Origin of the sequence: Agrobacterium tumefaciens, from assembly GCF_005221325.1 — a bacterium.
Classification (GTDB): Bacteria; Pseudomonadota; Alphaproteobacteria; order Rhizobiales; family Rhizobiaceae; genus Agrobacterium.
Genome location: NZ_CP039889.1, coordinates 1,147,801 through 1,205,471, shown reverse-complemented (window position 1 = coordinate 1,205,471; position 57,671 = coordinate 1,147,801). Strand labels below are relative to the sequence as shown.

Sequence of the window (57,671 nt, the reverse complement as noted above, 5' to 3'; positions counted from 1 at the left end):
CGACCACCTCAATCCAGACCCAGCGGATCGGCCACGCGCGGCCAGAGTTCAAGGCTCGCCTTGCGATAGGGCGTTTTTGCCGGATCGGTCGGATAGGACGTCGGAGCCGCTATATAAACGATCTCGGAGGCGACAGGCGCAAAGCCGGCGTGGAAATGGTTGGTCGATTTAACCAGCAGCACATCCTTTTTCGCGAAATCGATGCCGAGATTGGAAAAGATATCCGGCTCATAAGTCTGCGTCCGGCTGGTGATGAGGATGATGTCGATGTCAGTGCCGAGCGGCCGGACGACAGCGGCGCGACCTAGCGTGACCCGGCTGTTGCGGAAACTCTGCCAGCCGGCCTCGGCGGTGCGCATGACCTTTATGCGGAAATCAAGCGGCTCCCCGCCCTCGGGGCTGGATTTGCCGCCGATGCGCAGATCGATCTCGGCCCCCTCGCCCGCGGCGTGACAGAAAGACACCGCAATCGGATCCCAGATCGTCGCGACGGCAAAATTATCCATGCCGCGCTCCACCATGCGCCGCAGAATATGAGTAGCGTCGCCGGCGACGCCGCCGCCGGGATTGTCCCATATGTCCGATACCACGGCCGGCTTTTCCGGATTGTCGTTGCGAATGGTGAGAACAAGGTCGAGACCCGATTCCGTATCCAGCATCGGCATCGCGGTCAGCTTGCGCATGGCATACAGCTCATGGCCGAGCTTTTCGGCCAGTGCATCACCCTTTGCCTTGTCATTGTCAGTAACGACAACGATCCGCGTTCCCATATCCGGCACGTCGCCTGCCATGAAACCGTGAATGACGGAAATCGACAGGATACCGTCCTTGCCTTCCATCGCCTTCAACCGGTCGACATAGGAACGCATCGGTTCGCGGCTGGTCGGGTAGATGGTGATCATGCGGCAATCGAAAGTGGAGATGACCGGGTTGATCTCTCCCCGAAGCGTGCGCAGCGCCATGTCCACGACATGCTCACCGCGCTCTTCGAAATCCGTATGCGGAAATTCCAGAAACGTCGCCATGATATCGAGATTTTTGACCCGAAGTGCCGTCAGATGACTGTGGGGATCAAATTCCGCCGCGACCAGCACATCCGGGCCGACCATCTCCCGGATGCGGGATAGAAAATCCCCTTCCGGGTCGGCATAACCCTGCGCCACCATGGCGCCGTGCAGGCCAAGCACCACGGCATCCACCGGCAGGGCAGCAGCAAGCTCGGCAAGAATGGTATCCCGCAGCGTTTCATAGGTCTGGCGCTGGACGAGGCCCGCCGGTTCCGCCCAGCAGGAGGTCCCTTCGATCACCGTAAACCCTTCCGTCTTGCCGCGGCGGCGCAGAATAGGCACGGGCGATGAGCAGAGCGTCGGCGTTTCCGGATGCTCCCCCGGACCGGCATAAAAAGCCGCGCGAAATGCGTCCATATCCGTCGGGACTGGCGAAAACGTATTGGTTTCAGTGGCGAGCGACGCCGTGAAGATGCGCATGTCTTTCGATTCTCGTTGCCGGTATCTGCGTTGGCGCAGCTTCCGCTTCATAATTTAATTAGCCGGGTAATTTTACCAGACTGTTCCCCGCGCCGCGACCTGCTCTACCCGCGTTACAACGCCGTTTCGATGGAACACCATCCGATCGAAAAGATTGCTGACGACACAGGTGTGATTCGGTACGACCTGGACCACATCACCGATTTCAGGCCGGCTCCCGGCGCAGCCTGACAGATCGACAACCGCATGTTCTTCCGAAAGCGAGATGATTTTTGCGCCCTCATGACCCTCGATCACCCCATAATCGTTGAAACCCAGAAGATCCGAGGTCAGGGCCTTGGAGCCGCAATCCAGCACGGCCCGATCGGCCGTGGGTTTTGATACGACAGTCGCGAGAACATGCATGGCGAGATCGCCAGCGCTGCAATGCCCGGCACGCAGCATCGAACGATCATTATAGACATAGGTGCCGGCCCGATGTTCGGTGGCGGAGGGAACAAGATGGGCGGAATAAAAATCCGGCGAGCCGCCGCTGGATCGAACCGGGCATTCAATGCGCTTTGCCGCGAGCAACGCCATGGTCTCACGAATGAAATTTTCCACCGCCCCGGCGCCGCCCGGTGCCGGATAGGTCAAAATGCCCTTGAATATAAGGCCAGGTGCCGCAACGATCTGTTCGGCTAGCGCCAATGCCGCCTCCGGCGTCTGCACACCGCAGCGCTTGCCGCCCGTATCGCATTCGACCAGAACGGCAAGAGGCCTTGCCGCATCAAATGTACCGGCAAGACCGGCAATCGTCACGGCGCTATCGGCCACGACACTCAGCCTGCCGATGCGCGCATTCAGCGCTTTTAGCCGCGAAAGCTTTGCCGCACCGAGGATATTGTAGGTAATGAGGATGTCTTCAAAACCGGTATCCGCGAAAACCTCCGCCTCGCTGACCTTCTGGCAGTTGATACCGATCGCACCCGCCTGAAGCTGCTGTTTGGCAATGGCGGGTATCTTGTGTGTTTTGATATGTGGCCGGAAGGCCTTGCCGTGATCGTCCAGATAGGATTGCGCTCTGAGGATATTGGCCGCGAGCCTGTCCTCATCAATGACAGGCATCGGCGTTGAGATCGCATTGAGAGGTGTGCCCGCATCAGGCCAGGGATAGCTCATCATCTACTCGCAGAATTGTATAATCGGGGCCTTAAGCCAGCGGCTTATAAGCGATAACGTCCATTTCCACCTTGGCATCCACCATCAACGGCGATTGTACGGTCGAACGCGCCGGAGGATGATCGATGAAGTACTTCTGAAAAACGGCGTTGAAGCTCGAGAAATCCCTGGCATCGTCCAGCCAGACATTGACCTTGACCACATCAGCCAGCGTACAATCGGCCAACGCCAGAACATCCCTGATATTAGCAACTACCTGCTCGGTCTGGGCGACGATCCCGCCGGTCACGACCTCGCCATCGACGGTTGGCACCTGGCCGGAAACGTAAACGAAATCGCCAGCGCGCACGGCCTTAGCAAAGGGCCGACGCTGTCCGCCAGCCTGATTGTCCGCCGTCTCGTACCTTACCAGTTTCTGATTTTTCACGCGCCCTCGCAAATTATTTTCACAATGATAGAATATTTCGAGCTTTATAGCCGATTTAACCACGCATTTCCATAAGTGATGTAAATAATTTAGCAAATAGGCCTTCGTCTACGCTGTCCTACCACCGACGCCCAGTTCTCATTTGCAGTCATAAGATAGGACGGTTCGCCTTCTGAAAGCGGGCTTTATCTTAAAGGAATGTTGCCTTTCACGGCAGCGAGAGTGTGCCCGATGTCTTCGCGCGCGCCGCTCTCCATCCGTGACCAGCATCTTACAAGTCTTCAGCACAGGCACGAAAAGTTTGCCGCGGCTAACATGGTGCGAGATACCACTCGGCCGCGACAAGAGACTATATGTTTAGACTGACCCTCAAGCCACTCAACCTCGAGCGGAAATCCGATCGATTGTTGAGGCGACCCTGTCGGTAACGATCTGCGCAATCTTCTGCGCTTGCACGCGAATATCCGGAACAGCCGTTATTTCCCAGAAACGGCCCGCCGTCAGCGCACCGGCGGCGAAAAGACCGGGCCAGCTTTCCCCATCCTTCCGCAAAAGACGGGATTGGTCATCCACCTCGACGCCCAACCCGAAGGGATCGAGCAAAAGAACCTCGTCATCCCGCATGGTTTCAAGAAGGCGCGAATGGCCGATGCCCGCCCGCTCCATGCCCGTGCAATTGACGACCCAATCGACCTGCAGCTCTCTCAATATTTGCGTATGCCTGCGGCGATAACATACCACAATCCCCTCCTCCTGTTCGTCGATGGAGCGAAGGTAACCCGCATGGATTTCAAGAATGCCGTCCGAGAGCAGTTTTGCGAAAGCACCGGAAACCTCAGGCGCGATGCGGTGCCGGTGAATATTCCACCACGGCAGGGCATGTCGAAGGAAGCGACTGCGCTGCGCTGGCGTAAGGCTGTGCCAAATCATTTGCGTTTTCGGCCGCAAACCATCCATCACGGCGCGCCAGGGCCTCCCGTCTCTCACCTGCCTACGCAGGGACTGCAATATCCCGCTGAGTTCCATTGTGCCTTCGGAGAAGTGCATTTCCGCAGGTGGCGATGGTGGGCTGACATGCGGATGCGGCACCAATCCGCGACGGGACAAGACATGGATCGGCCCCCGATGCCCCTTCCCGCGCAGCGTCAAAACCTGATCGATCATCGTCAGGCCTGAACCCAGGATACAAATGCGATCGCCCGCTTTCACTTTGGACAGCCATCCCGGTTGCCAGCAATGGCTGATGATACGGTGCGGCTCACCTTCATCTTTCGCAACAGTTTGCACCGGCAAACTGGCCGAGCCGACACCGAGGCATAAAATCACATTCTTCGCATGCAGCTTCTCGTCATTTTCCAGGACGAAGGAAAAGCCGCCAGCACCGTCCGGCCGACAGGCAGAAGCCTTGGCCCGGATGAAATCCACCCTTGCCCGTTGCTCCCTGCTTCTCAGCAAGTTAGCCAGCCTGTCGCGAAGATAGAGGCCATAGTCACCGCGCGAGGCAAAAGCCAAGGGGTCTGTGGTGATACCGTTCTCCGTCAACCAGTCCACAAAATCATTGGGCCGATCGGGAAAGACACTCATTCTTCCTGCCGGCACGTTTAGCCGATGATAGGGCAGCTCCGTGCGGTAGGCGGTGCCACGCCCGAAATCCGATTCATCACCGACAATGGCAATCGAGGCATCTGACGGCAGAGACGATAAAAGATGAGCGGCAGTACAGATGGCCGAGAAGCCCGACCCCACAAGAGCGACATCATAGGACATTCATTCCTCCAACAGCGACAGCCTAAGACAGCCGGGCGGCGGGCGCCCAACCGAACGATACCCTAGTCAATTAGTAGAGATTAAACACCCGCGAATGTCCACCCCGCACTTTCCTCCATTATGATTCTCGGGAGGTCGCAGGTCGACGTAAAAGTTAGCCGCGGCGAACTTTGAAAAGGACGCTTGAGTCCACGCCAGAATGACCTGGTTTTCGCCCGTCCTTATCCTCACAAAAGAGAAGTTAGCCGCGGCTAACCGGCTAACCGTCACAAAAAGCAAATGTGATTCTTCCACAATGCTTTAGCCGCAGTTTCGCACCTGAGAAAAAAGCCTATTGCGCCAAAAAGAGAATCGGCGCTTATATCTCAGTTGCGGAAAAAACCGCCTTTTTCGAAAAAAACCGCTACTGCAATTTCGAGCGAAAGAAGACCGATGACACAGAGTGCCGATTTAAGACGTGCCGCAGGAGCACCCGACCTGACGAGTCTTATACAACAGCATTCGGCTGCGTTGTCAGCCCAATTGCAGGCTCATAATGCAAATACATTTTCCCCGCACACCGAAAAGAGCATGCGCCATTTCTCGCCTGCGGAAACCGCACGGTTGATCGGCATTGGCGAGGCATATCTTCGCCAGATCGCCTCCGAGCGTCCGGAACTCGATGCCGCGCAGGCCACGGGCCGCCGTTCCTATTCGGTCGAGGATATGGACGAGATCAGAAAGTTCCTGGATCAGGGCGCCCGCGGCACCCGCCGTTATCTGCCGCATCGCCGGGACGGCGAAGAGTTGCAGGTCATCGCGGTCATGAATTTCAAGGGCGGTTCGGGAAAAACCACGACCTCGGCGCATCTGGCGCAATATCTGGCGCTGCGCGGGTACCGCGTGCTCGCCATCGATCTCGATCCGCAGGCCAGTCTCTCCGCCCTCTTCGGCCATCAGCCGGAAATCGACGTCGGACCGAATGAAACGCTTTATGGTGCGATCCGTTACGACGACGAGCGTCGGCCGATCGCCGAGATCGTTCGCGGCACCTACATTCCCAATCTCCATATCGTTCCCGGTAATCTGGAACTGATGGAATTCGAACATGATACGCCACGCGCGCTGATGCGCCGCGCTCCGGGCGATACGCTGTTTTTCGCCCGCATCGGTCAGGCCATCGCCCAGGCGCAGAACTTCTACGATGTAGTTGTCATCGATTGCCCACCGCAGCTGGGTTATCTGACGCTTTCGGCGCTGACGGCAGCCACGTCGGTTCTCGTCACCGTTCACCCGCAGATGCTGGACGTGATGTCGATGAACCAGTTTCTTGCCATGACCGGTGATCTTCTCGCCGAAATCGGCAGGGCCGGCGCGCGTTCGGATTATAACTGGATGCGTTACCTGATCACCCGCTTCGAACCGAGCGACGGGCCACAGAACCAGATGGTCGCCTTCCTGCGCTCCATCTTTGGCGAAAACGTCCTCATCCACCCCATGCTGAAAAGCACGGCGGTTTCGGATGCCGGGTTGACCAACCAGACACTTTTCGAAGTGGAAAGGACCCAGTTCACCCGGTCCACCTATGACCGTGCGCTGGAAGCCATGAACAACGTGAACGCTGAAATCGAAGGACTGATTAAAAAAGCGTGGGGTAGGGCAGCATGAGCAGAAAACAGATCTTCGCCAATCTTGGCACTCCGGCCGCCGACAACAATGAGACCGCATCTGAGCGATCGCGTCCGCGTATCAGGCCCATCCTCGGCTCTCCGGACCTTGTGACGGATGTGCTGAATTCCCCTGTTGGTATGATCGGCCAGTCGCTCAACGAAGTATCTGAACGCGCCAAGCGCGCGGAAGAAATCGAAAAGCAGCTCGCGGAAGGTCTGACGATCGTTTCCCTGAGCCCTGCCGATATCGATCCATCCTTCATACCGGATCGCATGCCAGCCTCCGAAGAAGCAGATGCGGGCCTGGTGGAGGCCATTCGTGAACAGGGCCAGCAGGTTCCCATTCTGGTGCGCCCGCATCCTGATTTTCAGGGCCGTTATCAGGTCGCTTTCGGTCATCGTCGTCTGCGTGCCGTGTCCAGTCTCGGTATTCCGGTCAAGGCCGTCGTTCGTGATCTCAGCGACGAGCAGTTGGTCGTCGCCCAGGGCCAGGAAAACAACGAGCGTCGCGACCTCACCTATATCGAGAAGGCGCGTTTTGCCCAGAAGCTGCAGATGCGGTTCCCGCGCGACACAATCATGGCCGCCATGTCTCTCCATAAGGGCGATCTCTCCAACATGCTGTCGGTTGTCGGCCGCATTCCGGAGGATCTCGTCGATCTCATCGGTCCGGCTCCAGGCGTTGGCCGTCGCAACTGGATGGATCTTGCCGATCAGCTTTCTTCCTCGCAGGTCAAGGAAGCCGCCCGCGCCTATGTAAAGGATGCGACCGTCGCCGCTTTGACATCGGAAGAACGGTTCAAATCGCTGCTGGATTTCCTGAAGCCCAAGGCGCAGGCCAAAAAAGCCGGCGTCTGGTCATCCGAAACCGGGGGGCGACTGGCAAAGGTGGTCGAAAGCGACCGCAAGCTGGATATCTCTATCGACAAGAACGAAGCGCCGGAATTTGCCGAATTCGTTCTCGAACATCTTCAAAAGCTGTTTGCCGAATACCGGTCCAAACAGTGAGTTTTAACGCGAACGACTAACAGGAGACACATCAACAAAAGAAAAAAGCCCCCGAACGTTGCCGCACGGAAGCCTTTCTTTGATCTAAGCAACCAAAGAATCTCATTTCCGCGAATCATAGTCAAGAGTCTTGGCATCGAATTTTTCGGTGAGCGATTTTCTTTTGCCTTGTGAAAGGTGAAAGACATGGACAGCACATGTGTAACGACGCCCTTTGGGCGGCGAGCGATGTCTTTTGGCGTCCTCGCAACCCAGTTTGCCGCGCAGAAGAACCGAAAGGTTGACGCGGTCGACAAATGGAAACTTTATCGTTCGGTCTGTGAAGCCCGGCCTTTGCTCGGAGTGACCGATCGCTCCCTTGCGGTTTTGAACGCGCTTTTGAGTTTTTATCCGAAGAATGAGCTTTCCAGCGAAGCCGGCCTGGTGGTGTTCCCATCAAACGCGCAATTGTCGCTGCGAGCGCATGGCATGGCCGAACAGACACTGCGCCGGCATCTTTCGGCGCTTGTCGAGGCCGGTCTCATCATCCGCAAGGATAGTCCGAACGGAAAACGCTACGCCCGCAAACACAGGGGAGGCGATATCAGCGAAGCCTATGGTTTTTCACTGGCGCCGCTTCTTGCCCGCAAAACTGAAATCGAGGAACTGGCCGAACGCATCATCAGCGAACGGCTCGATCTTCAGCGCCTTCGTGAGAGCATCAGCCTTTGCCGCCGCGACATCCAGAAACTTTGCGAAATGATATCCGCCCATGGTGACCTCGAAACCTTCGAAGGGTTTCAGAACCGTTACAATGCCATCGCAAACTCTCTTGGCCGCAATTCCAAGCCCGCGGAACTCAAGAAAATCGCCGGTTTTTTGGCCTCTTTGCGTGCAGAAGTGACCAACTATCTGGAAAATATTGAAAAACTGGAAAAAACGGGCGGCAATGACTGCCAAAATGAGCGCCTCATAAAGAATTCAGAATCCGAATCCATATCTGAACGGCAGGATTTGCGTGAGGCGGTTACTGTTGTACCTGCCAGCCCCACCATCGCCCAGCCGGCATATGTAGCCCCCGTCAGTACGAAACCATCGCCACCATCGCCAAAAACCGTTCTTCATAAGCAATTTTTTGTTCCTGATATTGTTTTGGTTTTGAAGGCTTGCCCTGATATCTCGTTCTATGCGCCCGGTGGAGCGATCACCGGCTGGCGTGATCTCGAAGTTGCAACCTCGGTGATCAAAACCATGTTCAACATCAGCCAGTCCGCCTATCAGGAGGCCCTCACCACCTTTGGCCGGCAAGCAACGGCAGCCATCCTCGCCTGCCTGCTGCAAAAGGCGGATCAGATAAGCTCGCTTGGGGGATATCTGCGCAATCTGACGCGCAAGGCCCAGGACGGTGGTTTCGATGTGCAGACCATGCTTCTGGCGCAGCTGCGTGGGCGTCCTGACAAGATGGAGGCGGGCATGATGGGGTGAAGTTCGTAGGGGCCGGAAAATGGTCGTAACTTGCGGAAAAACCAGTCCGAAGGTACATTAACGCCGTTTCCGAAATTACCAAGAGATTCGCTCAAGCTGCTGAAATCAAGCGTCAAGCAGGCTTCCTATGGTTAATGCAGAGTAATGAAAGTTAAGTGCGAATTAGCTTTCGTTTGCGCTTTTCCCTGATTGGTTTCAATCGCTTGAGTCTGCGTGATTTTTTCGAGCGATGGCATCGGTTGCGGCAGAAACAGCAGCGTCTCGGTATCAATCGCCATCTCGAACTCGCATATAACGCCGGTTAAAGCGCCGACGTGCCGCCGTTGGCACCACCATTTGGTCGTCGGAAAAATTAGCCTTCGATATAAAGGCAATCTGCTCCTCGCCCTGTGAGGCGTTGAACCTTCTTCAAGGTTCCGCGTTTGCGTTGATTGTTTCGAGGGATCGCTGAGCTGATGATTTTTCCCGATGACGTGGAACTGGCTATCGCGCTTTACATGGCAGATCATGCCTTGCCACGGCATGGGGCCATTGAAAAACTCGTGAGAGCAGAGCTTGAAAAGACTGGCCACCTACCGGGTGGTGAGGGTCGGCCACCTGAAATCATCGATGGGCAGTCAAGCGCGGACTATGTTCAGTACCGCTCCTATCTCGAGGGTGATGGCTGAAAGGCGGCGGAACCAAAGCAGCTCCAGGCTGTTTATGCGCAAATAATTGTGCCCGGATATTCGTCCCATGCGTCTCAGAGTATATCTTCTCGCACCTGTGTCTGCAGTCTTGATGTTCATGCCGGCAGCGGCCCAGCCCGTTGAGGTCAGCAAGCTCGAAGCTTCTAAAACTCCGAACAGCCAGATCGCTCCCCCACTCATTGCCCCAAACTACATCACCGATGTTTCGGGAAAAAAAGTCCGTCTGGTGGGCCCACGTTTTTATCCCGACAGTGCGCGGGCGCTCGAATTTCCGGGAAGAGGCGTGCAGCCTCCCGAACCAGCAAGCGAAGAAGCGCTGTCGCAACGATGAGGGATGGTGATGAGGAAACGGTTCTCACCGACCGGTATCAGATGGCAGGGCCGGAATGAACACGGGAAACAAGACGTCCAGAGGCAAACCGGATACAGAGAGCTGGATAAGACAGGAGGGTGAGGATGCCGGAAAGGCGAGCTTTCCCGAACTGTTCTTCGATCTGGTTTTCGTCTTTGCGCTTATCCAGCTCTCCCACGCGCTTGCCAAGGATTTCGGACCGACGGCGGCGCTTGAGGCGGGCATCCTGATCCTGTCGCTGTGGTGGTTATGGATACACACCACCTGGATCACCAATCTCCTGAATACGGAGAAGGAGCCTGTCCGGCTGCTTTTGTTCGTCCTGATGTTTGGCGGGGTTCTGCTGGCCATCGCTTTGCCGAAGGCCTTTGCGGAACAGGGTCTTGTCTTTGCGCTTATCTATAGCGCCATGCAGGTGGGGCGGAGCCTCTTTGCGCTTTACGCCTTCAAGGGCGAAGACCGGCAGTCCTTTCTGGTATTCGTGCGGGTGACGATCTGGCTCACCATATCAAGCCTGTTCTGGCTGGCAGGCGGTCTGGTCGATCTGGCGGACCGTATTCTGCTCTGGGGCATTGCCCTTGCCGTCGAATATGCCGGACCCGCGTGCCGTTACGTCGTGCCAGGTGTAGCCTCGAGCGATGAGGACAAGCTTCATCTTTCCGGCGAACATCTCGCAGAGCGTTGCGCGCTCTTTGTCATTATCTGCCTGGGGGAAACAATCCTCACCACAGGCCGTACGGCGACCGAATATATGAATTCGACTTTGACCTTTCTCGTCTTCTGCTCGGCCTTTGTCAGCACCGTGGTGATGTGGTGGATCTATTTTCACCATGGGCAGGAAGAGGCTTCCAGAAAGGCCGAAAATGCCGAAGAAAAGACGAAGATCGCGCAGAACCTTTTCAATTATGGGCATCTGCCCATCGTTGCCGGCATCATCCTGACGGCTGTAGGAGAGGATTTCAGCCTTTCCCATGCCCGCGACGGCGTAACGATGCGGGAGGCTATCGCCATTCTCGGGGGCCCGGTTCTGTTTCTGGCCGGCAATATCGGCGTCAAAATCGCCGCCGCCTATCAGCGACCCGTTTCGCATTTCGCCGGCGTTGCGGCGCTGTGCCTGCTTTTGCCGGTGCCGGGCATTCCGCTTTTCATGCTGCAACTGGCCAGCACGGGAATTCTGCTCGCCGTTGCCCTGTGGGAATATCTGGCGCTGAAAAGGCCGGTGGCGAATGCCTGATCCTGATCAGGTGTGGGCCAGACTACGCGCCCTGTCATTCCAGAGCTGCAGGCTGCGGGCATAAGCCTCCTCGAAGGGCAGGGCCATATCGTTGACCAGCATCAGCGCGATGGCAGCGGTGGAAATGATAATGGTTTCCGCCCGCTCGTCCCTGGCGGCACCTGTCCAGACCGCCCGCCAATATTCGAAGGTGGTGAACATGGTGGGCATTTCGGCGGGCGGAGTTTCGCGGGCGGGAATGAGCAATTCGACATCCCTGCCTTTTGAAAGGCCGAAAATCCGGGTGGTGCGGAACGGTGTGAATTGCGCAAAATCCCGGGTATTACCGAGAATGGTGAGGTTCTCCACCGAAAGCAGCCGCGCGGTATCGCGGTGGAGCTCCTGATAGGAGGGGCGGGCCACACCGATCATGGTGCTTCTGGCGCAAAGCGGATTGAGGAGATGGACGACGGTGTTAAGCGGCAGGCGCATTTCCAGAATGCCATGCAGGCCAAGCAGGCTCTGGAATTGCAAAGACAGGCCACCGATCGGCAGATAGGCAATGCGCTGCGAGGATGTAGCCTCCCTCGCCTCGGAAAGAGAATGGCAAAGGGGAATGCCGCAGGCCTGTGCGGCGAGTTCCAGCTTGCCGCCATTGTCTCCCTCACCGACATGGCCGTGCAACAGGACGCTATAGCCCGCCATGGAAACCAGACGGGCGGAATGCAGGAACCACGGCGCATCGCGATGTTTGGGCGACATATAGGCCGGCCAATCGAGATCGACGGCTGCCGGCTGCTGCCGGTCCCTGTCGATGTGCTGCCACATGGCTTCGATGAAGCCCGCAAGTTCCGCGGCAGTCACGCCGCGATAATGCATGGTGGCGAGCAGCGCGCCGACCTGTATGGGGTCGGCTTCGCCCTCGAGAATGATCGACAGCGCATCCATCGCCTCTTCCTGGGCGAGCGGGCGGCTGTTGCCGACGCCCATCGCCGAGGTCGCGATATATTTTGCGAGCCGGTGCCGTGGATCGGCATTGTGGCCGATACGTGCGAGCCGGTCGGCAATATGTTCCGGTGTCGGCTGGCCTTCCAGAAGAACACTGGGACGAAGCGAAAGCGGCGGCGCCTTCATCAGCACCGGCTGTTCCCACCCGCTTTTATCCGGGGCGGCCGGCCCTTCCGGTTTCTCCTGCGAATAATCGATCAGATTTTCCGCTTCCGCCGCCAGCGAGCGAATGCGCAACCGCATGTTTTCGGCAAAGGGGGTGGGGCGCAGGCCCTGGCCGGTGCGCACGAAAAGCTGGTCGCCATATTTTTCCCGGAGCTGCTGCAATATCCGGCTCATGGACGATGTCGGTAGCCCCATACCGACTGCCGCCCGGCTGACGCTGCCTTCCCGCAGCAGGGCATCGAAAGCGACAAGTAATTTCAGCTGTCCAAGCCTGTCAGGTTTTGCCGTGGAGGCTGGTTCTTGTCTTCTCTTGCCGGTTGTCATTTTGCGATTTTTTACTCCGCGGTTCATCCGGGGAGCCCTTTTTGCAATTTATGGAATTTAGAACTGTTCGAAAACAAACGCATTGCGCCCGCATCCCCTCCTAAATAAGTGGGGTCTAATTCTCAAGTTAAATGCGGGGGCATAACATGGAATTGAAGTACCGCGGCCAGAACAGGACTGCGATAATAATAAAGGCCGGTTTTTCGGCAGCAATGGCGGGAACGGCCTTGGGCTTTGCTCTGCCGGTTTTCGCGCAGCAGGCGCCCGAGGGAACCACGGTTCTTCAGCAAATCGTTATCACCGCATCCGGCTTCGAGCAGAATGTGAAGGACGCACCTGCCAGCATCACGGTGGTTACGCGGGAGGATCTGGAAAAGGGGTCTTATCGCGACCTGACCGATGCCCTGCGGGAAGTGCAGGGCGTGTCCGTCACCGGCATTGCCAATGAAAAGGATGTTTTCATTCGTGGTCTGCCCGGCGCTTACACGCTGATCCTCGTCGACGGTAAAAGGCAGAGCACGCGCGATGCCCGCACCAATGGCAATTCCGGCTTCGAACAGAGTTTCGTGCCGCCGGTCTCGGCAATCGAGCGCATCGAGGTGGTGCGGGGTCCAATGTCCTCGCTTTATGGTTCGGACGCCATGGGCGGTGTCATCAACATCATCACCCGCAAGGTCGGCGATGTCTGGTCCGGCTCCGTCACCACTGAAGGCACGGTTCAACAACATTCGAAATTCGGCAATAGCGGCCAGGTCTCCTGGTACGCCAACGGGCCGATCCTCAAGGATCAGCTTGGTCTGCAGGTCTGGGGCAGGGGTTTTACGCGCGGCGAAGACCGTATTCTGAACGGCACCACGGGCGCCAAGGAATATGATTTCAACGGCCGCCTGACATTCACGCCGAATGAAGATCACGACATCTATCTGGAAGGCGGCAAGACCCGCCTGCGCCGCGACGCTGAACCCGGCGATACGCTGGCCGCGACGGATGCCAACAGCACCTACAACACCAACACCCGGGATCACTGGTCGCTTTCGCATACGGGCCGCTGGGGGCCGACCACGTCCGAATTCTCGTTCCAGCAGGAATGGGCCGAGCGTACCAACTTCACCAGAAACATCCGTACTGGCAGGGTGACGGAAAATCCGCGCTCACCGGAGATCCGCAACACCGTTCTCGATGGCAAATTTGCCACGCCCTTTGAGCTTTTCGGTAGCCACACACTGGTGACTGGCGGGCAATATTTCGAGGCGCGGCTGACCGACCAGAACCCAGGCCGCCGCGCTGGCGGCGACGAAACCTTCTCCGCAACGCAATGGGCGCTTTTCCTCGAGGATGAATGGCGCATCGTTGATAATTTTGCGCTGACGGGCGGTCTCCGTCTCGATAATCACGAGAAATACGGCAATCATTTCAGCCCGCGGCTTTATGGCGTCTGGAGCGCCACTGAAGAGCTGACCATCAAGGGTGGCGTTTCCACCGGTTTCCGCGCCCCAGAAATCCGCCAGATCGCGCCGGGTTATGCCTATACCACGGGCGGTGGCGGTTGCAGCTATGGCCCGAGCGGCACCTGCGGCGTGATCATCGGCGATCCCAATCTCGAAGCGGAAAAGAGCACGAGTTACGAAATAGCGGCCCTTTGGGACAATGGCGACGTCGCCCTTGGCGCCACCTATTTCTACACGGATTTCAAAGACAAGATTTCCAACGCGCTGGTGCTCAATCCGAATGGAACGCCGGCCCGCTGGAGCGAGGACCGCAACTATCGTCTCTGGTATAATTACAATATTGACGATGCGATCATCCAGGGCGTGGAGCTGACGGCGACCTGGTATGCGACGCCGGAACTGACGTTGCGCGGTAATTACACCTATACGCATTCCGAACAGAAGACCGGCGATTATGAAGATTTCCCACTGGCTCGGACGCCTGAACATATGGCCAATCTGCGCGGTGACTGGGTAACCCCGATCGATGGGCTGGAAGCCTGGGCTTCGGTGAATTACCACGGATCGGAAATCAATGCCGGCCCGCGCATCGGCACCAACGGCACGCCGGTGACGATCAACGGCAAGTCAGGACGTAAATATGATGCCTACACCACGCTCGATATCGGCGCAAAATATGCGGTTGCTGAAAATGTCGATCTCAATGCCGCCATCTACAATGTCTTCGATAAGGATGTCGGCACCGACGACTTCAACACGGTCATGGAAGGCCGCCGTTTCTGGATCAGCATGACGGCGAAGTTCTGACTGAGCCATCGTCGCGGAATTTCAGGGGCGCCCGACGGGCGCCTCTTTTTTGTCCATTCGCTATTGACCTCAACTATAGTTGAGGAATTATACCGGCTGCTCTTTAACGCATTTCCGCATTTTCCGAGCGGGAATCGTTCCCGAAGCAGGAGCCAGAATGGAAAATACCATATTCAAACACAGCCTTTCGGTGGGGGATGTCGCGCGCCGCAGCGGTATTGCCGTTTCCACCATCCACTTTTATGAGGCGAAAGGGCTGATCGAAGGCTGGCGCACCGCCGGCAACCAGCGTCGTTATCATCGCGCCGTCCTGCGGCGCATCGCCATCATCCGCATCGCGCAACGGGCCGGCATCCAGCTCAGCATCATCAGGGACGCGATGGCAGATTTGCCGCAGGACCGGGTGGCGACGACGGCGGACTGGCGCAGGTTCTCACAGTCCTGGCGGGAAATGCTCCAGACTCGCATCAACAATCTGGTGATGCTGCGAGACCAGCTGACTGGCTGCATCGGCTGCGGTTGCCTGTCGTTGGATGATTGTCCCCTGCGCAATCCGAACGATGTTCTGGCCGATGACGGCGCTGGTCCGCGCCGCCTCGTATCCGCAGAATGAGCGGTTGTCCGGGTTGAAACGGCTACTTCCTATTCGGAATCGGCGGCAACCCAGACACTGACGCTGCCGCCATTTGTGGGGAAGGTGCCTTTGCCGCTCTCATCAAGCGTTATCTGTTCTTCCCGGTGGCCTAGAAAATCGCGCCATACCGATCCTGCCCGCTCGGGGCCGAGGTCGGCCTGTTTTTCGCCCGGCTCGCCATTTGACATCACCACCACGCAGCCCGGCGCATCGGCAGTGCCGTGGCGGATAAAGGCGATGCAGCCGGCATCGTCGAAAATATCCGTCTGGGGACCGTTGGCAAAGCGACTGCGGGCCTCGATGAGCTTCGGCAGGCATTCGATGGCGGGCATATCGATCTTATGCTCGTTACCGTCATTGCCGGTGTCGGTGTAACCAGTGCCGAACAGGTCGGGATAAAAGACGCAGGGAACGCCCTCTTCGCGCAGCAGGATGATCGCGTAGGCGAGAGGTTTGAACCAGGGCTCGACCGGCGCTTCCAGCGATTGCAGCGGCTGCGTGTCATGATTGTCGACCAGCGTGACGGCATGGTCCGGAACGGCCGACACAAGCGAGCCGTCGAAGATGCTGCGCATGTCGAAATCGCCGCCCTGTTTTGAGGCGTCGTGGAAACTGTGGTGGAGCGCGACGTCAAAGAGCATCAGCTGCTTATCGACCAGTTCAAGATAGCTTTTCAGTGCCTCCAGATCGGGGTGCCAATATTCCGCCACCACAAAAAGATCGGGATCGACCGTCTCGCGCATATGCCCGACCCAGTCGCGGAAGAACCAGGCCGGAATATGTTTGGCGGCATCCAGGCGGAAGCCATCGACCTGCACCTGCTCGGAAAGCCAGCGGCCCCAATATTTCAGTTCCTCGTAAACCGCCCGGTTTCTGAACTCGACGTCCGCGCCCATCAGATAGTCGAAATTGCCGTTTTCCTGATCGACTTCCTCATTCCATTCGCCATCGCCATATTCGTTGACGAGACGGAAAATGCCGTCTTCGGTCGGCTCCTCGATGTGGTCGACGCCGCTGAAGCATTTCAGGTCCCAGATGAATTTGGAATGTTTGCCGTTGCGGCCGGGAAAGGTGAAGCGCGTATAGGCGAGCGCAGCGAAATCCTCGTCGTCTATATCGGTTCGGTCTTCGGGATTGACGCGGCGAACCCGCACCTTTTCCTTCTCGTCGGCGCCCATCTTGTGATTGAGAACCACGTCGTGAATGACACGGATGCCATTCTCTTTCAGCGTCTTGCCCGCGTGTTCAAGAGCGCTGCGATCACCGTATTTGGTTGCGACCGTGCCCTTCTGGTCGAATTCGCCGAGGTCGAAGAGATCGTAGGTGTCGTAACCCACCGAATAACCGCCGGCGGCGCCCTTGTAGCCGGGCGGCAGCCAGACATCGGTGATGCCCATTTTGGCAAGGCTTTCGGCCTTTTCGGCCACCTCGCTCCATAATTTTCCTCCGTCCGGATAATACCAATGGAAGAATTGAAGCAAGGTGCGTCCGGCCATATTTTCCTCACGATGGTTAGCAGGTCGCGCCATAAACGGCCCGGCGGCGAAAGGGTTCCGCCGCCGGTGCCGTGTGATCTGCGATTGTGAGGCCGGCGCGCCGGCTATCTTTTAGCCGGCTATATCAATAAGGGCTGCGCCCGCCTGCAGATAATCGCCTTCCTTGACGATCAGGTGGACCTTGCCGGCCCTGGTGGCGACAATCTGCGTCTCCATCTTCATGGCTTCCATGACCGCCAGAAGCTCACCTTCGGACACCGTGTCACCATCCTTCACCTTGAAGGATTGCAGAGTGCCGGAAACGGGGGCGGTAATTTCGCCTTCCTTTTTCTCGACCGCAGCACCGGAAGCGGATGCATTGCCACCGCTGACGCTGCCGAGGCTGGAGAGCAGAATGCTGGGCAGGCCAACCGAAACACGCTTGCCGTCTATCTCGAGATAGGTGCGGGTGATAGAAGGGTCGTCGGCCGGTGCCGGTCGTTCCATCGCATCGGGCATGGCGGCGAAATCGGTTTCGATCCAGCGGGTGTGAACCTTGAACCCATCAGTGCCGATGAAATCATCCGTCTCGATCGCGGCGCGGTGGAACGGCAGAACGGTTGCGATGCCCTCGATGCGGAATTCCCTCAGCGCTCTGCGCGCACGGCGCAGAACCTGATCACGGTCAACACCTGTCACGATGAGTTTTGCCATCAACGAGTCGAAGACACCAGGCACGCTGGAACCGCTGACGACGCCGCTGTCCATGCGAATGCCTGGGCCGGAGGGCGCATCGAAAACCGAGATCGAACCGGGCGTCGGCAGGAAGCCGCGGCCCGGATCTTCGGCATTGATGCGGAATTCCATCGAATGGCCGCGCGGTTCCGGTGTTTCGAGGACCCGCAGCTTTTCGCCTTCGGCAATACGAAACTGCTCGATGACGAGATCGATGCCGGTGGTTTCCTCGGTAACTGGGTGCTCCACCTGCAGGCGCGTATTGACCTCAAGGAAGGAAATCGTGCCATCGACACCGAGCAGAAATTCAACCGTACCGGCACCGGAATAACCGGCTGCGGCGCAGATCGCCTTGGCGGCCGCGTGGATTTTCTGCCGCTGTTCATCCGACAGGAACGGGGCGGGCGCTTCTTCGATCAGCTTCTGGTTCCGGCGCTGCAGCGAGCAATCACGGGTGCCGAGTACCAGTACATTGCCGTGCTTGTCAGCGATAACCTGCGCTTCGATATGACGCGGTCGGTCGAGGAAACGTTCGAGAAAACACTCGCCGCGTCCGAAGGCAGCCGTCGCCTCGCGCACCGCGGATTCGTAGAGATCGGCGATCTCTTCCATCTTCCACGCGACCTTTAGACCGCGCCCGCCGCCGCCATGGGCTGCCTTGATGGCGACGGGCAAGCCATGCTGTTCGGCAAAGGCGGTAACTTCGGCAGCGGAAGAGACGGGGCCATCGCTGCCGGCAACCAGCGGTGCGCCGACGCCGGTAGCGATGCGCCGTGCTTGGACCTTGTCGCCCAGCGCCTCGATGACCTGAGGGTCGGGACCGATCCAGATCAGGCCGGCATCGATGACAGCCTGGGCAAACTCCGCACGTTCGGACAGGAAGCCATAACCGGGATGCACGGCGTCCGCGCCGGCGCGTTTGGCAATCGCGATCAGCTTGCTGATATCGAGATAGGTCTCGGCGGGACGCACGCCCTCCAGCGCATAAGCCTCATCCGCCAGCCGGACGAAAAGCGCGTCCTGATCGGGATCGGCATAAACGGCGACCGATTGCAGGCCGTAATCGCGACAGGCGCGGATGATGCGCACCGCGATCTCGCCGCGATTGGCAATCAGCATTTTTTTCATCGCTCTTCTCCTCCGAATTCTGTGTTTTTGGCCGCGATTTCGGCAAAGGGGCCGATCGGGCGGAATTTGATTTTGGCGTTGACCGGGATTTGCCCGGCAAGATCGAGATGATATTCCGCTACCGCGCCGATGACGGGATAACCGCCGGTCAGCGGGTGATCGGCAAGGAAAAGAACCGGCTGGCCGCTATGGGGAATCTGGATCGCCCCTGTCGCTGTGCCTTCGCTCGGCAATTCGGCGCTGTCCTTGCGCTCCACCGGCACTTCGCCGGCAAGGCGGATGCCAACGCGGTTCGATTGCGGGGTCACCTGCCAGAGCTGGCCGGTCAGCGTCTCGATACCCTTCTGCGTAAACCAGTCGGTTCGGGGGCCGAGAACGACATCCAGTGTCACGACCTCGCCGGTTGCCGGCGGTTCGAAGGCCGGAATCTCGCTGATCGATACGCTGGAAAGACCAGACTTCTCACCTTTAAGCGGCAGAATGGCGCCTGCACCCACCGGATCGGGGCCAACGACAGCCAGTGTATCCGTTGCAAAACTGCCGAGTACTGGCTCGACATCGAACCCGCCACGCACGGCAAGATAACAGCGCATGCCCTTCGGCGGCTGGCCGAAAGTGACCAAATCACCGGGCTCGAGGGAGACCGGCCCATGGGTCTTTGCCGCGAAGCTGCGATCTGCCGTCTTGATCGTGACGGGGCAGGGGGCGCCGGTTATGCCGATGACGGCGCGGCTGGCGCTTTTGAAGGAAAAGCCGCCGAGTGTCAGCTCGAGACAGGGCGTATTGACAGGATTGCCGACGATGCGGTTTGCGGCGTTGAACGCGCCGCGATCCAGCGCTCCGGAGGCGGAAACACCCTGACCGGTCTGGCCGAAACGGCCGAGGTCCTGAAAGATGGCTGGCATTGGCGCGGCAAGCACCTCGAAATGCGGGCCATCCTTTTGGGGTACTTTCCTGTCCGGTGCCGGTGCCGGGATATCAACCGTTCTGCCGGCCTTTTCCATATCGAAGAAACGCACCCGGTAACCCGGCTGGAACAGCGCGCCGGGGTCGCGGTCTATATCCCACATCTTCACCGGCGTAGTGCCGATGATCTGCCAGCCGCCGGGGCTGTTTTGCGGATATACACCGCTGAAGGCACCGGCCAGCGCCACGGAACCGGCGGGAATGCGGGTGCGCGGGCTTTGCCGACGCGGCACATGAAGGGCCGGATCGCCGCCTACCAGATAACCGAAGCCTGGGGCGAAACCGCAGAAGGCGACGGTGAATTCGCTTTCGGTATGGCGGCGGATGACCTCTTCGACGCTCATGCCGGTCAGTTCCGCGACGTCTGCGAGATCCTCGCCATCATAATGGACGGGTATTTCCACAAGATTGTCGGAAGGTGCAATCTTTGCCGAAAGATCGCGGCTTGCCAGCTGCGCAGCCAGCGTCTCCGCGCCGATTTTTTCGGGGCGGAAACGGATCATCAGGGTGCGGGCAGCCGGCACCGTTTCTTCGATGCCCTCGACGGGATCACTCTGAAGCGAGGCGAACAACGCCAGCGTTTCATCGAGATCGGCGAGTTCGACAAGAATGGTGGTGAGGCTGACGGGGAGAAAACGCATCATATCCTCACGCGTGATAGGCGGAATCGGGAATATCGGTGATGAACATGTGGCCCGGTGCGTGGGTGATGGCAAAGGGCACGCCCGATGCCATCACGGCGGCCTGTGGGGTCACGCCGCAGGCCCAGAATACCGGCACCTCGCCCGGTTCGATCCGCACCGCATCGCCGAAATCAGGCTTGGAAAGATCGGAAATGCCGATCTCTTCGGGAGCGCCGACATGCACGGGCGCACCGTGCACCGCCGGAAAACGGCCGGAAATCGTGGCCGCATCGGCGACGCGCGACGCCGGGATCGGCCGCATGGAAACGACCATATTGCCCTTCAGCCGTCCAGCCGGGCGGCAGGGCCGGTTGGTGAGGTACATCGGCACATTGCTCTTGTCGGTCATGTGACGGATTTCGATGCCCGCCTCCACCATCGGCGTCTCGAAGGTGAAGCTGCAGCCGATGAGGAAAGCGACGAGATCATCACGCTCCGCCCAGGCAGACGTCGCATCCGCGGTTTCCTCGGCAAGCTTGCCATCCCGCCAGATGCGGTAAAGCGGCAGGTCGGTTCTGAGATCGGCACCGGGCGCCAGAAGCGTGGTGGGAGAGCCGGGATCGGAGACGTCGAGCACCGGGCAGGGTTTTGGATTGCGTTGCGCATAAAGCAGGAAATCAAAGGCCCAGTCACGCGGCAGCACGATCATGTTCGCCTGGGTGAAGCCGGGTGCAATGCCTGACGTGGGGGCGACGAGGCCATTGCGATAGGTCGCACGGGCCTTTCGTGCGACCTCTGCATCGGTGTGGTTGAGATAGGATGTTGGTATCGTCATCGGCTACCCCTTTCAGCGATCGGATGCGAAGGAGCGGATTGCGATGCCTTCCGCCTCGAAACGGCGGCGGATTTCCTGGGCGATGGCGACCGCGCCGGGGCTGTCGCCATGCACGCAGATGGATTGCGCCTCGATTTTTATGATGCTGCCATCGATCGCCTCCAGCGTGCCTTCGCGGGCAAGCTGCACCATGCGGTCGGCGATTTTCGCCGCGTCGTGCAGCACGGCGCCGGCTTCGCGGCGGGAGACGAGCTGGCCTTGAGGCGTATAGGCGCGATCCGCGAAAGCTTCGGCGACGACGGCAAGACCTGCCTTGCGGGCAAGATCGAGGATAGGCGCATTGGCAAGACCCATCAGTACCAGTGAAGGATCAATGGCCTTGATGCCGTCGATGACGGCCTGCCCCTGTTTCGCGTCATTGGCGATGCGATTGTATAGCGCGCCATGCGGCTTGACGTAACGCACCGTGGTGCCGGCGGCTGCGGCAACGCCTTTCAGCGCGCCGATCTGGTAGATGACATCGGCGATCAGTTCTTCCGAGGTCGCGTCCAGATCGCGGCGGCCGAAGCCGACACGGTCCGGATAGGAGACATGGGCGCCGACGACCACGCCTTTTTCGGCGGCGGCCTTGACGGTGCGGTAGATACCGGCCGGGTCACCGGCGTGAAATCCGCAAGCGATGTTGGCGCTGGAAACGACGGCGAGCATCGCCTCGTCATCTCCCATGCGCCACGCGCCGTAACTTTCGCCAAGATCGCTGTTGAGATCGATAGCGGCCATGTTTGCCTCCCTTTATTGTCAGTAGCCGAGCAGGCCGAAGATCGCGCCGACCGATTTATAGGCCATATACCAGGTGAGCGCGCAGGTCAGTACGCCAAGGATCAGAAGCCAGCGCGGATAATGATAACCATGCATCAGATCGGCGCGTTTCCATGCGGCATACATGAAGATCGAAAGACCGATGGGCAGCACAAGACCGTTCAGGCCGCCGACGAAGACGAGCATGGCGGCAGGCGGTGTGGTGATGATGATATAGGCAATCAGCGAAATAGCGATAAAGCCGACGGTGGCGAAATTGCGCTGCCGTTCCGTGATGTCAGGCTTGAAGGCCGTCAGGAAGGAAACCGACGTATAGGCCGCGCCGATGATGCTGGTCATGGCCGAGGCGAGGAAAACCGCGCCAAACAGGCGGTAGCCGATATTGCCGGCGGCGGCATGGAAAGCCTGGCCCGCCGGATTTGCGGCCTTGCCGGAAAGATCGATGACCACGCCGCTTGCGACGACGCCGAGGATGGCGAGGAACAGGATGTAGCGCAGCACGCCTGTTATCGCGATGCCGCTCAGCGCCGCGCGATTGACCGCGCTGATATTTTCAACGCCCACCATGCCCTTGTCCAGCAGGCGATGCGCCCCGGCATAGGTGATGTAACCGCCGACCGTGCCGCCGACGATGGTGGTGATGGTGACGAAATCGATGGTATCGGGCAGGAAAGTCTGGCGGAAGGCTTCCGCCACCGGCGGGCCGGAAACATATGCTGCATAAAGGATGAGCGCGAGCTTGACGAAGGCCGCCACGAAAACGACCCGGTCCATGGCGATGCCTGCACGGCGCGACAGGAAGATGCCGATGGCCGCCAGCGCGCCAATGGCGCCACCGATCTTCGGGTCGAGATCGATCATGGCGTTGAAGCCGAGACCGGCGCCGCCGATGTTACCGACGTTGAAGAACAGGCCGCCGATGATGACGAGGATGGCGAGCAGATAACCCGAACCCGGAATGGCGGCATTGGCAATCGCTGGCGCCCGCATGCGGGTGATGGTGACGATGCGCCAGATATTGGCCTGCACGACGAAGTCGATCAGGATGGAAATGAGAATGGCGAATGCGAATGCGGCGCCCAGCTTCACCGTGAAATTCGCCGTCTGTGTAATGAAGCCCGGCCCTACGGCCGACATCGACATCAGGAACATTGCCGAAAGCAAGGCATAACGCCGGGTTTTCGCTTTATGTGCCGCCTCATTCGGGTCGGCGGGCGTGGGCATTTTCTGCTCCATGGATTTTCTCCGCTCCTCGCAATCCGCCCCTCGCGGATGCTTTATGCGGTCGAGTTTGTCCTGTTCCGTGAAATTGTCAATATTGTTCAACAATAAATAATAATCGTTCTCTCATTTTGTCCATTTGTTGGACGTTATGCGCACGAATTCAGCACGTTTTTTTCGTGCTTTGCTAATGCTTTGTGCTATGGGCAGAACATGCCGTGTCCGAACATGCATGTCACGGAATTCCCGATGCTGCATTGCTCTTCAGAAAGGAGCGCCATGACGGAAACGATAGAGGGTCTGCCGCTTGCGGATCGATTGGCCAAGGGCATCCGCACCCTGCTGATATCAGGTGAGCTGGCGCCGGGGCAGCGCCTTTCCGAGGCAGCCCTCAGCGAACGTTTCGACGTCTCCCGCAATTCGCTGCGCGAAGCCTTTCGGCTTCTGACGAAGGACGGGCTGCTGCGTCACGAGGCGAACCGCGGTGTGTTCGTTGCCGTTCCCACCATGTCTTCGGTCATCGATATCTACCGGGTGCGGCGCATGGTGGAATGCGGCGCACTGCGTCAGGCCTGGCACAAGCACCCTGCCATCAAGGCGATGCGGTTGGCGGTAGAGGATGCCAAGATCAGGCGTGAAGAGGCCGACTGGCTGGGCGTGGGCAGCGCCAACATGAAATTTCATGCAGCGGTTGTCGATCTTCAAGACAGTGCCCGGATCAGCGATTTTTATGAGCGTATCGCCGCGGAACTCAGGCTTTGTTTCGGGCTCTTGAAAGATCCCGAACAGCTTCATTCCCCCTTTGTCGACATGAACAGCAAAATCCTGTCGCTGATGGAGGAAGGCAAGGCGCAAGAGGCGGGCAATGAGATGGAAATCTATCTCAATCTTTCCGAGCGCACGGTCCTCAAGGCGCTCGAACGCGCCGTCGAACACGCATCCTGACATCACGGGCGGCAAATGGGAAAACATCCTCTGCCGCTTCGCACCACTTTTGCCGGGTCAGGCGATTGCCAAGTTTGCTGCGCTGCGTCATCAATGCTGACATGACGCTTCGCGACCTTACCATTCTTGTCATAGACGAAAACGCGATCCGCGCCTCCATCATCGAAGAGGGGCTGCGCGAGGCCGGCTATCAGCGCGTTACCGTCATCCATGAAGTGAACGGGGTGGCGCGCACCATCGAGACGCTGCAACCCGACGTCATCTTCATCGACCTTGAAAACCCTAACCGCGACATGATGGAGCATCTGTTCCAGCTGACCCGCACGGTCGGACGCCCCATCGCCATGTTTGTCGATCGCTCCGATACGGCCTCCATTGAGGCGGCCGTCGAGGCGGGGGTGTCGGCCTATGTGGTGGACGGGCTGAAGAAGGAGCGGGTGAAACCCATTCTCGACATGGCGGTCAGCCGCTTTAATGCCTTCAGCCGCCTGCAGCGAGAACTTGCCGATGCCAGATCGGCGCTGGAGGAGCGCAAGGTCATCGAGCGGGCCAAGGGCATTCTGATGAAGATGCGCGGTCTGTCCGAGGAGGAAGCCTTTGCGCTTCTGCGGCAGACGGCGATGAATGAGAAAAAGAAGATTTCCGAGATCGCGCAAAGCGTGGTCACCGCGGCCGGTCTGTTGATGTGATGAACCCGCCGGTCGGATAGTGTGGAGTGTAGGATATGGCGGCACCGGAAAAAACGGCAGGATCGGGGAGCGGAGCAGCGCAAATGCTCGGTGCACCCGCACTGGTGGGTAGCGACCGGCAGAAAATCCTGCGTGCGGGCTTTATTCCGCTTGTCGATGCATCCGTGCTGATTGCCGCCGCCGAATTCGGTTTTGCCGAACGCGAAGGGCTGGTGCTCGATCTCGTCAAGGACGTCTCCTGGGCCAATGTGCGTGACCGGCTGGCCTTCCGGCAATTCGATATCGCCCATATGCTATCGCCGATGCCGGTTGCCTCCATGCTCGGGCTGGGTTCCAATCCGTCGCCGACGATCACACCCTTTTCGCTCGGGCGCGGCGGCAATGCGATTACGCTTTCGACCCGCCTTTTTGCGCGGATGAAGGCGCTGACGGGGCTTTCGGAGACGGCTGGTGCGCTTGAAAATGCCACGGCCCTGAAGCTTGTGCTTGACGATATGAGGGCGCGCGGCGAAGCGCCGCCGACGCTTGGCATGACCTATCCGTTTTCCTCGCATAATTACGAATTCCGCTATTGGCTCGCCGCCGGCGGCATTCACCCCGACCATGACGTCAAGCTGGTGGTGGTGCCGCCGCCCATGACCTCGGATGCGCTGGCGGCAGGCGCCATTGATGGCTTCTGCGTCGGTGCGCCTTGGAACATCGTCGCCGCCGAGCGCGGTGTCGGCAGGATTGTCGCCGCCAAGCAGGATTTATGGCCCTCTGCCCCCGAAAAGGTCATCGGCATGCGGCCCGAATGGGCGGAAAGCCAGCAGGAAACGGTGGGACGACTGCTGACGGCGCTCGATGCCGCCGCAAGCTGGTGTGATCTCGCGGATAATCACGACGCGCTGAGTGGCGCGCTGGCCGATCCGCGTTATATCGATGCGCCACAAAGCATCATCCGCCGCGTACTATCAGGCGAATTCAGCATCGACAGCCAGGGCAACCGCCGGGTCATCGACAAATATTTCACCTTCCATGGCGACCACGCCAATTATCCGCGTCAGGGCCAGGCGTTGTGGATTTACAGCCAGATGATCCGCTGGGGGCAGGCGGAATTGTCTCAGACCGGCGTGAACGCCGCTCTTTCCGCCTATCGGCCGGATATTTATCGGGCGGCTTTGGGTGACGGGAAAGCGCCTGATGATGCCGATGTCCGCATCGAGGGGCAGGAAGAGGGGGACCGCTTCGTGGATGGTGTCGTGTTCGATCCTGCCGATATCGCCGGTTATGTGAACAGCTTTTCCGTACGCACATCCGCACCGGTTTCCCCCGCGTCGGGAGAGGCATGATTGGCCTCCCGTCTTGCAGGCTGCGCAAATTTCAAGCGCACATTCTTCCGATTTGCACAAAGGAAAGACAAAAAAGTCACTGATTAAAATTTAATCATGCGTTTGATTTCGATAAATTAACATACATTTTCAATTATTTAGATTCTAATTTGTAAACTGGCACGCCTCTTGCTTTCCATCTTTTGCACCGGTCAACGGCGATCGGAGCAAGCAGGGCGCGGCATAGGCGCTTTCAGAGACATAGACGTCGCAAGGTTTTGCTGCCCGGAACACCTCCCGTTCCGAAGGCGCAAACACCGAGCGGCGTTTTTTTATTTTCAGGTTTTTTCGCAAGCGAAGACGTCACCTAAAGCGGTGGCTCAATAAGGGGAACATGCGAATGAAGACGATATTTTCCGGCACCGTCAGCCGCCGCACGATACTGAAGACGACAGCCACCGCAGCCCTCGTCACCGCCGTTCGCACCGCGTTTCCGTCAGGCGCTTTCGCGGCCACAGCAGAACCGGAAGTGAAAGGTGCGAAACTCGGTTTCATCGCGCTCACCGACGCTGCGCCGCTCATCATTGCGGCTGAAAAGGGACTTTTCGCCAAGCACGGCATGCCTGAGGTCGAGGTTCTGAAACAGGCCTCATGGGGTGCGACGCGCGACAATCTCGTGCTCGGCGGCACCTCGAACGGCATCGACGGCGCGCATATTCTGACGCCGATGCCCTATCTCATGCATACCGGCAAGGTGACGCAGAACAATGTGCCGGTGCCGATGACAATCCTCGCGCGCCTCAATCTCGATAGCCAGGGCATTTCAGTCGCCAAGGAATATGCCGAAACAGGTGTTCAGCTTGACGCCTCCAAGCTGAAAGCGGCTTTCGAGAAGAAGAAGGCCGAAGGCAAGGAAATCAAGGCTGCCATGACCTTCCCCGGCGGTACACATGATCTGTGGATCCGCTATTGGCTCGCGGCCGGCGGTATCGACCCGGACAAGGACGTCTCCACCATCGTCGTTCCGCCGCCGCAAATGGTCGCCAACATGAAGGTCGGCAACATGGACGTCTTCTGTGTGGGCGAGCCGTGGAACGAGCAACTCGTCAATCAGGGCATTGGCTTCACGGCCTGTACCACCGGCGAACTCTGGAAGGGCCATCCGGAAAAGGCACTCGGCATGCGGGCCGACTGGGTGGAAAAGAACCCCAACGCCACCAAGGCCCTGCTGATGGCCGTGATGGAGGCGCAGCAATGGTGCGACGAGATGGCGAACAAGGAGGAGATGTCCACTATCCTCGGCAAACGCCAGTGGTTCAACGTCCCGCCGAAGGATGTTCTCGGGCGCCTCAAGGGTAATATCAATTACGGCAACGGCCGAGTGCTGGAAAATACCGGCCTGCAGATGAAGTTCTGGCAGGACCACGCTTCTTATCCCTTCCACAGCCATGACAGCTGGTTCATCACCGAAAACATCCGCTGGGGCAAGTTTGCGCCCGATACGGATGTGAAGGCGCTCGTTGCGAAGGTGAACCGTGAGGATATCTGGCGTGCAGCGGCCAAGGATCTCGGCGTTGCCGATCTTCCTGCCTCCACTTCGCGCGGCAAGGAAACCTTCTTCGACGGCAAGGTCTTCGACCCTGAAAACCCGTCGGCCTATCTCGAAAGCCTTTCCATCAAGGCGGCCTCCTGAGGAGGAGACCGGGTATCGCCCTTCATCCGCCAGCGCCCGCCTTTCGGCGGCCGAGACTGAAGACCGGATGAGGGGCGAGCCCAGACCGCAACCAAAATCAAGAGGAAATGCCCATGTCCGCATTGGCCCGAAAATTCAAGGAAGAGCCGCAGCAGCCGGCAGTGCAGAAGGCAAACGTCGTGGCACTTTCGCCCAAACATCCACCGCGGATCGATCTTCGCAAATGGGGTGCCGCGGCGGCCCGTAACACCATACCGCCGCTTGTCGTCCTCGCCGTCCTGCTCGGCGTCTGGCAGCTGCTCTGTTCCGCCCCCGGCTCATCGCTGCCGCCTCCGAGTCAGGTTTTCGAGGAGAGTTACGATCTCATCGTATCGCCGTTCTTCCATAATGGTTCGCAGGATATCGGTCTTGGCCTGCGTGTGCTGGTCTCGCTCGAACGTGTGGCTTACGGTTTCGGCCTCGCCGCCATTGCCGGCATCGTGCTCGGCGCGGTGATCGGCCAGTCAGTCTGGGCGATGCGTGGCCTCGACCCGATCTTTCAGGTGCTGCGCACCGTGCCGCCGTTGGCCTGGCTGCCGCTTTCGCTGGCCGCCTTTCAGGACAGCAACCCGTCGGCCATTTTCGTGATCTTCATCACCTCCATCTGGCCGGTCATCATCAACACCGCTGTGGGCGTGCGCAACATCCCACAGGATTACCGCAATGTGGCGAAGGTACTGCGGCTCAACCAGCTCGAATTCTTCTTCAAGATCATGTTGCCTTCGGCCGCGCCCTACATCTTCACCGGCCTGCGCATCGGTGTCGGCCTTTCGTGGCTCGCGATCGTCGCGGCTGAAATGCTGACCGGTGGCGTCGGCATCGGTTTCTTCATCTGGGATGCGTGGAACTCCTCTCGCCTGCCCGACATCATCGTGGCGCTCGCCTACATCGGCGTCGTCGGCTTCATGCTCGACAAGCTGGTGGCGGCGCTCGGCAAGGTCATCACCCGCGGCGCTGCGGCCAACTAGAAGGGCGACCACTATGAACGCTTATCTGAAGCTCGATCATATCGATAAATATTTCGACAAGGGCGGCTCCCGCGCCGAGGTGCTGAAAGGCATCAACCTTACCATCGAAAAAGGCGAATTCGTCTCCGTCATCGGCCATTCCGGCTGTGGCAAATCCACGATGCTTAACCTCATCGCCGGACTGACGAAGGTTTCAGCCGGTGCCGTGCTCCTCGAAAACCGGGAGGTCAACGAGCCCGGCCCGGAACGCGCCGTCGTGTTCCAGAACCACAGCCTGCTGCCCTGGCTTTCCGTCTATGAAAACGTCAACCTCGCCGTCGACAAGGTGTTTCGCAACACCAAGACTCGGGCCGAGCGGCATGACTGGGTTATGCGCAATCTCGATCTCGTGCAGATGGGACATGCGAAGGACAAGAAACCCTCGGAAATTTCCGGCGGCATGAAGCAGCGCGTCGGCATTGCCCGCGCGCTTGCCATGGAGCCGAAAATCCTGCTGCTCGACGAGCCTTTCGGCGCGCTGGACGCGCTGACCCGCGCCCACCTTCAGGACGCGGTGATGGAAATCCACGCCCGGCTTGGCAACACCATGGTCATGATCACCCATGATGTGGACGAGGCCGTGCTCTTGTCCGACCGCATCGTGATGATGACCAATGGTCCCGCTGCTCATATCGGCGAAGAGCTTGATGTGCCGCTGGCACGCCCGCGCAACCGCATCGAGCTTGCATCCGACAAGACCTACCTCAAATGCCGCGAAGCCGTGCTGAAGTTCCTCTACGAACGTCACCGCTTCGTCGAAGCCGCGGAGTAATCACCATGACGCAAAAACTCGTCATCATCGGCAATGGCATGGCGCCGGGGCGCATGCTGGAAAACCTGTTCGAAACCGCCCCCGGTCTCTACGACGTCACCATTTTCAACGCCGAGCCGCGCGTCAATTACGACCGCATCATGCTCTCGCCGGTACTCTCAGGCGAAAAAAGCTATGAAGACATCGTCATCCACAATGACGAATGGTATGCCGCCAACAATGTTACCCTGCACAAGGGCGCCAAGGTCACCGGCATCGATCGCGACAACAAGACCGTGACCAGCGAAAACGGCATCACGGTTTCCTATGACAGGCTGGTCATCGCCACCGGCTCCCTGCCGTTCATCATCCCCGTTCCCGGCCACCAGTTGCCCGGCGTGCTCGCCTATCGCGATCTCGACGATGTGACGAAGATGCTGGAAATTGCGAAGGGCAAGGGCCGCGCCATCGTCATCGGTGCGGGTTTGCTCGGTTTGGAGGCCGCCTATGGCCTGAAGCGTCAGGGCATGGATGTCACCGTCATCCACCTGATGCCAACGATCATGGAGCGGCAGCTCGATCCGGCAGCGGCTTATCTCTTGGAAAAGGCGCTGAACGAGCGCGGCATCGACATCATCACCAAGGCCAACACCAAATGCATTCTGGGTGAGGACAAGGTCGAGGGCATCGAGCTTGAAGACGGCCGTGTCATCAAGGGCGATATGGTGGTGATGGCGGTCGGCATCCGTCCAGCCTCCGGTCTTGCCAAGGAAGCCGGCATCGCCGTCAATCGTGGCATCGTCGTGGATGACGGCATGATGACGTCGGACGCCTCAATCTACGCGCTCGGCGAATGCGCCGAGCATCGCGGCATGTGCTACGGGCTGGTCGCACCGCTTTATGAATCGGCGCGGGTGCTGGCCGATCGGCTGTGCGGCGGTTCGGCCGAATATCATGGCTCCGTCACCAACACGAAACTGAAAGTTACCGGCATCAACCTGTTTTCCGCCGGCGATTTTGCAGAGGGCGACGACCGCGAGGAAATCGTGCTGCGCGACGCCACCGCTGGCGTCTACAAGCGCCTGATTCTCAAGGAAAACCGCATCATCGGCGCGGTTCTCTACGGCGAGACGGCTGACGGATCGTGGTTCTTCGACCTGATGAAGAAATCAACCGATATTTCCGCCATGCGTGAAACCCTGATCTTCGGTCAGGCCTATCAGGGAGGGTCGCCGCTGGACCCTATGGCGGCCGTTGCAGCCTTGCCGGATGATGCGGAAATCTGTGGCTGCAACGGCGTTTGCAAGGGAAAGATCACAACGGCCATCACCTCAAAGGGGCTGGCCTCGCTGGATGATGTGCGCGCCCACACCAAGGCCTCCGCCTCCTGCGGCAACTGTACCGGCCTTGTCGAACAGCTGATGACGTTGACGCTGGGCGATAGCTACAACCCCGCCGCCGTGCAGCCCATGTGCAAATGCACCGATCTCGGTCATGACGATGTGCGCCGTCTTATCAAGGCCAAGGGCTTGAAGACCATTCCCGCCGTGATGCAGGAACTGGAGTGGAAAACCTCCTGCGGCTGTGCCAAGTGCCGGCCGGCGCTCAATTATTATCTCGTCTGCGATTTTCCGGACGAATATGCCGATGACTACCAGTCGCGTTACATCAACGAGCGCGTCCACGCCAATATCCAGAAGGACGGCACCTACTCCGTCGTGCCGCGCATGTGGGGCGGCGTCACCTCCTCCTCCGAACTGAGGGCGATTGCCGATGTGGTCGACAAGTTCGAAATCCCGATGGTGAAGGTGACCGGCGGCCAGCGCATCGACCTTCTCGGCATCGAGAAGGAGGATTTGCCCGCCGTCTGGGCTGATCTCGGCAAGGCGGGCTTCATCTCCGGTCAGGCCTACGCCAAGGGGCTGCGCACCGTGAAAACCTGTGTGGGTGAACAATGGTGCCGCTTCGGCACGCAGGATTCCACCGGGCTTGGTATCCGCATCGAAAAATTCATGTGGGGCTCGTGGACGCCCGCCAAACTGAAGCTCGCCGTTTCCGGCTGTCCGCGCAACTGCGCCGAGGCCACCTGCAAGGATATCGGTGTCATCTGCGTCGATTCCGGTTTCGAAATCCATTTCGCCGGTGCCGCCGGTCTCGACATCAAGGGCACGGAAGTTCTGGGACTTGTCCATACCGAAGACGAGGCGCTGGAGCATATCGTGGCGCTGACCCAGATGTATCGCGAACAGGCGCGGTATCTCGAGCGCATCTACAAATGGGCGAAACGCATCGGTTACGACGAGGTTCGCCGCCAGATCATGGACGATACTGACAAGCGCAGGGCCTATTTCGACCGCTTCGTCTTCAGCCAGAAATTCGCACAGGTCGATCCCTGGTCCGAGCGCGTGTCCGGCCACGACAAGCACGAATTCAAACCCATGGCGGCAATCGGTTTCAATCAGGCGGCGGAGTGAGAACGATGGATAGCAACTGGATCGATATTGGCGATATCTCCGACATTCCGCTGCGCGGTGCGCGTTGCGTGAAAACGCCGATGGGCAAGATCGCGGTGTTCCGTACGGCGGAAAATCAGGTCTTTGCCATCGAAGATCACTGCCCGCATAAGGGTGGCCCGCTGAGCCAGGGCATCGTGCATGGCGCTTCGGTGACGTGTCCCTTGCATAATTGGGTGATTTCGCTGGAGACCGGCAAGGCGCTGGGGGCGGATGAGGGCGAGGTGCGGACGATCCCGGTGCGTAATCTGGATGGACGGCTGTCCATTGCGCTTGAAACTCTGATGATTGCGGCGGAGTGAATGGCGATGGCGGCGACGATACCCCCCTCTGTCCTGCCGGACATCTCCCCCTCAAGGAGGGAGATCGACAAGCGGATGGCTCCCCGCTTCATAGCCGCAGGCCGCATCGCAAGCTGTGAATCGGCATTCGCGCCACAATTGATCTCCCCCCTTGAGGGGGAGATGTCCGGCAGGACAGAGGGGGGTAAGCGCCACATACCGAGGCGGGGTAAACACCACGCACTGAAAGGGCAAACCCATGCCCGTTGAAACAAAAACCACCTGCCCCTATTGCGGCGTCGGCTGCGGCGTCCTCGCAGCCGTTGCTGATGACGGTGCCGTTTCCGTCAAAGGCGATCCGGACCACCCCGCCAATTTTGGACGGCTGTGTTCCAAGGGCTCGGCTCTCGCGGAAACCATCGACCTCGGCGGCCGCCTGCTTTACCCCGAAATCGCCGGCCGGCGAGTGGCATGGGACGAGGCGCTCGATCTCGTCGCTTCCCGTTTCTCCCAGACCATTGCCGAGCACGGCCCGGACTCGGTTGCCTTGTACGTCTCCGGCCAATTGCTGACGGAAGATTATTACCTGGCCAACAAGCTGATGAAGGGTTTCATCGGATCAGCCAATATCGATACCAATTCAAGGCTCTGCATGTCATCCTCCGTCGCCGGCCACCGCCGCGCCTTCGGAGCGGATACGGTGCCGGGCACCTACGAGGATCTGGAACTTGCCGATCTGGTGATACTCACCGGTTCCAACCTCGCCTGGTGCCATCCCGTTCTTTATCAACGCCTCGCCGCCGCGAAAGCGGCGCGGCCAGAGATGAAAGTCGTCGTCATCGATCCGCGTCGGACGATGAGCGCTGATATTGCCGATATGCACCTTGCCATCCGCCCGGATGGAGATGTGGCGCTGTTTACCGGCCTGCTGGCGCATCTTTCCGGCGGTAGCGCAATAGATCGCGGTTACGTTGAAAGCCACACGGCCGGTTTCGAGGCCGCCCTGCAGGCTGCAAGTGAGCATAGCCTGCCGGAAATTGCCGAGGCCACGGGCCTGACGACCGCCGAACTGATTTCCTTTTACGAATTGTTCGAGCGCGAGGAAAAAACCGTCACCTGTTACAGCCAGGGCGTCAACCAGTCTGAAAGCGGCACCGACAAGGTCAACGCCATCATCAATTGCCACCTTGCCACCGGCCGCATCGGCCGGCCGGGCATGGGGCCGTTTTCGCTGACAGGTCAGCCGAACGCCATGGGCGGACGCGAAGTCGGCGGTCTCGCCAACATGTTGGCCGCCCATATGGCCATCGAAAGTGCCGAGGATCGCGATCGCGTTCAGCGTTTCTGGGCCTCGCCTGCGATTGCGCAAAAACCTGGCCTCAAGGCGGTGGATATGTTCCGGGCGGTGGCTGACGGCCGCATCAAGGCGCTGTGGATCATGGCCACAAACCCTGTCGTTTCCATGCCGGATGCCGGTGCCGTCGAGGCGGCAATCAAGGACTGTCCTTTCGTCGTCGTCTCCGATGTGATGGCCGATACCGACACGGCCCGCCACGCCCATGTTCTCCTGCCGTCGCTCGGCTGGGGAGAAAAGAACGGCACGGTCACCAATTCCGAACGGCGCATTTCCCGCCAGCGCGGCTTTCTGCCTGCGCCCGGTGAAGCTAGGGCCGACTGGTGGCAGATGGCGGAAGTGGCCCGGCGTATGGGCTTCAGCGCCGCTTTCGCTCATCGTCAGCCATCGGAGATTTTTGCCGAACATGCCGCTCTTTCCGGTTTTGAGAATGCTGGCAGCCGTGATTTCGATATCGGCGGGATCGACCGGGATTCCTACGATGAGATGGCACCCTTCCAATGGCCGAAAGCCGGGGCCGGCGAGGCCGCTGTTACCCGCTTTTTCGCGAATGGTGGGTTTTATCACGCCGATGGCAAGGCACGGTTCATCGCCACCGCCTTGCCGGAGGCGGACAGAACATCGGCGGACTATCCGCTGACGCTGAATACCGGCCGCATTCGCGACCAATGGCACACCATGACCCGTACCGGCAAAAGCGCACGCCTCACCGCCCATATCGCCGAACCCTTCGCCGAGCTTCACCCGCGCGATGCGCAGGCGCTGGGAATCGAAAGCGCGGATCTGGTGGAATTGGAAAGCCCTTATGGCAAGGTTCTGCTGCGGGCGCTGATCAGCGAAAGGCAGGCGCGCGGATCGGTCTTCGCGCCGATGCACTGGAACGACCAGTTCGCCGCGCGGGCGCGGATCGACATGGTTGTGGCGCCGGTCACGGACCCGCATTCCGGTCAGCCCGCCTCGAAAAACACGGGCGTGAGGGCGACGCGTTTCGAAGCGAAAGCTTATGGTTTCGCCATTTCCCGCACCCGGCCCGACGCACCGGATTGTGCCTATTGGGCGATTGCCAAGGCGGATGGGGGCTATCGCATGGAGCTGGCTTTTGCGGAAGATCCGCAGGACTGGACGCTCTGGGCGCGTCAGGTTTTCGGCATCGACGCGCGGGTCGAGCCACTGGGATATAGCGACCGGCAGACCGGCGATCTGCGCCTCGCCTTCTTCGATCGCGATACCCTGATCACGGCGCTTTTTATCGCCAAGGAGCCGGTGGCCGTTGCCCGCAACTGGGCCATATCGCAACTGACCGAACGTCATGAGGATTTGCGCATGCGTTTTGCGCTGGTCGCCGGGCGTCCGGGGGCGGGACGAGCCGATCCGGGCGCAACTGTCTGCTCCTGTTTCAATGTCGGGGTGAATCAGATCACGGCCGCCATTCGTGACGGTTGCCACAGTGTTGAAGCCATCGGCAAGGTGCTGAATGCCGGAACCAATTGCGGCTCCTGCCGCGCCGAAATCAGGGGGATCATCGATGGATGCCTTAAAACCGCAGCGGAATGAACCGGCCCGCATGGAGAAGCTCGCCAAGTTGCCGGTCTTCTGGGGTCTCGAGGGCAAGCGCGTGGTGCTGGCGGGCGGATCGGATGGGGCCGCCTGGAAGGCGGAACTGCTGTTGGCCTGCGGGGCGGAACTTGATCTCTATTGTGAGGAAAGCGCGCTTTCGGAAAGCTTGGTGGCGCTCGTCGCCAAAAGCCCGATGCTGACATGGCATGACCGTTGCTGGAATCCAGATATTTTCAAAGGGGCGGAACTGGCGCTGGCAGATTGCGAGACCAACGAGGAAGCCGAAAGATTTTATCATGCCGCACGGGCGGCTGGAGTTCCCGTCAATGTCATCGACAAGCCGGAATTCTGCCAGTTCCAGTTCGGCTCCATCGTCAATCGCTCGCCGGTGGTGGTATCGATCTCCACCGATGGTGCCGCGCCCATTCTGGCGCAGGCCATCCGCCGGCGCATCGAGACATTGCTGCCGCTTTCGTTGAAGGATTGGGCAGCACTTGCCCAGACGCTCCGCGAGCGCGTTAATCTGCGGCTTGCCCCCGGCGCGGCGCGACGGTCTTTCTGGGAAAAATTCGTCGATCGAGCGTTTACCGAAAGGCTGGATGAGGGCAGTGAAGAACGGCTGCTGACAGACATAGGGATGCAGGCGGGGCGGGCAGGATCGGCGCGGGGCCTTGTGACGCTCGTGGGCGCGGGACCCGGTGATGCCGAGCTTTTGACGCTGAAAGCGGTGCGCGCCCTGCAGGCGGCCGATGTCATCCTGTTCGATGATCTCGTCTCGGCGGAGGTACTGGAACTGGCGCGCCGCGAAGCGAAGCGAATGCTGGTCGGCAAGCGCGGGGGACGGGAAAGCTGCAAACAGGAAGACATCAACGACATGATGATCCGCTTCGCCAAGGCTGGTAAACGGGTGGTGCGGCTGAAATCCGGAGATCCGATGATTTTCGGACGCGCCGGCGAGGAGATCGCGGCGCTGGAAGCGGAAAAGATCCCGGTCGAGGTCGTGCCCGGCATCACCGCCGCAAGCGCCATGGCCTCGCGCCTCGGCGTTTCCCTGACCCATCGCGACCATGCCCAGTCCGTTCGGTTCGTCACCGGGCATTCCCGGCAGGGAAGGCTGCCGGAAAATATCGACTGGCAGTCCCTGTCGAACCCTTCCGTGACCACCGTGTTTTACATGGGCGGGCGAACCGCTTCCGACATCCAGTCTTCCCTGCTCGCCCATGGCATGCCCACCTCGACACCCGTTGTGGTGATGATTTCCGTCAGCCGGGCAAATGAGCAACGCTGGTGCGGTTCGCTCGCGCAACTGGCTGCGGCAGTCGAAAGGCTGGGCGTGAACGAACCCGTGCTGATTGGTGTCGGTGATGCGTTCCTTTCCGCCTCCGTGGCATTTTCCGGCACCGGTGGAGAGCAAGTCGCCGCTGCGCCTTTCCAGAAAGCCGGCTAATAAGCTTTTTGCTCAGGCCCATGCATTCTTCAAGCGAATCTGCAAAGGGGTGGCCATCGCCGCCATAAACCCTCCCTTGACATTGGTTTTTCGTTCGCTCTTCAATGAAACGAAAAAATTGGAAGAGGAGGGAGGCTGAAATGCTGCTAACACCGCGTCAGGATGAAATCGTTGCGCTGGCGAAAACGAACGGCCGGGTGCTGGTCGATGAACTGGCGGCGCGGTTTTCGGTGACCCCCCAGACGATCCGCAAAGACCTCAATGATCTCTGCGATACGCGGGTGCTGACCCGCATTCACGGTGGCGCGCTTTTCCCGAGCGGCAATGAAAACGTCAAATACGAGGCGCGGCGGGCGATTGCTTCTGTCGAAAAACAGGCGATCGGGGCCGCTGCCGCCGCTCTCATCCCCAATAATTCCTCGCTTTTCATCAATATCGGCACGACGACCGAAGCGGTGGGCGAAGCCCTGGCGGACCATCACGAACTGATGGTGATCACCAATAATATAAACGTCGCCAACAGGTTACGGGTGTTCCCGGGCATCGAGGTGGTGATTGCCGGCGGCGTCGTGCGCGGTTCCGATGGCGGTATCGTCGGGGAGGCTGCGGTGGATTTCATCCGCCAGTTCAAGGTCGATTTCGCCGTGATCGGCGTTTCGGCGATCGATGAGGATGGGGCGCTGCTGGACTTCGACTTCCGGGAGGTCAAGGTGGCGCAGGCGATCATCTCCAATGCCCGCCATGTCATTCTGGTGTCGGATTCGCTGAAATTCGAACGCACGGCTCCGGTCCGCATCGGCCATCTTTCGCAGGTTCACACCTTCATTACCGATCATTGTCCGGTTGATTCCATCCGCAGCATCTGTGCCGATCACGATGTCCGGCTAATCGAAACCGAGGCCAGCGACGCCTGATTCAGGGGGCGTTGGAATTTCGTTTGACATTCGTTTTGTCTTCGAATTAGATGGCCGTGCTTTCAGTATATCGATGAGGAGAGCGTCGATGAAAGTGCGGGAGGGTGCATGTCTGACGAGGCAATTCACGATATTTTCGTGATCGGCGGCGGTATCAATGGCTGCGGCATTGCGCGCGACGCCATCGGCAGAGGCTATTCCGTTGCGCTTGCGGAAATGAACGATTTCGCCTCCGGCACGTCATCCGCCGCCACCAAGCTCATCCATGGCGGTTTGCGTTATCTCGAACATTATGAATTCCGCCTCGTGCGCGAAGCCCTGATGGAACGCGAGGTTCTGTGGGCCATGGCACCGCACATCATCTGGCCGATGCGCTTCGTCCTGCCGTTTCAGAAGGGTGGGGTGCGCCCGGCCTGGCTCGTCCGCCTCGGGCTTTTCCTTTACGATCATCTCGGCGGCCGCAAGCTTCTGCCGGCCACCCGCTCGCTCGACCTGCGCCGTGACCCCGCGGGAAAACCGTTGAAGCCGATTTTTGCCCGTGCCTTCGAATATTCGGATGGCTGGGTGGATGATGCCCGTCTGGTGGTGTTGAACGCACGCGATGCGGCCGATCGTGGCGCCCTGATCCTTAACCGCACGCAGGTGGTTTCCGCCCGGCGCGAAGGCGCCTTCTGGCGGGTCGAAACGAAAAATGCCGCCGGTGAAAGCAAGACCTACCGGGCGCGCATGCTGGTGAATGCCGCAGGCCCCTGGGTGGACAAGGTGCTGTCTTCCACATTCGGCAAGAACAATGTCCATAATGTCCGCCTTGTGCAGGGCAGCCACATCATCGTGCGCAAGAAGTTTGCCGATCCGCGCGCCTATTTTTTCCAGAATCCGGATGGCCGCATCATCTTCGCCATCCCCTATGAACAGGATTTTACCCTGATCGGCACGACGGATCGCGACTATACCGCCGATCCCCGGGCTGTTAAGATCAGCGATGAGGAAATCAGCTATCTCTGCAATGCCGCGAGTGAATATTTCGCTGAACCGGTGAAGCCCGCCGATATCGTCTGGACCTATTCCGGCGTGCGTCCGCTTTTCGATGACGGCGCATCGAAAGCACAGGAAGCGACCCGCGATTATGTGCTGAAAACCGAAGGAGCAGAAGGCGAAGCGCCGCTCCTCAATATCTTCGGCGGCAAGCTCACCACCTATCGGCGGCTTGCCGAACATGCTCTTGAAAAAATCGGCGATGCGCTGGGTGAAAAGGGTGCGCCATGGACGGCGGGTTCGCATTTGCCGGGCGGAAATTTCGGTGCCGAGGCCTATGCGGAAGAGGTCAGGACCCTGCGGTCGCGGTATCCCTTCCTCGATAAGCGTCATGCCGAGCGGCTCGTCCGTTGTTATGGGACGGATGCGATGGCCATAATCGGTTCCGCCACGGATACGGCTGCGTTGGGCCGGCATTTCGGCGGCACGCTTTACGAGGCTGAGGTTCGCTGGCTGATGGCGCGGGAATGGGCGCTGACGGCGGAGGACATTCTGTGGCGCCGCACCAAGCAGGGGCTTTTTCTGACCCCTGAAGAGGCGCGTGGGCTGGCGGATTATATCGAAGGCATTGCAGGTGGACGCTTGAGGGCAATCTGACGATCCGATCGAAAAGCGGAGGAGGCTTTGGATCACCATGCTTGAATTGCGAAACGTCTCGAAGATGGTGGGTGGTGAATATCATATTCACCCGACCGATCTGACGTTGCAGCGCGGAAGCCTGAACGTCCTGCTTGGACCGACGCTTTCGGGCAAGACGACGCTGATGCGGCTGATGGCCGGGCTGGACAAGCCGAGCGGCGGCTCGATCCTCTTTAACGGCGAGGATGTGACGGGCTGGCCGGTGCAGAAGCGCAACGTCGCCATGGTCTACCAGCAATTTATCAATTATCCGGCGCTCTCCGTTTACGAGAACATCGCTTCGCCGATGCGGGTTGCCGGCAAGGACCAGTCGACCATCGACCGGGAGGTGAGGAAGGCGGCCGAGCTTCTGAGGCTGACGCCCTATCTCGACCGCACGCCGCTCAATCTTTCCGGCGGCCAGCAGCAGCGCACGGCACTTGCCCGCGCCATCGTCAAGAACGCCAATCTGGTGCTGCTCGATGAGCCGCTCGCCAATCTCGATTATAAGCTGCGCGAGGAATTGCGCGAAGAACTGCCGCGTATCTTCGCCGAGTCAGGCGCGATCTTCGTTTATGCCACGACGGAGCCTTCAGAGGCGCTGCTTCTGGGCGGGAACACTGCGACGCTCAACGAAGGAAGGGTGACGCAGTTCAACCGTACGATCGAGGTCTACCGGCAGCCGGTGGATATCGTGACCGCGGAAATCTTTGCCGATCCGCCGCTCAACACCATCGAGGTCATCAAAGCGGGCAATGCCTTCACGCGCGCCGACCAGGCGGTAGTTTCGGTGCCGGCGCATCTTGCCGCCGTGCCGGATGGACCTTTGACCATTGCTTTCCAGCCGCATCATCTTTTCCCGTATGCGAAGGGTGAGGCGCGGCAATCCATCCGGGCGCGGACGCTGATTTCGGAAATCGCGGGATCGGAAAGTTTCGTGCATGTGGAATTTTTCGGCCGGCGCTGGGTGATGCTGGCGCATGGTATCCACGACATCGAACCGGACAGGGATATCGAGCTGTTTCTCGATACAAAACACCTGATGGCCTTTGACGCGAATGGTCGCGCCATCGGCGAAGCGGCCTGAGGGGAGATCGGTCATGGCACGCATCACGCTCGATCACATCCGCCACGCCTATAATGCCAAGGCGCAGGCTGCCGGCGATTATGCGCTGAAAGAAGTGCATCACGAATGGGAGGATGGCGGGGCCTATGCGCTTCTCGGACCCTCCGGCTGCGGCAAGACCACGCTGCTCAACATCATTTCCGGCCTGCTGCGCCCCTCCGAAGGCCGCATCGCCTTTGATGGAACTGACGTCACCGATTTTGCGACTGAAGATCGCAACATCGCTCAGGTGTTCCAGTTCCCGGTCGTCTATGACACGATGACGGTCTATGACAATCTGGCCTTTCCGCTGCGCAACCGGCATGTGCCGGAAGCCGAGGTTGACCGCCGCGTGCGGGACATCCTCGAAATGACCGATCTGTCCGGCATGGCCAAACGCCATGCCCGCGGTCTGACGGCGGATCAGAAGCAGAAGATTTCGCTGGCGCGTGGCCTTGTGCGCTCCGACGTCAACGCCATTCTTTTCGATGAGCCGCTGACGGTCATCGATCCGCATATGAAATGGGTACTGCGCTCGCAGCTGAAGCGCCTGCATCGCCAGTCCGGTTTCACCATGGTCTATGTCACCCATGACCAGACCGAAGCGTTGACCTTCGCCGACAAGGTGGTGGTCATGTATGACGGGCAGATCGTCCAGATCGGCACGCCCGCCGAGCTTTTCGAGCGGCCGGGACATACATTCGTCGGTTATTTCATCGGCTCGCCGGGCATGAATGTGCTGCCCGCCAGCATCGAAGGGGCGACGGCTGTGGTCGGCGGTCTTGGTGTACCGCTGGCAGGCGCGCCCAAAGTTGACGCGGCGCAGCGCGTCGAGATCGGCATCCGCCCGGAATTCGTCCGGCTGGAGCGCGGCGGCATGCCGATCAGCATCGACAAGGTCGAGGATATCGGCCGGCAGAAGATCGTCCGGGCCCGGTTTGCCGGCCAGAAGCTGGCAATCGTTGTCGCCGAAGACGAGGAAATTCCGGCGGAAGCGGGTGTGCGTTTCGACCCGGCCGCGATCGGCGTTTTCGCTGATTCCTGGCGTGTGAAGATGGGAGCCTGACCATGGAAAAGAGCTGGAACAATAAGGCGTGGTTCATGGTGCTGCCGGTGTTGGTGCTGGTCGCCTTTTCCGCCGTCATTCCGCTGATGACCGTCGTGAATTATTCGGTGCAGGACACCTTCGGCAACAATCAGTTCTTCTGGGCGGGAACCCAATGGTTTCAGGAAATCCTCAGCTCCGACCGTTTCTGGAACGCGCTCGGACGCAACCTGGTGTTTTCCGGCATCATATTGGCGATTGAAATTCCGCTCGGCATATTCATCGCGTTGAAGATGCCGAAATCCGGCATCGGTGTGCCGGTCTGCCTCGTCACGATGGCGTTGCCGCTCCTGGTGCCGTGGAATGTGGTCGGCACGATCTGGCAGGTCTTCGGCCGCAGCGATATCGGGCTGCTCGGTTATTATGCCAATCAGCTCGGGCTTGACTATAACTATGTCAATGATCCCGTCGATGCGTGGATTACGGTCGTCATCATGGATGTGTGGCACTGGACGAGCCTTGTGGTGCTCCTGTGCTACGCCAGCCTCGTTTCCATTCCGGATGCCTATTATCAGGCGGCACGGATCGACGGCGCGTCGCGTTTTGCAGTGTTCCGGTTCATTCAGCTGCCGAAGATGAAGCGGGTGTTGCTCATCGCCTTCCTGCTGCGCTTCATGGACAGTTTCATGATCTACACCGAGCCCTTCGTCGTCACCGGCGGCGGCCCGGGTAACTCCACCACTTTCCTGTCCATCGACCTCGTGAAGATGGCGCTCGGCCAGTTCGACCTCGGTCCGGCGGCGGCCATGTCGCTGATCTACTTCCTCATCATCCTGCTGCTGTCATGGGTGTTCTACACCGTGATGACCAGCCACGACGCGGAGACCTGAGACATGAGTGCTTCGAATGTCACGGCAAGCGTGGAACGGATAGGAAGTTCGCCTGTGAAAGCCGCCTCGGCGGGCGTATCAGGCATTGCCGCACGCTCGCGCCGCCGCCACGGACCATCACGTTTTTCCTGGCTGGTGCCGACGATCTACATCATCCTTCTGCTCGTGCCGATCTATTGGCTGGTCAATATGAGCTTCAAGACGAACGCGGAAATCGTCTCGTCCATGACGCTTTATCCGCACCAGCCGACGCTGCAGAACTACAGGACGATCTTCACCGATTCCTCCTGGTATTCGGGTTACATCAACTCGATCATCTACGTCGTCATGAACATGGTGATTTCTGTCGCGGCAGCCCTTCCGGCGGCCTATGCCTTCTCGCGTTACCGTTTTCTCGGCGACAAACATCTGTTCTTCTGGCTGCTGACCAACCGCATGGCGCCACCCGCCGTCTTTGCGCTGCCCTTCTTCCAGCTTTATTCGGCCTTCGGGCTGATCGACACGCATATCGCCGTGGCGCTGGCGCATTGCCTGTTCAACGTGCCGCTGGCGGTGTGGATCCTCGAAGGATTCATGTCGGGCGTGCCGAAGGAAATCGACGAAACCGCCTATATTGACGGCTATTCCTTCCCGAAATTCTTCGTGAAGATTTTCATGCCGCTCATTGCTTCCGGCATCGGTGTCGCCTGCTTCTTCAGCTTCATGTTCTCGTGGGTCGAACTTCTGATCGCCCGCACGCTGACGACGACGGACGCAAAGCCGATTGCCGCAACGATGACACGCACCGTCTCCGCTGCCGGCATGGACTGGGGCCTGCTTGCCGCTGCCGGTGTGCTGACGCTGATACCGGGGGCGCTGGTGATCTGGTTCGTGCGAAATTACATCGCCAAGGGCTTTGCGCTGGGGAGGGTTTGACCATGACGAAGATGCCCGATTTTACCTGGATGGCGTGGACTTGGCAGACGGCAGCCTTTTTCGGCACTATTGCCGTGCTGCTGGTCGGCATGTGGTTCTGGGAACGTCTCTCGCCCGGCGGCAATCCCCGCTTCGGCCTGTTGCGCTTCGAGACAACGCGCGGCGACAGGCTGTTCATCTCGCTGCTCGGCAGCGCCTTCATTCATCTCGCATGGCTCGGGCTGGTCGGCCCGAACCTGTGGTGGGCTCTCGCTCTATCCTTGGTCTACGCCATCGGCGTTTTCCGTTTTGTCTAGAGCAGGAAAAAGGTGCGGCGGAGGAAAACCGCACCCGCAGACTTCATGCAATCGCAACCCCTGGGAGGACTGATATGCGACGGCATCTGATGACGACGACGGCAGCCATGCTGCTGGCAATGACGGGTTCCGCTTTCGCCGGAATGGAGGAAGCAAAGCAGTTTCTGGACAAGGAAATCGGCGACATGTCGTCCCTTTCCCGTGCGGAGCAGGAAAAGGAACTGCAATGGTTTGTCGATGCGGCAAAACCCTTTTCGGGCATGGAAATCAAGGTGGTTTCCGAATCCCTGACCACGCATGAATATGAATCCAAGGTTCTGGCCCCGGCCTTTACCGCCATTACCGGCATCAAGGTCACGCACGACATCATCCAGGAAGGTGACGTCGTCGAAAAGATCCAGACCCAGATGCAGACCGGCCAGAACCTATATGACGGCTGGGTCAACGACAGCGATCTCATCGGCACACATTGGCGCTACCAGCAGGTGCGCAACCTGACGGACTTCATGGCCAATGAAGGCAAGGACGTCACCAATCCCGGTCTCGACCTCAAGGACTTCATTGGCAGCGCGTTTACAACGGCGCCGGACAAGAAGCTCTACCAGCTTCCCGATCAGCAATTCGCGAACCTCTATTGGTTCCGCTACGACTGGTTCAACGACGACAAGAACAAGGCTGATTTCAAGGCCAAATATGGCTACGACCTCGGTGTTCCCGTCAACTGGTCGGCCTATGAGGATATTGCCGAATTTTTCACCGGCCGCGATGTCGGCGGCAAGAAGGTCTTCGGCCATATGGACTACGGCAAGAAGGACCCGTCGCTCGGCTGGCGCTTCACCGATGCCTGGCTTTCCATGGCCGGTAATGGTGACAAAGGCCTGCCAAACGGCCTGCCGGTCGACGAATGGGGTATCAAGGTCAATGACAAGTCGCAGCCGGTCGGTTCCTGCGTGGCCCGCGGCGGCGATACCAATGGTCCGGCTTCGGTCTATTCCATCGAGAAATATCTTGAATGGCTGAAGAAATATGCGCCGCCGGAAGCACAGGGCATGACCTTCTCCGAGTCAGGTCCGGTGCCGGCGCAGGGCAATATCGCGCAGCAGATCTTCTGGTATACGGCCTTTACCGCCGATATGGCCAAGCCCGGCTTACCCGTCGTGAACGAGGACGGTTCGCCGAAATGGCGTGTCGCACCTTCGCCGCATGGCGTCTACTGGAAGGACGGCATGAAGCTTGGTTATCAGGATGTGGGTTCGTGGACACTGATGAAATCCACCCCCGATGACCGCGCCAAGGCCGCATGGCTCTACGCGCAGTTCGTGACTTCGAAGACCGTGGATGTGAAGAAGAGCCATGTGGGTCTCACCTTCATTCGTGACACCACCATCCATCACAAGAGCTTTACGGACCGTGCTTCCAAGCTCGGTGGTCTGATCGAGTTCTACCGTTCGCCGGCCCGGGTGCAGTGGTCGCCCACCGGCACCAACGTCCCTGACTATCCGAAGCTGGCGCAGCTCTGGTGGCAGGCAATCGGCGATGCGTCGTCGGGTGCCAAAACCGCTCAGGCGGCCATGGACTCGCTCTGCGCCGAGCAGGAAAAGGTCATGGCCCGTATCGAGCGCGCCGGTGTGCAGGGCGATATCGGCCCGAAACTGGCGGAAGAGCACGATATCGACTACTGGAACAAGGACGCCGTTTCGAAGGGCAATCTGGCACCGCAGCTGAAGATCGCCAACGAAAAGGAAAAGCCGGTCACCGTCAATTACGACGAACTGGTCAAAAGCTGGCAGAAGTAATTTCTGCATCAAATCTGAACAAACCGGGGCGGCTCTGCCGCCCCGTCATTGCGTTTGAAAGGGAGTAGCATAATGGGCGGGTATATTCTGGCGATCGATCAGGGAACGACATCGACACGGTCGATGGTCTTTGATCGCGACATGCGGGTCATCGGTGTCGGACAGCGAGAATTTCCGCAGCATTTCCCGGCCTCTGGCTGGGTCGAACACGATGCCGAGGATATCTGGAAAAGCGTGCTTGAAACGATCCGGCTGGCGCTTGCCGATGCCGGTATCGCCGCATTCGATATTGCGGCCATCGGCATCACCAACCAGCGCGAAACGACCGTGCTCTGGGACCGGAACACCGGCGAGACTGTGCATCGCGCCGTGGTCTGGCAGGATCGGCGTGCCGCACCCATCTGCGAAGATCTGAAACGCCGCGGACTGGAGCCGCTTTTTTCGAAAAAGACCGGGCTGCTGCTCGACCCCTATTTTTCCGGCACCAAGCTGAAATGGCTTCTTGATAGCGTCAGCGGCCTTCGCGAAAAAGCCGTGAAGGGAGAAATCTGCTTCGGCACCATCGACAGTTTTCTGATCTATCGCCTCACCGGCGGCCGCCGCCATGTGACCGACGCCACCAATGCCTCGCGCACGCTGATCTACAATATCGAGGACAACGCCTGGGATGACGAATTGCTGTCTATCCTCGACATTCCCCGCGCCATGCTGCCGGAGGTGCTGGACTGCGCCGCCGATTTCGGTGTGACGGACAAATCGCTTCTGGGCGCGGAAATCCCGATCCTCGGTGTGGCCGGCGATCAGCAGGCGGCCGTGATCGGCAATGCCTGCTTCGAGCCTGGCATGATGAAATCCACCTATGGAACCGGCTGCTTTGCGCTTCTCAATACCGGCACCGACCGGGTGGCATCCACCAACCGGTTGCTGACGACGATTGCTTACCGCCTCGATGGCGTGACCACCTACGCGCTTGAAGGCTCGATCTTTATTGCCGGTGCCGCCGTGCAATGGCTGCGTGACGAGCTTGGTTTCATCTCGGTTGCGTCAGAAGTCAGCGCGCTTGCCGAAAAGGCTGATCCAAAGCAGCGCGTTTATCTGGTGCCAGCCTTTACCGGTCTTGGCGCGCCCTATTGGGATGCCGAGGCGCGCGGGGCGATTTTCGGCCTGACGCGTGGTACGGGACCTGCGGAATTTGCTCGCGCGGCGCTCGAAAGTGTTGCTTACCAAACCTTCGATCTTCTGGATGCCATGCGCAAGGACTGGGCGGGTGACAATGGCAAGACGGTGCTGCGGGTCGATGGCGGCATGGTCGCTTCCGACTGGACCATGCAGCGGCTTGCGGATATTCTCGCGGCACCGGTCGATCGCCCGGTCTTTCTGGAAACGACCATTCTGGGTGCGGCCTGGCTTGCGGCCTCCCGCGCCGGCATCTGGCCGGATCGCAAGGCCTTTGCCGACCATTGGCGGCGTGACCGCCGCTTCAGTCCGGAAATGGAAGAGAGCGAGCGGAAGAACGCCATCGCCGGCTGGCACGACAGCGTCGGCCGCTGCCTTTCGCAACGGGAAAACTAGGGCATTTCCAGCTAGAGTGTGAAGCGGTTTTGCGTTCGGAAATGCGCCAGGGAATCTATACGAAGCTGCCGGGTGCAATGCTCTTGCTCGATACGAGATCGGAAAGCGCACGCACCAGCTTCGTATCCGTACCTTTGCTCGGCTGAAGCACGAATTCCACATCCTCGAGTGCCGGCAGCACGTCGGCGGTAATTTCCTTCAGGCCGGCCGGCGCCATGCTGCGGGGCTGCACCAGAATGCCCATGCCCGCTCTTGCCGCAGCGGTTAATCCACTCAGGCTGCCGCAGGTGCAGACGATCCGCCAGGAGAGGCCGGCCCGGTCCAATGCTTCCTGCGCCGCCTTTCTGGTAATGCTCGGCGGCGGAAAGGCGATCAGCGGCAGGGCATCCGGCTGGTTCAGCATGCGTTCCGGGTCGCGCGCCAGCCAGACGAGCGGTTCGCGGTAGAGGAAATGGCCGAGCTTGTCGCCGAGACGGCGTTTGGCCAGCACCACATCCAGCTCGCCATTATCCTGCATCTGGTAAAGCACACCGCTCAGCGAAACCGTCAGCTCCAGATCCACCAGCGGATAAAGGCGGATGAACTCCTCCAGAATGGCCGTCAGCCGGCTGGCGACGAAATCTTCCGACACGCCGAGCCGCAGCCGTCCGCGCAGGCGGTTTTCGCTGAACAGCGATGAAACCTTGCTGTCAATATCAAGCATGTTGCGGGCGTAACCGAGGAGCGCCTCACCCTCGCCGGTCAGTTTCACCTGATGCGTGCTGCGCGCGATCAGCCGGCGGCCGAGCGCGGCCTCAAGCCGTTGAATATGCTGGCTGACGGTGGATTGGCCGATGCCGAGCCGCTCGGCAGCAAATGTGAAACTGCCGGTTTGCTGAAGCATGACGAAGCTGGCGAGATGTTGAAGGTTCAGCATTATCTCAAATCATGATAACTGTTAATCTTTGCATCGGAAATCATGATGAGCGATAGTAACGCGCGTTTCAAGCAAAACCGATGCCGGAAAGACATCCCATGACCCGCTTTTTGCCCGACCGTTTCACCATGATGCTGGTGGCCACCGTGATTTTGGCTTCCATCCTGCCGATCAGCGGCGAGCCGGCGGTGTATTTCGGACTTGCGACAAAACTCGCGATCGCTTTGCTGTTCTTCCTGCACGGCGCGCGGCTTTCGCGGGATGTGGTGATTGCAGGCATCCTGCACTGGCGGCTGCATCTGGCGATCCTTCTGGTCACCTTCGGCCTTTTCCCGCTTCTCGGCGTGGCGTTGGGCTTCATTCCCGAAAGCATCCTGCCGGCCCCGCTTTATATGGGCGTGCTGTTTCTCTGCGTGCTGCCATCCACCGTGCAATCCTCCATCGCTTTTACGTCCATGGCGGGCGGGAATGTGCCGGCGGCTATCTGTTCGGCCTCGGCTTCCAATATTTTCGGCATGTTCCTGACCCCATTGCTGGTTGGCCTGCTGTTTACTGTGGGCGGCCATGGCGGCGGATTTTCGATGGACGCGTTCCTGCAGATTTTCCTGCAGCTGCTTTTGCCCTTCATCGTTGGCCAGTTGCTGCAGCCGTGGATCGGTGAGTGGATTCGGGCGCGCAAGAAGCTGCTGTCCCCAGTCGATCGTGGTTCGATCCTGATGGTTGTCTATTTGGCGTTCTCCGATGCGGTTATCGAGGGTATCTGGCACACGTTTTCTCTCCGCGATATCGGCGTGGTCATCCTCATCAACATCGTGCTTCTGGCGCTGGTTCTGTGCGTGACGATGTTTGGCAGCCGTCTGCTTGGTTTCGAAAAGGCGGATGAAATCACCATCACTTTCTGCGGTTCGAAGAAGAGCCTTGCCAGCGGTGTGCCCATGGCGGGCGCGATCTTTGCCGGCCAGAGCATTGGCGCGATCGTCCTGCCGATCATGCTCTTCCACCAGATTCAGCTGATGGTCTGCGCGGTGCTGGCCCAGCGTTATGCCCGCAAGGCGCACGAAAAAGCGGCGATCGCGGAAACGGCGGCTGCTGAAGGTGCGGCGGCATCCGCCCGCTGACGGGATCTCCGAAAACAAAAACGGCCCCGTGGAGGGGCCGTTCGTTTTGCATGTCAGAAAAGCTTAGTTGACCTGAGCCGGGGAAATCTGGGCTTCGATCGTCTTCGGCGCATCGGCGCTGTCGGACGAGATCGCGATGCGGCGCGGCTTCATCGCTTCCGGAATATTGCGGACGAGGTCGATGTGAAGCAGGCCGTTCTTCAGGGAAGCGGTCTGGACTTCGACGTGGTCGGCAAGCTGGAAGCGGCGTTCGAAAGCGCGTGTGGCGATGCCGCGATACAGGAATTCGCCTTCGGTCGTTTTCTCGTCCGTGGCCTTCTCGGCCTTCACCGTCAGTGCGTTGGCGCGGGATTCGATGCTGAGTTCGGTTTCATCAAAACCGGCAACGGCCATGGTGATGCGATAGGTGTTTTCACCTGTTCGTTCGATATTATAGGGCGGATAGGACTGGGCCTGTTCCGGCTGGCCGAGGCCATCGAGCATCGAAAAAAGACGGTCGAAGCCGACGGTGGAACGATAGAGGGGGGAAAAATCAACGTGGCGCATGGTGTCCTCCTTAAGAAGCGACTGTTTGCGGTTAAGTCCGGCATCCCATTCTGGCGATGGCAGGACATATGGCGCGGTCCCGTTCTGGCGACCGCATGAAGGAAATGGGAATGGTCATGCGCGGCGTCAAGGGGGGCACGAAAAGACGAGGGCAACATGAACCATGGCTGAACATCCGGTTCCGGCATCGTTCAGTTTGAGAGCCATAAAACTGCGGTCATCGGAGGCATTCTCCGTGGACAGAAGCAATAACGTCCCTTCTTCTTCTGTCTTATTCGCCGGAACCGCGACTGCTTTAACCGACGGTTCCGGCAATTTTTTCTTTGACCTTCCCGCGCCGCCGACCTATCCCGAAATGGCAGAAAAGCCGGAAAAGACCATGATCGAAGCCACATTGCGCGCCAGCGAAGATAACCCGGTTCCCGGCAACCACACCGTCGGATATTTTACCGGCCATGGCGGCAAACAGCTTCGATATGCGATCTTTCGCGCCAGCCGCCAGATTGCCCGCGGAACGGTGGTTCTGCTGCATGGCAGGAACGAATGTATCGAGAAATATTTCGAGACCGTCACCGATCTGACGGCCATGGGCTTCTGGGTCGCAACCTTCGACATGCGCGGGCAGGGCGGTTCCGAAAGGCTCCTGAAAAAGCCGGGCGTGGGGCATGTGCGGCGCTTTTCCGATTATCAGCGCGATATCAGCCTGTTTCTCGAGCAGGTGGTTCTGCCGGATACGCGGCTGCCCTTCTTCATGATCGCCCATTCCACCGGCGCGCTTGCGGCACTTGCGGCAGCTCCCGGCCTGTCGAACCGGATTGACCGTCTGGCGCTGTGTTCGCCCTTCATCGAACTGGACAGTCAGCAATCGGTTCCCCCGTCCGTTATCCGGCTGGTTGCGACGGCCTTGAGTCTTGTCGGTCTCGGCAGGGTTCAGCTCGGCAGGGACCAGCGCGAGCGGGATTTCGACGGCAATCCGCTGACCTCCGACGCCAGGCGTTTTGCCAGGAATCTCGCTTTACACAGGCAGTTTCCGGAACTGTTCATCGGCGCGCCGACGGCACGCTGGGTCTATGAAGCGCTGAAGACCATGGGGCGGGTGACCCGACAGGATCACCTGACGAACATTACCGTTCCAACCCTCATTCTGGCGCCGATGCTGGATACGATCACGCCCTATAAGGCGCAGGAAGAACTCTCACGCAATTTCCGGGCGGCGCAGCTTCTTCCGATAACCGGCGCACGCCACGAATTGCTGCATGAGCGTGACGTTTTCCGCAAACAGGCGCTGGCGGCCATCGACGCGTTTTTCGCGCCGGAGTGATGGCCGCTTGAGCCAAGCTGCCTAGAGTTTTGAGAGAATGGCGAGCGCCTCTTCATGCACGGCCTTGGAGCCGGCTGCCAGAATGCGGCCGCCATTTTCCGGGCGCCCACCATCCCAGGTGGTCATGATGCCGCCGGCCTGTTCGATCACCGGGATCAACGCACCGACATCATAGGGCTTCAGTCCGGATTCGATCACCAGATCGACATGGCCGGCCGCGAGCAGGCAATAGGCGTAACAATCCACGCCGTAGCGGAAAAGGCGGACCTGATCCTGCACTTTTTCATAAAAGGGCTTTTCTTGCGCAGTGAAGATATGCGGGGTCGTGGTGAACAGCACCGCATCCGATAGAGACGCGCAATCACGCGTGCGGATTTTCTTTTCGCCGTCGGGTCCGAAATACCACGCCGCCTCGCCATCGGCGAAATAACGCTCCTTCGTGAAGGGCTGGTCCATGATGCCCATCGTGGCGCGGCCGGCCGACTGGAAGCCGATCAGCGTGCCCCAGACCGGTACGCCGGAAATAAAGGCGCGGGTGCCGTCGATCGGGTCGATGACCCAGATATGCTCGCGGTCGAGACCGACATTGCCGTGTTCTTCGCCAAGAATGCCGTGCTGCGGAAAACGTGCTTCGATAAGCGCGCGGATGGCGGTTTCCGCTGCCTGATCGCCTTCTGTCACCGGATCATAGCCGCCATCCTGCTTGTTGGTGACGGCAATACCCGTACGGAAGCGGGGAAGCGTCTCGGCGCTGGCGGCATCGGCAAGTTTGAAGAAGAAATCCCGGTCGGGCAGCATGCGAAACCTCATCGCCTGGAATGGTGCTCTGAATTCTGTGGACCATGCATAGACTGGAATCACATCCGTCGTCCACTCATACGGATGCTGGAGCCGGCGTTTCCATATTTTCGGCATACGCACAAAAAATATGCAAAAAATAAAATGATTGACAATTGTGCAATTAGTGCGTAGCGTGATCCTGCAGTCTTTGACTGTAAATACCCTCCTTGGGTGTTTCCTCCCTAGAATTGACCGCGCTCAGGCGCGGTTTTTTTTGCCCGGCGCGCTGCCAGACGATCCAGGGTAAATATCGAAATAGCGGATTATTGTTATTCGGCGGCGAGCGAGGTTTCGATCGCGTATTCCGAAACGAAGGCGCCGAGCTGGCGCATGAAGATTTCGAGCGATGCCTGAATGGCGGGAAAATCGACTTTTTTCAAAAGCGTCTTTTCATCCACGTAAAGCGCGCGGTTGACCTCGATCTGCAGCGCATGCAGCGAACGGATCGGCCGACCATAATGTTCGGTGATGAAGCCGCCGGCATAGGGTTTGTTGCAGACCGCGACGAAACCCAGCTCTTCGAGAAAATGCAGGGCGGCGCGGGATACTTCCTGGGAGGCGCTGGTCCCGTAGCGATCGCCGATGATCACGTCCGGTTTGAGGTTCGAGCCGGCGACGCGGATATTGCCGGGCATGGAATGGCAATCGATCAGGACGGCCATGCCGAATTGAGCGTGAGTGCGTGAAAGCAGCCGGCGCAGGCAGGCGTGATAGGGCTTGTAGATCGTCTCGATCCGCGATAGCGCCTCGTCTACCGGCAGGCGGTGGGCATAGATATCCATATTCTCTGCAACGATGCGGGGCACGGTTCCAAGACCGCCCGCGACCCGCATGGAGCCGATATTGGCATAAGGCGGCAACGTGCCCTCGAACATGCGCGGATCGAGCTCATAAGGCTCGCGATTGACGTCGAGATAGGCTCGCGGAAAATTCGCTTTCAGGAGCGGCGCGCCGATCTCGGGGGCGGCGGCGAACAGCTCATCGACGAAATGATCTTCGGAGCGGCGGATCTCATGCGAATCGAGTCGCGCCGATTCCAGGAAGGAGATGGGATAACAGCGGCCGCTATGGGGGGAGTTGTAGACAAATGGGAGGGTTTGAACGGCAGGTTCCGTTACTTCGAACAGCTCGTATTCACCCGTGACCCAGTCCATTCAGTACCATTTACCATGTCGCAAACTATCAGGGCATTCATGTTGCCAGTTACGGTGCGGCAAGTCCATACTATCGCCCAAACAGCGCTATACCGATTCACGCGTTCACAGGATATTTACCGTGAAAATCCTATAATCGGGCTAGGATATTCCAAACATTGAGCAGTTACGGTCACTTATGATGAATCAGAAAATTCTTCTCGCTGAAGACGACAACGATATGCGCCGCTTTCTCGTGAAAGCGCTGGAAAAAGCCGGTTACAAGGTTTCTTCCTTCGACAATGGCGCAAGCGCCTACGACCGGCTTCGCGAAGAGCCCTTTTCGTTGCTGCTGACCGATATTGTCATGCCTGAAATGGATGGCATAGAGCTTGCGCGGCGCGCCACCGAACTCGACCCCGACCTGAAGGTGATGTTCATCACCGGCTTCGCAGCCGTCGCGCTCAACGCCGATTCGAAGGCTCCGAAGGACGCCAAGGTGCTTTCCAAGCCGTTCCATCTGCGCGATCTCGTGGATGAGGTGAACAAACTCCTTGTGGCGTAAGGCCTCTCAAAAAACCTTCATAAAACCGAAAAAAAGCAGTTGACGTATCAACCGGTTTTGTGGTCTATCCGCCGCCACGGAGGGCGTGTAGCTCAGCGGGAGAGCACTACGTTGACATCGTAGGGGTCACAGGTTCAATCCCTGTCACGCCCACCATCCGAATTCATGAAAAGGGTTTCTGATCAATCAGAAACCCTTTTTTCGTTTCTGGTTTAGCCATAGCGCAGACTTTCATATCCCGAGCTATTTAAGTCACCGATTGCGTATGTCGCCATTCCCGTCGGCCAGTTTCGGTAGCGGGCGGCTCATTGCGCTTCGTGTTGTGGCGCAATAAATTTCATCGATGAAAATAAAATTCAAAGCTGTTGACGCGGCCAGTTTTTCCGGCTACCTCAAGTGACATGCAATAAATTACGCACATCAAAATTTATTGCGATTAAGTCATTGTCCTTGGGAGGGGAATATGTTGGCTTTTCTGAAATCGACCGCTGCTGCGGGTGTCCTGTCCGTGGCGATGAGTGCCGGTGCAACATCACCGGCCGCCGCTGCAAGCAAATTCGCCTGCGAGCCGGGTGAGACCTACGTTATGAACGTCATGGTTTCCAGCCACCCCTATTGGGTGCCGGTCTTCGAGGGGTTCAAGCAGGCTGCCAAGGCGCTTGGCTGCGAGGCCGTCTTCACCGGTACGCCGGAATATGACATCACCAAGCAGATCGCGTCCTTCGAGCAGGAACTGGTGAAGAAGCCGAAAGGCATTCTGCTGCACCCGATGCAGGCCGATCCCTTCATCGAGCCCATAAACAAGGCAATTGCATCAGGTGTTTCCGTGACGACTTTCGCGGCGGATTCTCCGAAGTCGAAGCGCACCGCCTATATCACTTCGGACAACGTTGCCGAGGCGAAATTTGCGGCCGACGAAATCGTCAAGAAGCTCGGCGAAAAGGGTGAATATGCCGTTCTGGAAAATCCGGGCCAGAGCAATCACGATCTGCGCGTCACCGCTCTCATCGACTATATGGGGCGCACCTATCCTCAGATGAAGCTGGTTGGCCGGCAGGCCACAAACCAGGACGCCAATGTCGCCTATCAGGCGGTTGGCGCTCTCCTGCAGGCAAACCCTAATCTGGGCGCGCTCTGGATTCCCGAGGCCGGCTCCGCCGAAGGCGCGACGACCGCGGTTCTGGAAGCGAAAAAGAAGGTCCTGATCCTGCACGCGGATATCACGCCGGCGACGCTGGAACACATCAAGCAGGGCAATATCTATATGTCCATCAATCCTAACCAGGGGGTTCAGGGGTTCATGGGTTTCATGAACACGTTTCTGGGCGCCCATTCGGACCTGATCGACCCGTTCAACGACTATAAGGTCTCCGGCTTCAACCCGATGCAGGTGCCGTCGATGGACAATGGTTTTGCTGTCATCACCAAGGCGAACGCCGCTTCCTTCGATCTCAATGAGTATATGAAAGGACGCTGACGCGTCGCTCTTAAAAAAACCGGCGGGGTTTCTGGCCTCGCCGGTTACGAGGGAAGCAGGTTCGGGAGGGCGTTATGGGTGAGGTCATCCTCAGCATGACGAATATTCACAAGGCGTTCGGGCCCGTGCGGGCATTGCGGAGTGCCGCACTTGAACTGCGGCGCGGAGAAATCCACGCGCTCGCTGGTGAAAACGGTGCGGGCAAGTCGACGCTGATGCATATTATCGACGGCATTCTGCAGCCGGATGGCGGGGAAATCCTGCTGGATGGCAAACCGGTCCGCATATCTTCGCCGAATGCGGCGAACCGGCTCGGCATCGGTTTTGTGCATCAGGAGATAGCACTCTGCCCGGAGATTTCAGTCGCCGAAAACATGTACATGTCGGAGACCGGCCAAAGTCGCTCTTGGTTCATGAATTATCGCGATCTGGAAGAACGGGCGGCAACGGTGCTGCGGGAGATCGGCGATATCGATCCTGCGCGCCGGGCCGGCGACCTGTCGATTTCGCAGCAGCAGATCGTCGAGATCGCCAAGGCGCTGACGCTGGATTGCCGTATCCTGATCCTCGATGAGCCGACGGCGGCGCTCACCGAGACCGAGGCACAGACGCTTTTCAAGATCATGCACCGGCTGGCGGCGCGCGGCATTGCCATCATCTATATCTCCCACCGCATGGCGGAGATTTTCGAACATTGCGACCGTATCACGGTCATGCGCGACGGCTGCCATATCAGGACGGAGAATATTGCCGAGATTTCCCCGGAAGAGGTGGTCAACAGCATGGTGGGGCGCGTGCTCGACAAGCTCTACCCACCGAAACTGGCGGATGATGAAAAATCCGATGAGGTCATTCTTTCGGTTCGGGGACTGAACGAAGGAAAGCGTGTTTTCGACGTCGATTTCGACCTGCACCGCGGCGAAATCTTAGGATTTGCCGGGCTGATCGGTGCGGGCCGCAGCGAGATTGCGCGGGCTGTCTGTCGGCTGGAAGGAAAACCGAAAGGCGAGGTCGCTCTGCGCGGCAGGCGGCTGAAGCTTAGGGATTATCGCGACAGCATCCGCGAGGGGATCGTTTATCTCTCCGAGGATCGCAAGGGGGACGGGCTGTTCCTCAACATGTCCATTGCCACCAATGTCTCGGCGCTCGATATCGGCAGGATATCGAACGGCATGGGTTTTATCGAGCGGCGCAAGGAAATGAAGCGTGCCAATGAGCTGGGACGCCGGCTGAAACTGCGGGCGAACAGCGTCGGTGATGCGGTATCGACCTTGAGCGGCGGCAACCAGCAGAAGGTGGCGCTGGCCAAGATGCTGTCGGTGGAACCCGAGGTCGTCTTTCTGGATGAGCCGACCCGCGGGGTGGATGTGGGCGCCAAGGCCGAAATCCACCGCCAGATTCGGGAACTGGCGCGCGAAGGGGTTGGCGTGGTCGTCATCTCCTCGGAACTGCCGGAACTCATCGGCGTCAGCGATCGTGTGCTTGTCGTGCGTGAGGGGCGCATCACCGGTGAGGTCGTGGGAGACGACATGACGGAGGAAAAGATCATGCAACTCGCATCGATCAATATCATGCAGAATGCGGCGGAAGCCTGAGGGAGCGGGAAAATGGCAACATCGGAAACACCTTCAAGCCTTGCCGAGACGGCGGTTCGCCGCACGGCCTGGTGGGAGCCGGCGATCAAGGCGCGAGAAACCGGGCTGATCGTCATCATTCTCGCCCTTTTTGCCGTGATGTCCTTCATATCGCCCTACTTCCTGACGGTGGACAATCTGCGGGCCATGGCTATGGTCTTCGCCATCGAAAGCATCGTGGTGGTGGGCATGACGATCCTGCTGATCTCGGGTGGTATCGATCTTTCCGTGGGTTCCGTTACAGCACTTGCGATGGTGGCGGCCGGCTGGCTGTTCCTCAATGGTGTCGATCCCTGGGTCGCGGCGGGTCTCGCAATCTGCCTCACGACATTGGTAGGCATGGTCATGGGATTTCTGACCACCGTCGTCGGCCTGCATCATTTCATTGTATCGCTCGGCGTCATGGTGATTGCGCGCGGGGTCTGCTTGCTGGCAACGGGCGGGCGGCCACTTGGGCTCTATTCCCTGCCGCCGGAATTCAAGTTCATCGGCCAGGGCGCGCTGGGCGGCATTCCGCTGGTGCTCATCATCTTCTTGGTTGTGGTCGTTGTCTTCGACCTGCTGCTGCGGCGCACGACCGCCTTCCGCAAGGTGTTCTATACCGGCAGCAATCCCAAGGCAGCGGCCTATTCCGGCATTCGCGTCGGCCGGGTGGTGTTTGCCACGACCACGCTTTGCTCGATGTTGTGCGGCGTTGCCGGCGTCATCTACATGGCCCGTTTCGGGTCCGCCCAGCCGAGCTTCGGCGTCGGCATGGAACTCAATGTCATTGCGGCGGCGGTCATCGGCGGCGCGAGCCTTTCCGGCGGCTCGGGCACCATTCTGGGTGCAATCCTCGGCGCGATCCTTTTGTCTGTCGTTTCCAGCTCGCTTGCCTTGCTCAACGTGTCTGTCTACTGGCAGGACATCATCAGGGGAAGCATATTGCTGGCTGCGGTCCTGTT

Annotated in this window: 49 protein-coding genes and 1 tRNA gene (1 of these 50 running past the window's edge); 34 read left to right on the top strand and 16 right to left on the bottom strand. The window is 59.0% G+C overall.

Annotated elements, in window-relative coordinates; all coding sequences use genetic code 11:
- Positions 1 to 8: 8 nt before the first annotated feature.
- The 4 genes from CFBP5499_RS20370 to CFBP5499_RS20355 all read right to left on the bottom strand — a co-directional run bounded on the left by CFBP5499_RS20370 (position 9) and on the right by CFBP5499_RS20355 (position 4,842).
- Entirely contained in the window at positions 9 to 1,487 is a 1,479-nt protein-coding gene (locus CFBP5499_RS20370) for a M81 family metallopeptidase (RefSeq protein WP_080828898.1), read from the bottom strand.
- Positions 1,488 to 1,559: 72 nt separating this feature from the next.
- The gene (locus CFBP5499_RS20365; RefSeq protein ID WP_080830166.1) at positions 1,560 to 2,648 is read right to left on the bottom strand and encodes a D-TA family PLP-dependent enzyme; all 1,089 of its coding nucleotides are present in this window, start codon (positions 2,646 to 2,648) and stop codon (positions 1,560 to 1,562) included.
- Positions 2,649 to 2,679: 31 nt separating this feature from the next.
- Complete coding sequence (locus CFBP5499_RS20360) at positions 2,680 to 3,075, bottom strand: RidA family protein (RefSeq protein ID WP_080828900.1); 396 nt, start codon at positions 3,073 to 3,075, stop codon at positions 2,680 to 2,682.
- A gap of 378 nt (positions 3,076 to 3,453) precedes the next feature.
- Entirely contained in the window at positions 3,454 to 4,842 is a 1,389-nt protein-coding gene (locus tag CFBP5499_RS20355; protein ID WP_080828902.1) for an FAD/NAD(P)-binding protein, read from the bottom strand.
- 432 nt (positions 4,843 to 5,274) lie between these two features.
- Between CFBP5499_RS20355 and repA the strand changes: the two genes are divergently transcribed.
- From repA to repC, 3 genes are all read left to right on the top strand, one after another.
- Entirely contained in the window at positions 5,275 to 6,489 is a 1,215-nt protein-coding gene (gene repA, locus CFBP5499_RS20350) for a plasmid partitioning protein RepA (protein ID WP_080828907.1), read from the top strand.
- The gene (repB, locus tag CFBP5499_RS20345) at positions 6,486 to 7,499 is read left to right on the top strand and encodes a plasmid partitioning protein RepB (protein ID WP_080828909.1); all 1,014 of its coding nucleotides are present in this window, start codon (positions 6,486 to 6,488) and stop codon (positions 7,497 to 7,499) included. Before repA ends, repB begins: the two co-directional genes overlap by 4 nt.
- Positions 7,500 to 7,685: 186 nt before the next feature.
- Positions 7,686 to 8,963, top strand: coding sequence for a plasmid replication protein RepC (repC, locus tag CFBP5499_RS20340; protein ID WP_080828911.1), 1,278 nt, complete (start codon positions 7,686 to 7,688; stop codon positions 8,961 to 8,963).
- Between the two features lie 131 nt (positions 8,964 to 9,094).
- On the opposite strand, the gene CFBP5499_RS30125 is transcribed toward repC, so the two are convergent.
- Positions 9,095 to 9,241 carry a hypothetical protein gene (locus CFBP5499_RS30125; RefSeq protein WP_158523295.1) on the bottom strand — a complete coding sequence of 49 codons (147 nt, stop codon included), beginning with the start codon at positions 9,239 to 9,241 and terminating at the stop codon, positions 9,095 to 9,097.
- Between the two features lie 177 nt (positions 9,242 to 9,418).
- Between CFBP5499_RS30125 and CFBP5499_RS20335 the strand changes: the two genes are divergently transcribed.
- The 3 genes from CFBP5499_RS20335 to CFBP5499_RS20325 all read left to right on the top strand — a co-directional run bounded on the left by CFBP5499_RS20335 (position 9,419) and on the right by CFBP5499_RS20325 (position 11,238).
- Positions 9,419 to 9,631, top strand: a complete 213-nt coding sequence (locus CFBP5499_RS20335) for a hypothetical protein (RefSeq protein WP_080828913.1) — start codon at positions 9,419 to 9,421, stop codon at positions 9,629 to 9,631.
- 67 nt (positions 9,632 to 9,698) lie between these two features.
- On the top strand, positions 9,699 to 9,983 hold the full coding sequence (locus CFBP5499_RS20330; protein ID WP_080828915.1) for a hypothetical protein: 285 nt from the start codon (positions 9,699 to 9,701) through the stop codon (positions 9,981 to 9,983).
- Positions 9,984 to 10,038: 55 nt separating this feature from the next.
- Positions 10,039 to 11,238 (top strand): low temperature requirement protein A, encoded by a 1,200-nt coding sequence (locus tag CFBP5499_RS20325; protein WP_080828916.1) that lies wholly within the window; start codon positions 10,039 to 10,041, stop codon positions 11,236 to 11,238.
- A 6-nt stretch (positions 11,239 to 11,244) separates the two neighbouring features.
- On the opposite strand, the gene CFBP5499_RS20320 is transcribed toward CFBP5499_RS20325, so the two are convergent.
- A complete protein-coding gene (locus CFBP5499_RS20320) occupies positions 11,245 to 12,714 on the bottom strand; it encodes a glycosyl transferase family protein (RefSeq protein ID WP_080830167.1) in 1,470 nt (489 codons plus the stop codon).
- Positions 12,715 to 12,860: 146 nt separating this feature from the next.
- Here CFBP5499_RS20320 and CFBP5499_RS20315 point away from each other — a divergent pair, with 146 nt between their 5' ends.
- The gene (locus CFBP5499_RS20315; RefSeq protein ID WP_080828918.1) at positions 12,861 to 14,969 is read left to right on the top strand and encodes a TonB-dependent receptor plug domain-containing protein; all 2,109 of its coding nucleotides are present in this window, start codon (positions 12,861 to 12,863) and stop codon (positions 14,967 to 14,969) included.
- A gap of 157 nt (positions 14,970 to 15,126) precedes the next feature.
- Complete coding sequence (gene soxR / locus CFBP5499_RS20310; RefSeq protein ID WP_080828920.1) at positions 15,127 to 15,582, top strand: redox-sensitive transcriptional activator SoxR; 456 nt, start codon at positions 15,127 to 15,129, stop codon at positions 15,580 to 15,582.
- Positions 15,583 to 15,611: 29 nt separating this feature from the next.
- On the opposite strand, the gene amyA is transcribed toward soxR, so the two are convergent.
- The 6 genes from amyA to CFBP5499_RS20280 form a co-directional block, all read right to left on the bottom strand.
- Complete coding sequence (amyA, locus tag CFBP5499_RS20305; protein WP_080828922.1) at positions 15,612 to 17,099, bottom strand: alpha-amylase; 1,488 nt, start codon at positions 17,097 to 17,099, stop codon at positions 15,612 to 15,614.
- A gap of 111 nt (positions 17,100 to 17,210) precedes the next feature.
- Positions 17,211 to 18,941, bottom strand: a complete 1,731-nt coding sequence (locus tag CFBP5499_RS20300; protein ID WP_080828924.1) for an acetyl/propionyl/methylcrotonyl-CoA carboxylase subunit alpha — start codon at positions 18,939 to 18,941, stop codon at positions 17,211 to 17,213.
- Positions 18,938 to 20,548 (bottom strand): 5-oxoprolinase/urea amidolyase family protein, encoded by a 1,611-nt coding sequence (locus CFBP5499_RS20295; RefSeq protein WP_080828926.1) that lies wholly within the window; start codon positions 20,546 to 20,548, stop codon positions 18,938 to 18,940. The genes CFBP5499_RS20300 and CFBP5499_RS20295 overlap by 4 nt, the downstream gene beginning before the upstream one ends.
- 7 nt (positions 20,549 to 20,555) lie before the next feature.
- Positions 20,556 to 21,365: a putative hydro-lyase gene (locus tag CFBP5499_RS20290; protein WP_080828929.1), complete on the bottom strand. Its 810-nt coding sequence runs from the start codon at positions 21,363 to 21,365 to the stop codon at positions 20,556 to 20,558.
- A 12-nt stretch (positions 21,366 to 21,377) separates the two neighbouring features.
- A complete protein-coding gene (locus CFBP5499_RS20285; RefSeq protein WP_080828931.1) occupies positions 21,378 to 22,145 on the bottom strand; it encodes a LamB/YcsF family protein in 768 nt (255 codons plus the stop codon).
- A gap of 18 nt (positions 22,146 to 22,163) precedes the next feature.
- Positions 22,164 to 23,420, bottom strand: a complete 1,257-nt coding sequence (locus tag CFBP5499_RS20280; RefSeq protein WP_080828933.1) for an NRAMP family divalent metal transporter — start codon at positions 23,418 to 23,420, stop codon at positions 22,164 to 22,166.
- A gap of 264 nt (positions 23,421 to 23,684) precedes the next feature.
- Between CFBP5499_RS20280 and CFBP5499_RS20275 the strand changes: the two genes are divergently transcribed.
- From CFBP5499_RS20275 to glpK, 19 genes are all read left to right on the top strand, one after another.
- A complete protein-coding gene (locus CFBP5499_RS20275; RefSeq protein ID WP_080830168.1) occupies positions 23,685 to 24,350 on the top strand; it encodes a GntR family transcriptional regulator in 666 nt (221 codons plus the stop codon).
- 101 nt (positions 24,351 to 24,451) lie between these two features.
- Positions 24,452 to 25,039: an ANTAR domain-containing response regulator gene (locus CFBP5499_RS20270; RefSeq protein WP_080830169.1), complete on the top strand. Its 588-nt coding sequence runs from the start codon at positions 24,452 to 24,454 to the stop codon at positions 25,037 to 25,039.
- Between the two features lie 35 nt (positions 25,040 to 25,074).
- The gene (locus CFBP5499_RS20265) at positions 25,075 to 26,370 is read left to right on the top strand and encodes a CmpA/NrtA family ABC transporter substrate-binding protein (protein WP_080828935.1); all 1,296 of its coding nucleotides are present in this window, start codon (positions 25,075 to 25,077) and stop codon (positions 26,368 to 26,370) included.
- 379 nt (positions 26,371 to 26,749) lie between these two features.
- On the top strand, positions 26,750 to 28,042 hold the full coding sequence (locus CFBP5499_RS20260) for a CmpA/NrtA family ABC transporter substrate-binding protein (RefSeq protein WP_080828937.1): 1,293 nt from the start codon (positions 26,750 to 26,752) through the stop codon (positions 28,040 to 28,042).
- Between the two features lie 113 nt (positions 28,043 to 28,155).
- Positions 28,156 to 29,049, top strand: coding sequence for a nitrate ABC transporter permease (ntrB, locus tag CFBP5499_RS20255; RefSeq protein ID WP_080828939.1), 894 nt, complete (start codon positions 28,156 to 28,158; stop codon positions 29,047 to 29,049).
- A 13-nt stretch (positions 29,050 to 29,062) separates the two neighbouring features.
- On the top strand, positions 29,063 to 29,860 hold the full coding sequence (locus tag CFBP5499_RS20250) for an ABC transporter ATP-binding protein (RefSeq protein ID WP_080828941.1): 798 nt from the start codon (positions 29,063 to 29,065) through the stop codon (positions 29,858 to 29,860).
- Between the two features lie 5 nt (positions 29,861 to 29,865).
- Positions 29,866 to 32,313 (top strand): nitrite reductase large subunit NirB, encoded by a 2,448-nt coding sequence (gene nirB / locus CFBP5499_RS20245; protein ID WP_080828943.1) that lies wholly within the window; start codon positions 29,866 to 29,868, stop codon positions 32,311 to 32,313.
- A gap of 5 nt (positions 32,314 to 32,318) precedes the next feature.
- A complete protein-coding gene (gene nirD / locus CFBP5499_RS20240) occupies positions 32,319 to 32,654 on the top strand; it encodes a nitrite reductase small subunit NirD (protein ID WP_003519747.1) in 336 nt (111 codons plus the stop codon).
- A gap of 238 nt (positions 32,655 to 32,892) precedes the next feature.
- Entirely contained in the window at positions 32,893 to 35,541 is a 2,649-nt protein-coding gene (locus tag CFBP5499_RS20235) for a nitrate reductase (protein ID WP_080828947.1), read from the top strand.
- Complete coding sequence (cysG, locus tag CFBP5499_RS20230; RefSeq protein WP_175416835.1) at positions 35,513 to 36,991, top strand: siroheme synthase CysG; 1,479 nt, start codon at positions 35,513 to 35,515, stop codon at positions 36,989 to 36,991. Before CFBP5499_RS20235 ends, cysG begins: the two co-directional genes overlap by 29 nt.
- A 140-nt stretch (positions 36,992 to 37,131) precedes the next feature.
- A complete protein-coding gene (locus CFBP5499_RS20225) occupies positions 37,132 to 37,905 on the top strand; it encodes a DeoR/GlpR family DNA-binding transcription regulator (RefSeq protein ID WP_080828949.1) in 774 nt (257 codons plus the stop codon).
- 108 nt (positions 37,906 to 38,013) lie between these two features.
- The gene (locus CFBP5499_RS20220) at positions 38,014 to 39,537 is read left to right on the top strand and encodes a glycerol-3-phosphate dehydrogenase (protein ID WP_080828951.1); all 1,524 of its coding nucleotides are present in this window, start codon (positions 38,014 to 38,016) and stop codon (positions 39,535 to 39,537) included.
- 37 nt (positions 39,538 to 39,574) lie between these two features.
- The gene (locus CFBP5499_RS20215; protein ID WP_080828952.1) at positions 39,575 to 40,645 is read left to right on the top strand and encodes an ABC transporter ATP-binding protein; all 1,071 of its coding nucleotides are present in this window, start codon (positions 39,575 to 39,577) and stop codon (positions 40,643 to 40,645) included.
- A gap of 13 nt (positions 40,646 to 40,658) precedes the next feature.
- Complete coding sequence (locus CFBP5499_RS20210) at positions 40,659 to 41,729, top strand: ABC transporter ATP-binding protein (RefSeq protein ID WP_080828956.1); 1,071 nt, start codon at positions 40,659 to 40,661, stop codon at positions 41,727 to 41,729.
- A 2-nt stretch (positions 41,730 to 41,731) separates the two neighbouring features.
- A complete protein-coding gene (locus CFBP5499_RS20205) occupies positions 41,732 to 42,598 on the top strand; it encodes a carbohydrate ABC transporter permease (RefSeq protein ID WP_080828960.1) in 867 nt (288 codons plus the stop codon).
- 3 nt (positions 42,599 to 42,601) lie between these two features.
- Positions 42,602 to 43,513: a carbohydrate ABC transporter permease gene (locus tag CFBP5499_RS20200; RefSeq protein ID WP_080828962.1), complete on the top strand. Its 912-nt coding sequence runs from the start codon at positions 42,602 to 42,604 to the stop codon at positions 43,511 to 43,513.
- A gap of 2 nt (positions 43,514 to 43,515) precedes the next feature.
- Complete coding sequence (locus CFBP5499_RS20195; RefSeq protein WP_080828964.1) at positions 43,516 to 43,809, top strand: DUF2160 domain-containing protein; 294 nt, start codon at positions 43,516 to 43,518, stop codon at positions 43,807 to 43,809.
- 74 nt (positions 43,810 to 43,883) lie between these two features.
- Positions 43,884 to 45,605 (top strand): extracellular solute-binding protein, encoded by a 1,722-nt coding sequence (locus CFBP5499_RS20190; RefSeq protein WP_080828966.1) that lies wholly within the window; start codon positions 43,884 to 43,886, stop codon positions 45,603 to 45,605.
- A 72-nt stretch (positions 45,606 to 45,677) separates the two neighbouring features.
- On the top strand, positions 45,678 to 47,177 hold the full coding sequence (gene glpK, locus CFBP5499_RS20185) for a glycerol kinase GlpK (protein WP_080828968.1): 1,500 nt from the start codon (positions 45,678 to 45,680) through the stop codon (positions 47,175 to 47,177).
- 55 nt (positions 47,178 to 47,232) lie between these two features.
- On the opposite strand, the gene CFBP5499_RS20180 is transcribed toward glpK, so the two are convergent.
- Positions 47,233 to 48,093 carry a LysR substrate-binding domain-containing protein gene (locus CFBP5499_RS20180; RefSeq protein WP_080828970.1) on the bottom strand — a complete coding sequence of 287 codons (861 nt, stop codon included), beginning with the start codon at positions 48,091 to 48,093 and terminating at the stop codon, positions 47,233 to 47,235.
- A 98-nt stretch (positions 48,094 to 48,191) separates the two neighbouring features.
- Between CFBP5499_RS20180 and CFBP5499_RS20175 the strand changes: the two genes are divergently transcribed.
- Complete coding sequence (locus tag CFBP5499_RS20175; RefSeq protein ID WP_080828972.1) at positions 48,192 to 49,211, top strand: bile acid:sodium symporter family protein; 1,020 nt, start codon at positions 48,192 to 48,194, stop codon at positions 49,209 to 49,211.
- Positions 49,212 to 49,274: 63 nt separating this feature from the next.
- Here the strand turns inward: CFBP5499_RS20175 and hspL are convergent, their stop codons facing one another.
- Entirely contained in the window at positions 49,275 to 49,757 is a 483-nt protein-coding gene (hspL, locus tag CFBP5499_RS20170) for a heat shock protein HspL (protein ID WP_080828974.1), read from the bottom strand.
- A 379-nt stretch (positions 49,758 to 50,136) separates the two neighbouring features.
- Between hspL and CFBP5499_RS20165 the strand changes: the two genes are divergently transcribed.
- Positions 50,137 to 51,078 (top strand): alpha/beta fold hydrolase, encoded by a 942-nt coding sequence (locus tag CFBP5499_RS20165; RefSeq protein WP_080830171.1) that lies wholly within the window; start codon positions 50,137 to 50,139, stop codon positions 51,076 to 51,078.
- Positions 51,079 to 51,099: 21 nt separating this feature from the next.
- On the opposite strand, the gene hisN is transcribed toward CFBP5499_RS20165, so the two are convergent.
- Together hisN and CFBP5499_RS20155 are read right to left on the bottom strand one after the other, a co-directional pair.
- Positions 51,100 to 51,876, bottom strand: a complete 777-nt coding sequence (gene hisN, locus CFBP5499_RS20160) for a histidinol-phosphatase (RefSeq protein WP_080828976.1) — start codon at positions 51,874 to 51,876, stop codon at positions 51,100 to 51,102.
- A 311-nt stretch (positions 51,877 to 52,187) separates the two neighbouring features.
- A complete protein-coding gene (locus tag CFBP5499_RS20155) occupies positions 52,188 to 53,072 on the bottom strand; it encodes an N-formylglutamate amidohydrolase (protein WP_080828978.1) in 885 nt (294 codons plus the stop codon).
- A 181-nt stretch (positions 53,073 to 53,253) separates the two neighbouring features.
- Between CFBP5499_RS20155 and cpdR the strand changes: the two genes are divergently transcribed.
- The 5 genes from cpdR to CFBP5499_RS20130 form a co-directional block, all read left to right on the top strand.
- Entirely contained in the window at positions 53,254 to 53,616 is a 363-nt protein-coding gene (gene cpdR, locus CFBP5499_RS20150) for a cell cycle two-component system response regulator CpdR (RefSeq protein WP_003497910.1), read from the top strand.
- A gap of 81 nt (positions 53,617 to 53,697) precedes the next feature.
- Positions 53,698 to 53,772 (top strand) — tRNA-Val (locus CFBP5499_RS20145).
- Positions 53,773 to 54,079: 307 nt separating this feature from the next.
- A complete protein-coding gene (locus CFBP5499_RS20140) occupies positions 54,080 to 55,093 on the top strand; it encodes a substrate-binding domain-containing protein (RefSeq protein WP_080828980.1) in 1,014 nt (337 codons plus the stop codon).
- A 74-nt stretch (positions 55,094 to 55,167) separates the two neighbouring features.
- Complete coding sequence (locus tag CFBP5499_RS20135; RefSeq protein ID WP_080828982.1) at positions 55,168 to 56,688, top strand: sugar ABC transporter ATP-binding protein; 1,521 nt, start codon at positions 55,168 to 55,170, stop codon at positions 56,686 to 56,688.
- Positions 56,689 to 56,700: 12 nt separating this feature from the next.
- A protein-coding gene (locus CFBP5499_RS20130; protein WP_080828985.1) for an ABC transporter permease crosses the window boundary here: on the top strand, positions 56,701 to 57,671 show its 5' portion. The gene runs 31 nt beyond the window's last position; only the first 971 of its 1,002 coding nucleotides appear in the window; the start codon lies at positions 56,701 to 56,703; its stop codon lies beyond the right edge, outside the window.

Excerpts from the sequence above, each read along its gene's own strand:
- CFBP5499_RS20250 (WP_080828941.1), top strand. The coding sequence starts at position 29,063 with ATGAACGCTTATCTGAAGCTCGATCATATCGATAAATATTTCGACAAG.
- hspL (WP_080828974.1), bottom strand. The coding sequence starts at position 49,757 with ATGCGCCACGTTGATTTTTCCCCCCTCTATCGTTCCACCGTCGGCTTC.
- CFBP5499_RS20265 (WP_080828935.1), top strand. The coding sequence starts at position 25,075 with ATGGCGGCACCGGAAAAAACGGCAGGATCGGGGAGCGGAGCAGCGCAA.
- CFBP5499_RS20335 (WP_080828913.1), top strand. The coding sequence starts at position 9,419 with ATGATTTTTCCCGATGACGTGGAACTGGCTATCGCGCTTTACATGGCA.
- CFBP5499_RS20300 (WP_080828924.1), bottom strand. The coding sequence starts at position 18,941 with ATGAAAAAAATGCTGATTGCCAATCGCGGCGAGATCGCGGTGCGCATC.
- CFBP5499_RS20260 (WP_080828937.1), top strand. The coding sequence starts at position 26,750 with ATGAAGACGATATTTTCCGGCACCGTCAGCCGCCGCACGATACTGAAG.
- amyA (WP_080828922.1), bottom strand. The coding sequence starts at position 17,099 with ATGGCCGGACGCACCTTGCTTCAATTCTTCCATTGGTATTATCCGGAC.
- CFBP5499_RS20295 (WP_080828926.1), bottom strand. The coding sequence starts at position 20,548 with ATGCGTTTTCTCCCCGTCAGCCTCACCACCATTCTTGTCGAACTCGCC.
- CFBP5499_RS20325 (WP_080828916.1), top strand. The coding sequence starts at position 10,039 with ATGAACACGGGAAACAAGACGTCCAGAGGCAAACCGGATACAGAGAGC.
- CFBP5499_RS20290 (WP_080828929.1), bottom strand. The coding sequence starts at position 21,365 with ATGACGATACCAACATCCTATCTCAACCACACCGATGCAGAGGTCGCA.
- CFBP5499_RS20320 (WP_080830167.1), bottom strand. The coding sequence starts at position 12,714 with ATGACAACCGGCAAGAGAAGACAAGAACCAGCCTCCACGGCAAAACCT.
- CFBP5499_RS20135 (WP_080828982.1), top strand. The coding sequence starts at position 55,168 with ATGGGTGAGGTCATCCTCAGCATGACGAATATTCACAAGGCGTTCGGG.
- CFBP5499_RS20220 (WP_080828951.1), top strand. The coding sequence starts at position 38,014 with ATGTCTGACGAGGCAATTCACGATATTTTCGTGATCGGCGGCGGTATC.
- CFBP5499_RS20205 (WP_080828960.1), top strand. The coding sequence starts at position 41,732 with ATGGAAAAGAGCTGGAACAATAAGGCGTGGTTCATGGTGCTGCCGGTG.
- CFBP5499_RS20280 (WP_080828933.1), bottom strand. The coding sequence starts at position 23,420 with ATGGAGCAGAAAATGCCCACGCCCGCCGACCCGAATGAGGCGGCACAT.
- CFBP5499_RS30125 (WP_158523295.1), bottom strand. The coding sequence starts at position 9,241 with ATGGCGATTGATACCGAGACGCTGCTGTTTCTGCCGCAACCGATGCCA.
- ntrB (WP_080828939.1), top strand. The coding sequence starts at position 28,156 with ATGTCCGCATTGGCCCGAAAATTCAAGGAAGAGCCGCAGCAGCCGGCA.
- CFBP5499_RS20365 (WP_080830166.1), bottom strand. The coding sequence starts at position 2,648 with ATGAGCTATCCCTGGCCTGATGCGGGCACACCTCTCAATGCGATCTCA.
- CFBP5499_RS20165 (WP_080830171.1), top strand. The coding sequence starts at position 50,137 with ATGATCGAAGCCACATTGCGCGCCAGCGAAGATAACCCGGTTCCCGGC.
- CFBP5499_RS20195 (WP_080828964.1), top strand. The coding sequence starts at position 43,516 with ATGACGAAGATGCCCGATTTTACCTGGATGGCGTGGACTTGGCAGACG.
- CFBP5499_RS20275 (WP_080830168.1), top strand. The coding sequence starts at position 23,685 with ATGACGGAAACGATAGAGGGTCTGCCGCTTGCGGATCGATTGGCCAAG.
- soxR (WP_080828920.1), top strand. The coding sequence starts at position 15,127 with ATGGAAAATACCATATTCAAACACAGCCTTTCGGTGGGGGATGTCGCG.
- repB (WP_080828909.1), top strand. The coding sequence starts at position 6,486 with ATGAGCAGAAAACAGATCTTCGCCAATCTTGGCACTCCGGCCGCCGAC.
- CFBP5499_RS20370 (WP_080828898.1), bottom strand. The coding sequence starts at position 1,487 with ATGCGCATCTTCACGGCGTCGCTCGCCACTGAAACCAATACGTTTTCG.
- CFBP5499_RS20190 (WP_080828966.1), top strand. The coding sequence starts at position 43,884 with ATGCGACGGCATCTGATGACGACGACGGCAGCCATGCTGCTGGCAATG.
- CFBP5499_RS20175 (WP_080828972.1), top strand. The coding sequence starts at position 48,192 with ATGACCCGCTTTTTGCCCGACCGTTTCACCATGATGCTGGTGGCCACC.
- glpK (WP_080828968.1), top strand. The coding sequence starts at position 45,678 with ATGGGCGGGTATATTCTGGCGATCGATCAGGGAACGACATCGACACGG.
- CFBP5499_RS20215 (WP_080828952.1), top strand. The coding sequence starts at position 39,575 with ATGCTTGAATTGCGAAACGTCTCGAAGATGGTGGGTGGTGAATATCAT.
- CFBP5499_RS20315 (WP_080828918.1), top strand. The coding sequence starts at position 12,861 with ATGGAATTGAAGTACCGCGGCCAGAACAGGACTGCGATAATAATAAAG.
- nirB (WP_080828943.1), top strand. The coding sequence starts at position 29,866 with ATGACGCAAAAACTCGTCATCATCGGCAATGGCATGGCGCCGGGGCGC.
- cpdR (WP_003497910.1), top strand. The coding sequence starts at position 53,254 with ATGAATCAGAAAATTCTTCTCGCTGAAGACGACAACGATATGCGCCGC.
- CFBP5499_RS20180 (WP_080828970.1), bottom strand. The coding sequence starts at position 48,093 with ATGCTGAACCTTCAACATCTCGCCAGCTTCGTCATGCTTCAGCAAACC.
- CFBP5499_RS20210 (WP_080828956.1), top strand. The coding sequence starts at position 40,659 with ATGGCACGCATCACGCTCGATCACATCCGCCACGCCTATAATGCCAAG.
- repC (WP_080828911.1), top strand. The coding sequence starts at position 7,686 with ATGGACAGCACATGTGTAACGACGCCCTTTGGGCGGCGAGCGATGTCT.
- CFBP5499_RS20225 (WP_080828949.1), top strand. The coding sequence starts at position 37,132 with ATGCTGCTAACACCGCGTCAGGATGAAATCGTTGCGCTGGCGAAAACG.
- nirD (WP_003519747.1), top strand. The coding sequence starts at position 32,319 with ATGGATAGCAACTGGATCGATATTGGCGATATCTCCGACATTCCGCTG.
- CFBP5499_RS20200 (WP_080828962.1), top strand. The coding sequence starts at position 42,602 with ATGAGTGCTTCGAATGTCACGGCAAGCGTGGAACGGATAGGAAGTTCG.
- repA (WP_080828907.1), top strand. The coding sequence starts at position 5,275 with ATGACACAGAGTGCCGATTTAAGACGTGCCGCAGGAGCACCCGACCTG.
- CFBP5499_RS20140 (WP_080828980.1), top strand. The coding sequence starts at position 54,080 with ATGTTGGCTTTTCTGAAATCGACCGCTGCTGCGGGTGTCCTGTCCGTG.
- CFBP5499_RS20235 (WP_080828947.1), top strand. The coding sequence starts at position 32,893 with ATGCCCGTTGAAACAAAAACCACCTGCCCCTATTGCGGCGTCGGCTGC.
- hisN (WP_080828976.1), bottom strand. The coding sequence starts at position 51,876 with ATGCTGCCCGACCGGGATTTCTTCTTCAAACTTGCCGATGCCGCCAGC.
- CFBP5499_RS20270 (WP_080830169.1), top strand. The coding sequence starts at position 24,452 with ATGACGCTTCGCGACCTTACCATTCTTGTCATAGACGAAAACGCGATC.
- CFBP5499_RS20330 (WP_080828915.1), top strand. The coding sequence starts at position 9,699 with ATGCGTCTCAGAGTATATCTTCTCGCACCTGTGTCTGCAGTCTTGATG.
- CFBP5499_RS20355 (WP_080828902.1), bottom strand. The coding sequence starts at position 4,842 with ATGTCCTATGATGTCGCTCTTGTGGGGTCGGGCTTCTCGGCCATCTGT.
- cysG (WP_175416835.1), top strand. The coding sequence starts at position 35,513 with ATGGATGCCTTAAAACCGCAGCGGAATGAACCGGCCCGCATGGAGAAG.
- CFBP5499_RS20155 (WP_080828978.1), bottom strand. The coding sequence starts at position 53,072 with ATGGACTGGGTCACGGGTGAATACGAGCTGTTCGAAGTAACGGAACCT.
- CFBP5499_RS20285 (WP_080828931.1), bottom strand. The coding sequence starts at position 22,145 with ATGGCCGCTATCGATCTCAACAGCGATCTTGGCGAAAGTTACGGCGCG.